General features: G+C 44.0%; 45 protein-coding genes and 1 other annotated feature (2 of these 46 running past the window's edge). Of the genes, 30 read left to right on the plus strand and 15 right to left on the minus strand.

Features of this window, described 5'->3' with window-relative positions; genetic code table 11:
• Nucleotides 1-813, minus strand: the 5' portion of a protein-coding gene (locus PGH26_RS03125) for a PepSY-associated TM helix domain-containing protein (protein WP_323692575.1). The gene continues 558 nt to the left of window position 1, outside the view; 813 of the gene's 1371 nt are visible here — the first part of the coding sequence; it begins with the start codon at nucleotides 811-813; its stop codon lies off the left edge, out of view.
• 870 nt (nucleotides 814-1683) lie between these two features.
• Between PGH26_RS03125 and PGH26_RS03130 the strand changes: the two genes are divergently transcribed.
• Together PGH26_RS03130 and PGH26_RS03135 are read left to right on the plus strand one after the other, a co-directional pair.
• Nucleotides 1684-2235 carry a DUF488 domain-containing protein gene (locus PGH26_RS03130; RefSeq protein WP_323692576.1) on the plus strand — a complete coding sequence of 184 codons (552 nt, stop codon included), beginning with the start codon at nucleotides 1684-1686 and terminating at the stop codon, nucleotides 2233-2235.
• A gap of 234 nt (nucleotides 2236-2469) precedes the next feature.
• Nucleotides 2470-6060, plus strand: coding sequence for a DUF8508 domain-containing protein (locus tag PGH26_RS03135; RefSeq protein ID WP_323692577.1), 3591 nt, complete (start codon nucleotides 2470-2472; stop codon nucleotides 6058-6060).
• A 639-nt stretch (nucleotides 6061-6699) separates the two neighbouring features.
• Here PGH26_RS03135 and PGH26_RS03140 read toward each other — a convergent pair.
• Nucleotides 6700-7749, minus strand: coding sequence for an acyl-CoA dehydrogenase family protein (locus PGH26_RS03140; RefSeq protein WP_323692578.1), 1050 nt, complete (start codon nucleotides 7747-7749; stop codon nucleotides 6700-6702).
• 204 nt (nucleotides 7750-7953) lie between these two features.
• Here PGH26_RS03140 and PGH26_RS03145 point away from each other — a divergent pair, with 204 nt between their 5' ends.
• Both PGH26_RS03145 and PGH26_RS03150 read left to right on the plus strand, forming a co-directional pair.
• Entirely contained in the window at nucleotides 7954-10329 is a 2376-nt protein-coding gene (locus PGH26_RS03145; protein WP_323692579.1) for a bifunctional 2',3'-cyclic-nucleotide 2'-phosphodiesterase/3'-nucleotidase, read from the plus strand.
• A gap of 181 nt (nucleotides 10330-10510) precedes the next feature.
• Nucleotides 10511-12196: a methyl-accepting chemotaxis protein gene (locus PGH26_RS03150; RefSeq protein WP_323692580.1), complete on the plus strand. Its 1686-nt coding sequence runs from the start codon at nucleotides 10511-10513 to the stop codon at nucleotides 12194-12196.
• A 196-nt stretch (nucleotides 12197-12392) separates the two neighbouring features.
• On the opposite strand, the gene sda is transcribed toward PGH26_RS03150, so the two are convergent.
• A complete protein-coding gene (gene sda, locus PGH26_RS03155; RefSeq protein WP_323692581.1) occupies nucleotides 12393-12527 on the minus strand; it encodes a sporulation histidine kinase inhibitor Sda in 135 nt (44 codons plus the stop codon).
• Between the two features lie 487 nt (nucleotides 12528-13014).
• Between sda and ilvD the strand changes: the two genes are divergently transcribed.
• The 15 genes from ilvD to PGH26_RS03230 all read left to right on the plus strand — a co-directional run bounded on the left by ilvD (nucleotide 13015) and on the right by PGH26_RS03230 (nucleotide 33484).
• Nucleotides 13015-14682 carry a dihydroxy-acid dehydratase gene (gene ilvD, locus PGH26_RS03160; protein WP_323692582.1) on the plus strand — a complete coding sequence of 556 codons (1668 nt, stop codon included), beginning with the start codon at nucleotides 13015-13017 and terminating at the stop codon, nucleotides 14680-14682.
• Nucleotides 14683-14685: 3 nt separating this feature from the next.
• Nucleotides 14686-14920: a binding site (T-box leader), on the plus strand.
• Nucleotides 14921-15022: 102 nt separating this feature from the next.
• Nucleotides 15023-16771, plus strand: a complete 1749-nt coding sequence (gene ilvB / locus PGH26_RS03165; RefSeq protein ID WP_323692583.1) for an acetolactate synthase large subunit — start codon at nucleotides 15023-15025, stop codon at nucleotides 16769-16771.
• Nucleotides 16768-17283 (plus strand): acetolactate synthase small subunit, encoded by a 516-nt coding sequence (gene ilvN, locus PGH26_RS03170; protein ID WP_323692584.1) that lies wholly within the window; start codon nucleotides 16768-16770, stop codon nucleotides 17281-17283. Before ilvB ends, ilvN begins: the two co-directional genes overlap by 4 nt.
• Before the next feature lie 225 nt (nucleotides 17284-17508).
• The gene (ilvC, locus tag PGH26_RS03175) at nucleotides 17509-18540 is read left to right on the plus strand and encodes a ketol-acid reductoisomerase (protein WP_323692585.1); all 1032 of its coding nucleotides are present in this window, start codon (nucleotides 17509-17511) and stop codon (nucleotides 18538-18540) included.
• Nucleotides 18527-20083, plus strand: coding sequence for a 2-isopropylmalate synthase (locus PGH26_RS03180; RefSeq protein ID WP_323692586.1), 1557 nt, complete (start codon nucleotides 18527-18529; stop codon nucleotides 20081-20083). The genes ilvC and PGH26_RS03180 overlap by 14 nt, the downstream gene beginning before the upstream one ends.
• A 21-nt stretch (nucleotides 20084-20104) precedes the next feature.
• Nucleotides 20105-21205, plus strand: coding sequence for a 3-isopropylmalate dehydrogenase (gene leuB / locus PGH26_RS03185; protein ID WP_323692587.1), 1101 nt, complete (start codon nucleotides 20105-20107; stop codon nucleotides 21203-21205).
• A 53-nt stretch (nucleotides 21206-21258) separates the two neighbouring features.
• Complete coding sequence (leuC, locus tag PGH26_RS03190; RefSeq protein ID WP_323692588.1) at nucleotides 21259-22668, plus strand: 3-isopropylmalate dehydratase large subunit; 1410 nt, start codon at nucleotides 21259-21261, stop codon at nucleotides 22666-22668.
• A 16-nt stretch (nucleotides 22669-22684) separates the two neighbouring features.
• Nucleotides 22685-23275, plus strand: coding sequence for a 3-isopropylmalate dehydratase small subunit (gene leuD, locus PGH26_RS03195; RefSeq protein WP_323692589.1), 591 nt, complete (start codon nucleotides 22685-22687; stop codon nucleotides 23273-23275).
• A 90-nt stretch (nucleotides 23276-23365) separates the two neighbouring features.
• Entirely contained in the window at nucleotides 23366-24538 is a 1173-nt protein-coding gene (locus PGH26_RS03200) for a pyridoxal-phosphate-dependent aminotransferase family protein (RefSeq protein ID WP_323692590.1), read from the plus strand.
• Nucleotides 24539-24834: 296 nt separating this feature from the next.
• Nucleotides 24835-26010 carry an ROK family transcriptional regulator gene (locus PGH26_RS03205; RefSeq protein ID WP_323692591.1) on the plus strand — a complete coding sequence of 392 codons (1176 nt, stop codon included), beginning with the start codon at nucleotides 24835-24837 and terminating at the stop codon, nucleotides 26008-26010.
• 5 nt (nucleotides 26011-26015) lie between these two features.
• Nucleotides 26016-27140 (plus strand): extracellular solute-binding protein, encoded by a 1125-nt coding sequence (locus PGH26_RS03210; RefSeq protein ID WP_323692592.1) that lies wholly within the window; start codon nucleotides 26016-26018, stop codon nucleotides 27138-27140.
• A gap of 111 nt (nucleotides 27141-27251) precedes the next feature.
• Nucleotides 27252-28349, plus strand: a complete 1098-nt coding sequence (locus PGH26_RS03215) for an ABC transporter ATP-binding protein (protein WP_323692593.1) — start codon at nucleotides 27252-27254, stop codon at nucleotides 28347-28349.
• A 58-nt stretch (nucleotides 28350-28407) separates the two neighbouring features.
• A complete protein-coding gene (locus PGH26_RS03220; RefSeq protein WP_323692594.1) occupies nucleotides 28408-30096 on the plus strand; it encodes an ABC transporter permease in 1689 nt (562 codons plus the stop codon).
• A gap of 41 nt (nucleotides 30097-30137) precedes the next feature.
• Entirely contained in the window at nucleotides 30138-31547 is a 1410-nt protein-coding gene (gene argH, locus PGH26_RS03225; RefSeq protein ID WP_323692595.1) for an argininosuccinate lyase, read from the plus strand.
• Between the two features lie 248 nt (nucleotides 31548-31795).
• Nucleotides 31796-33484 (plus strand): methyl-accepting chemotaxis protein, encoded by a 1689-nt coding sequence (locus PGH26_RS03230; RefSeq protein ID WP_323692596.1) that lies wholly within the window; start codon nucleotides 31796-31798, stop codon nucleotides 33482-33484.
• A gap of 153 nt (nucleotides 33485-33637) precedes the next feature.
• On the opposite strand, the gene PGH26_RS03235 is transcribed toward PGH26_RS03230, so the two are convergent.
• Entirely contained in the window at nucleotides 33638-34537 is a 900-nt protein-coding gene (locus PGH26_RS03235; protein ID WP_323692597.1) for a C40 family peptidase, read from the minus strand.
• Nucleotides 34538-34838: 301 nt separating this feature from the next.
• Between PGH26_RS03235 and PGH26_RS03240 the strand changes: the two genes are divergently transcribed.
• From PGH26_RS03240 to PGH26_RS03250, 3 genes are all read left to right on the plus strand, one after another.
• A complete protein-coding gene (locus PGH26_RS03240) occupies nucleotides 34839-35933 on the plus strand; it encodes a glycosyltransferase (RefSeq protein ID WP_323692598.1) in 1095 nt (364 codons plus the stop codon).
• A gap of 15 nt (nucleotides 35934-35948) precedes the next feature.
• Complete coding sequence (locus tag PGH26_RS03245; protein ID WP_323692599.1) at nucleotides 35949-37052, plus strand: amidohydrolase; 1104 nt, start codon at nucleotides 35949-35951, stop codon at nucleotides 37050-37052.
• A gap of 168 nt (nucleotides 37053-37220) precedes the next feature.
• The gene (locus tag PGH26_RS03250) at nucleotides 37221-37958 is read left to right on the plus strand and encodes an SDR family NAD(P)-dependent oxidoreductase (RefSeq protein WP_323692600.1); all 738 of its coding nucleotides are present in this window, start codon (nucleotides 37221-37223) and stop codon (nucleotides 37956-37958) included.
• A 329-nt stretch (nucleotides 37959-38287) separates the two neighbouring features.
• On the opposite strand, the gene PGH26_RS03255 is transcribed toward PGH26_RS03250, so the two are convergent.
• On the minus strand, nucleotides 38288-38635 hold the full coding sequence (locus PGH26_RS03255; protein WP_323693456.1) for an SCP2 sterol-binding domain-containing protein: 348 nt from the start codon (nucleotides 38633-38635) through the stop codon (nucleotides 38288-38290).
• 213 nt (nucleotides 38636-38848) lie between these two features.
• Here PGH26_RS03255 and PGH26_RS03260 point away from each other — a divergent pair, with 213 nt between their 5' ends.
• Nucleotides 38849-40741, plus strand: a complete 1893-nt coding sequence (locus PGH26_RS03260; protein WP_323692601.1) for a sensor domain-containing phosphodiesterase — start codon at nucleotides 38849-38851, stop codon at nucleotides 40739-40741.
• Nucleotides 40742-40792: 51 nt separating this feature from the next.
• Here PGH26_RS03260 and PGH26_RS03265 read toward each other — a convergent pair whose 3' ends face one another.
• From PGH26_RS03265 to PGH26_RS03275, 3 genes are read right to left on the minus strand one after another with little or no spacing between them, the layout of a single operon-like run.
• Nucleotides 40793-42460 (minus strand): b(o/a)3-type cytochrome-c oxidase subunit 1, encoded by a 1668-nt coding sequence (locus PGH26_RS03265; RefSeq protein WP_323692602.1) that lies wholly within the window; start codon nucleotides 42458-42460, stop codon nucleotides 40793-40795.
• A 1-nt stretch (nucleotide 42461) separates the two neighbouring features.
• The gene (locus PGH26_RS03270; RefSeq protein WP_116017866.1) at nucleotides 42462-42962 is read right to left on the minus strand and encodes a cytochrome c oxidase subunit II; all 501 of its coding nucleotides are present in this window, start codon (nucleotides 42960-42962) and stop codon (nucleotides 42462-42464) included.
• A gap of 24 nt (nucleotides 42963-42986) precedes the next feature.
• Nucleotides 42987-43130 carry a cytochrome c oxidase subunit 2A gene (locus PGH26_RS03275; protein ID WP_323692603.1) on the minus strand — a complete coding sequence of 48 codons (144 nt, stop codon included), beginning with the start codon at nucleotides 43128-43130 and terminating at the stop codon, nucleotides 42987-42989.
• 300 nt (nucleotides 43131-43430) lie between these two features.
• Here PGH26_RS03275 and PGH26_RS03280 point away from each other — a divergent pair, with 300 nt between their 5' ends.
• Nucleotides 43431-44123: a glucosamine-6-phosphate deaminase gene (locus tag PGH26_RS03280; protein ID WP_323693457.1), complete on the plus strand. Its 693-nt coding sequence runs from the start codon at nucleotides 43431-43433 to the stop codon at nucleotides 44121-44123.
• 290 nt (nucleotides 44124-44413) lie between these two features.
• Here PGH26_RS03280 and PGH26_RS03285 read toward each other — a convergent pair whose 3' ends face one another.
• Both PGH26_RS03285 and secA2 read right to left on the minus strand, forming a co-directional pair.
• Nucleotides 44414-45316 carry an accessory Sec system S-layer assembly protein gene (locus PGH26_RS03285; RefSeq protein WP_323692604.1) on the minus strand — a complete coding sequence of 301 codons (903 nt, stop codon included), beginning with the start codon at nucleotides 45314-45316 and terminating at the stop codon, nucleotides 44414-44416.
• On the minus strand, nucleotides 45313-47691 hold the full coding sequence (secA2, locus tag PGH26_RS03290; RefSeq protein WP_323692605.1) for an accessory Sec system translocase SecA2: 2379 nt from the start codon (nucleotides 47689-47691) through the stop codon (nucleotides 45313-45315). Before secA2 ends, PGH26_RS03285 begins: the two co-directional genes overlap by 4 nt.
• A 250-nt stretch (nucleotides 47692-47941) precedes the next feature.
• On the opposite strand from secA2, the gene PGH26_RS03295 reads away from it, so the two are divergent.
• A complete protein-coding gene (locus PGH26_RS03295; RefSeq protein ID WP_323692606.1) occupies nucleotides 47942-48985 on the plus strand; it encodes a glycosyltransferase family 4 protein in 1044 nt (347 codons plus the stop codon).
• 102 nt (nucleotides 48986-49087) lie between these two features.
• On the opposite strand, the gene PGH26_RS03300 is transcribed toward PGH26_RS03295, so the two are convergent.
• Together PGH26_RS03300 and PGH26_RS03305 are read right to left on the minus strand one after the other, a co-directional pair.
• Nucleotides 49088-50167 carry an LCP family protein gene (locus tag PGH26_RS03300; protein WP_323692607.1) on the minus strand — a complete coding sequence of 360 codons (1080 nt, stop codon included), beginning with the start codon at nucleotides 50165-50167 and terminating at the stop codon, nucleotides 49088-49090.
• Between the two features lie 165 nt (nucleotides 50168-50332).
• Nucleotides 50333-50965 (minus strand): YigZ family protein, encoded by a 633-nt coding sequence (locus tag PGH26_RS03305; RefSeq protein WP_323692608.1) that lies wholly within the window; start codon nucleotides 50963-50965, stop codon nucleotides 50333-50335.
• A gap of 146 nt (nucleotides 50966-51111) precedes the next feature.
• Here PGH26_RS03305 and PGH26_RS03310 point away from each other — a divergent pair, with 146 nt between their 5' ends.
• The 4 genes from PGH26_RS03310 to PGH26_RS03325 all read left to right on the plus strand — a co-directional run bounded on the left by PGH26_RS03310 (nucleotide 51112) and on the right by PGH26_RS03325 (nucleotide 54136).
• Nucleotides 51112-52269, plus strand: a complete 1158-nt coding sequence (locus PGH26_RS03310) for a sensor histidine kinase (RefSeq protein ID WP_323692609.1) — start codon at nucleotides 51112-51114, stop codon at nucleotides 52267-52269.
• Nucleotides 52270-52289: 20 nt separating this feature from the next.
• Nucleotides 52290-52964 (plus strand): response regulator transcription factor, encoded by a 675-nt coding sequence (locus PGH26_RS03315; protein WP_323692610.1) that lies wholly within the window; start codon nucleotides 52290-52292, stop codon nucleotides 52962-52964.
• A gap of 61 nt (nucleotides 52965-53025) precedes the next feature.
• Nucleotides 53026-53646, plus strand: coding sequence for a DUF3225 domain-containing protein (locus PGH26_RS03320; protein ID WP_323692611.1), 621 nt, complete (start codon nucleotides 53026-53028; stop codon nucleotides 53644-53646).
• A 130-nt stretch (nucleotides 53647-53776) separates the two neighbouring features.
• Nucleotides 53777-54136, plus strand: a complete 360-nt coding sequence (locus tag PGH26_RS03325) for a YhjD family protein (protein ID WP_323692612.1) — start codon at nucleotides 53777-53779, stop codon at nucleotides 54134-54136.
• Here PGH26_RS03325 and PGH26_RS03330 read toward each other — a convergent pair.
• From PGH26_RS03330 to PGH26_RS03340, 3 genes are all read right to left on the minus strand, one after another.
• Entirely contained in the window at nucleotides 54105-54653 is a 549-nt protein-coding gene (locus PGH26_RS03330; RefSeq protein ID WP_323692613.1) for a competence protein ComK, read from the minus strand. The two genes, PGH26_RS03325 and PGH26_RS03330, sit on opposite strands and share 32 nt — an antisense overlap.
• Nucleotides 54654-54831: 178 nt before the next feature.
• On the minus strand, nucleotides 54832-55998 hold the full coding sequence (locus PGH26_RS03335) for a M20 metallopeptidase family protein (protein WP_323692614.1): 1167 nt from the start codon (nucleotides 55996-55998) through the stop codon (nucleotides 54832-54834).
• 110 nt (nucleotides 55999-56108) lie between these two features.
• A complete protein-coding gene (locus tag PGH26_RS03340) occupies nucleotides 56109-56636 on the minus strand; it encodes an antibiotic biosynthesis monooxygenase family protein (RefSeq protein WP_323692615.1) in 528 nt (175 codons plus the stop codon).
• Nucleotides 56637-56868: 232 nt separating this feature from the next.
• Between PGH26_RS03340 and hemE the strand changes: the two genes are divergently transcribed.
• Nucleotides 56869-57671 carry the 5' portion of a uroporphyrinogen decarboxylase gene (gene hemE / locus PGH26_RS03345; protein ID WP_323692616.1) on the plus strand. The gene runs 247 nt beyond the window's last position, so the window shows 803 of its 1050 coding nt (coding positions 1-803); its start codon is at nucleotides 56869-56871; its stop codon lies beyond the right edge, outside the window.

Below are 57671 nucleotides of genomic sequence, written 5' to 3' on the forward strand. Positions count from 1 at the left end.
CATGTCCATTCCAGGCATATTCCCGTGCCCGCCATGATTGGCGTGAGGGTCTGGCTTCTCGGATTCAGGAGCTTCTTCTTTGCGCGTTGCCCAAGGAATTTCGCTCATATCGGAAGTAGGCGGCTGCTGCTGCAGCAACGGAGTTCCTATTGAAGGGTGCTCTTGTGATGCAGTGTATATGAAGTTCCCCATGAACGCAGACCAGGGAAGTCCGGTGAAAATGAGGATAATCATTGGAATCGTGATGATTGTTCCAATAAGCGCATGGATTCTCTTGAATTTTAGTCGTCGTGTCGATTTCTTAGGTTTCTTAAGTGCACGACTTTTGAATGTCATATAAAGACCGGAAAACAGTAAGAAGATCGCCCAGCATGCTGCTAATTCAACTAAGTAATTTACGACCGTTCCACCCGCAAAGAGTGAACTGTGAATATTCCTCATAATATTTGCGTACGTAAACTTTGGATTTTGAGAGCCCACAATTTCGTTGTGTTTATCTAAGAATACGTATTTCTCTTCACCCGAATCAGACGTCAGAGTCAGCCGCGTATTATAAGGCTCGTCCATGATCATAATCTTCGAGACTTCAAATCCATCATTCTCCTGTTTGACAAGAGAAATCCCTTCGTCAATCGTCAGCTGGTATGTCTCGTCGCTGTTACCGAAGAAAAGATCTTTATACGCAGCGTTTTCTACATTATTGTAAAACAAGTACCCGATTCCGCTCAGCGTCAATGTGATCAGAAGCGGAGCCATAAACAATGCACCAAAAAAGTGCCATCGCCAAAATCGATTATATGTACCTTTTTTCATCGTTTTCCCTCCTCGTGGTTAGTTATCATTTTATAGCTAACGCAATCAATCTCGTTTTGGATCAATAGGTTTTCATAGTTACAGACTTTCCAAAGAAGAACGAAGAAACCCAAAGTACTATCAATTGCATGAAAGCTTTTGTAATTAAACCATGTAATTGTGAACTGTGAATGAATTGATCCTAATCTTTAAAATAAGAATCTGTCTTGGTGTGTTTTTGAAAGAATCTAGTACTACTTGGAATTTATTTGCCACCCGTATAAGTAATAAATAAGTTGGATTATTAGGGTACTTGTAAACGTGTCAAAATGTCGGTACACAGTTAAACTAGGAGCGTAAACTATCAGTAATAACTTTTACATTCAAGTAATCTGTAACGTTTATCGGGATTTATAGTCTACTCCTTAAAAAGAAGGGAGAGATAATGAAATTTGTGAGATACGGAATCATCTTCTGTATGATGATTTTACAAGCTTTTCGCAGGCTGGCGGTCCCACTACTTCAAGAACTAGTAAACCACGGGATGCGAAAGAAACGATAGCCCTAGAACCCGATGCAGATATCTTTCAACTGGAGGGTGCGATTTATCAAGCAAATGTGGAATGCGTAGAAGAGTGGGAGTTGACCAAGAAAGAACGGATTGGGGAGATTCTGCATCAAACACAAAATGCAGATGAATTCCAAAATGAGACTGCAAACGTTTTGCCAGTGGGATCGGTAATATATACGACAAATGAATGAGGTATTTATGTACTAGTTGATGTGGCCGGTAAACTGATCAAATACTTACTATTGACAGAAGGGTAATTAGGTTTTAATGGATCCTGATAAGGGCATGTGAGTAGTAAACGACTATAAAGGATGAAATCTATGAACATCTGCACAATCGGTCACTATTCCCATACAAAAGATGAGTTCCTCGAGCTGTTGAAAGAAGCTGAAATTGAAGTGCTTGTTGATGTGCGAGCTTTTCCAGGAAGCCGGAAGTTCCCTTGGTTTGCGAAAGACAAAATGGCGGAATGGCTGCCTGAAGCTGGAATTGACTACATGCATATCGAGGAACTTGGCGGAAGACGTCCGCCTTCTCAACTTGTCTCGCCATTAATAAACGAAGGCTGGCAGAACCAATCGTTCCATAACTACGCAGATTATACATTGTCGCATTGCTATCAAGATGGCGTGAAAAAGTTAACTGAAATTGCTTCTGAAAACCGTACTGCGTATTGCTGCTCTGAACGGCATCCCGCACGGTGTCATCGATTGATTATTAGCAACTGGCTTGCAGTCCGTGGGTGGGATGTCATCCACATTGTTCCGAAGAGTGATGGCTCTGGGGAATGGGTATCTCATGAACTTGGGAAGTGGGGAGCCATGCCAATCGTAGAGGAAGATGAAACCGTTGTGTATCCAAAATTAGATTAAAACTGAATTCAAAACCGGCAGTCTTGTAATGAGACTGTTTTTTTATGTCTTAATAACTACACTGAAATTTCTAAAAATGGTTCAGATTAAGTGCTTGAAAACTATGAATACTCCTATAAAGTCGCATAGTAGCCTGACCATTGGAATGGTACGATGAAATCGATACTAGGATTCTTCTAAAAGACAGCTAGATGAGTCTATGGAGGAATTCATTCCAACGAGGAGTGTGAGGCAATGCACGGTCGAACGGGGAAGAAATGGTTGAACTCATTAATGGCAACAACGCTTGTGGCGGGACTAGCTGCACCGGCTATTCCGGTTTATGCAGCAGAAGCGACTGCAGTAAAAGCATCGGATTTGCTGATTTCTGAGTATGTAGAAGGCACTGGGTTTAATAAGGCGATTGAACTGTACAACGGGACAGGCGCTGCACTGGACTTGAGCAATTATTCAATTGAACTCTTTGCAAATGGAGCGCCTGCACCTACGAACAAACTTGAATTGTCAGGTACCCTTGAAGATGGGAAAACCTATGTTATCGTGCATAACCAAGCGTCAGCCGATCTCAAGGCCAAAGCGGATATGGAAATCGGCAGCGTCACAAACTTCAACGGCGATGATGCCATCGTGTTGAAAAAAGGGAACGCTTTGATTGATTCATTCGGACAAGTTGGGGCTCGGGAAAATTGGGGCACTGACGTAACACTTGTACGAAATGCAGGCGTGGCAAAAGGTGACGCGGTCGTGGATGATGCCTTTGATCGAACGAAAGAGTGGACGGTTTATCCGAAAGATACGTTTTCGAATTTAGGCGCTCATGAATTAAATGGGGATGGTTCAACAGATCCAGAGGAGCCTGAAGTACCTGCATATGCTGTATCCATTAAGGACGCACGTGCATTGCCAGCTGGAGAGAAAGCGACAGTGAAAGGGATTGTCGCTGCAAAACTTAAAAATACAATTTCAATTCAAGACGAAACCGGAGGAATCGCAGTTCGTCCAACGAGTTTAGCTGTATCTGTCGGGGATGAAGTGACGCTGACTGGGAAACTTACAGACTATCGCGGTTTGCTGCAGCTGGACGAAGCGACGGTTGTTGAGAAGGTTGCAGGAACTGAGCCGTCATCGAAAACAGTAACTGGAGCAGCAATCGGTGAAGAGGTTGAATCACAGCTTATCACGGTGAATAATGTGACTCTATCCAATAAAGAGGCAGGTCCAGGATGGGCAAACTTCATCGCAACAGATGGAACTGAGTTTATAGTTAGAGATGAAAACGACAGCCTTGGATTGCAGGCAGGTATGACCTATGACTCGATCACAGGAATTGTTCAGCAATTTGATGATGTCTACCAAGTGATTCCACGGGGATCTGCAGACGTAATCGCCGATTCAACAGTCGTTCAGCCTGTTGCTGCGAATCCAGGAAGCGGAACATTCGTTGAAAGTGTAAACGTGACATTGACATCTGGAACCGTGGATGCAGAAATTTTATACACATTGGATGGCACAAATCCAATTGAGAATGGTGCCACGTATGCCACACCGTTGAAAATTACCGATAACGTTCAGTTAAAAGCTGTTGCAAAAACAGATGACGGGCGTGTAAGTGCTGTCCAAACATTCGATTATACCATTACGGATGCCTTGCAAATCCACGATATTCAAGGGCCGGGACATGAGTCGCCATTTGCAGGACAAGTCGTAGATGGAGTTCAAGGGGTTGTTACGTATAAATACGAACTGCAGGGATCGACCTATTATCACATTCAGACGCCTGACAACAAACGTGATGGTGATTTGAATACGTCAGAAGCGGTTGTGTTGTACAGCGGCCGTGATGCATGGAACTTGAAAAAAGGTGACTTGGTTTCAGTAACGGGACAAGTAAGTGAGTATGCTATTGATGGATTCTCTGACCGTCAAGAAACGGATTTGAAAACGACGCAAATCAACGTTCGTGAAGACCGCGGCGGCGTTGTAACGGTTATGGATAGCAATGTTGAACTTCCTGCACCGTTCGTTATTGATGAGTCCAACCTTCCGAAAGATAAAGTCCTAAGCGTAGGATTAAAAGAATTCGATCCAGCAAAATATGCGGGCGATTTCTGGGAAAGCCGTGAAGCGATGCTCGTAGAAGTGGGCACCGTGAAAGCTGTCGCACCCCAGCAAAACGGAGATTTAGCAACGGTGTTGGAGACCCGTAAGACAGAAACGAAAAACGGCGGCATCTTGTTGAAAAAAGACACTCCGAATGCTGATCTCGTCCAATTCCGTATGGAACCAAACGGACCGGCTCGTGATTTTGAAGTGGCGACTGGGGATCTTTTCAAAGGACCGACAGTTGGTGTAGTCGGGTATTCCTACCAAAACTACAAGATTTACGTGGGTCTGGATGATATGAAATCGAAGTTTGTAAAAGGGAAAGCGGTTCCTGAAACGACAACGATTGTGAAAGATAACGAAAAGCTTACAATAGCTTCGTACAACTTGGAGAACTTCTCGAATAATACAAAAACAACTTCTGTGGATAAAGCGAAGAAGCTGGCTCGTGCATTTGCTGTAGACATGCAAAGCCCGGATATTGTAGGCGTTACTGAAGTTCAGGATAATAATGGTCCAGATGCAGGCGGGCCTGAAGCCAATCAAAGTTACGAACGGCTGATTCAAGCAATTGTAGAAGCAGGCGGAGTGAAGTACGAGTATGTCAACATCGACCCTGTGAATAACCAGGACGGCGGGCAGCCAAACGCCAATATACGTGTTGGATTCCTGTACAATCCGGAGCGGGTTTCATTGAAAACAGGTGTACCTCATGGAGATGCAGTAACAGCTGTTGGTTATGAAAACGGTGGTTTGACAGTGAATCCTGGACGAATCGAACCTGCAAATGAAGCGTTCACTAGCAGCCGAAAGCCGCTGGCAGCAGAGTTCACGTTCCAAGGGGAAGATGTCATCGTCATAGCAAACCACTGGAATTCTAAAGGCGGCGACACACCATTATTCGGTTCAATCCAGCCACCTGTGTATAAGAGTGAAATCCAGCGTAAAAAGATTGCACAGCTTGTGTATAACTTCATTGATGATGTCAAAACGAAAAATCCCGATGCGAATGTCGTGTCGCTTGGCGATTTCAATGACTTCCAATTTACGGATGCATTGAAGATTCACGAAGGTGAACTGATGACGAATCTTGTCAATAAAGTCGAAGAATCGGATCGCTATTCGTATGTATATCAAGGGAATTCGCAAGTGCTTGACCATGTCCTCGTATCGAATAATTTAGCAGATACTGCAGAAATTGATATGCTGCATGTGAATGCGGACTATACCGATATGGCGGGACGCGCAAGTGACCACGATCCAGTTCTCGTCCAACTTGCATTGAAGACGAAAAACGAGCCAGATCCATTTGAGTGGGAAAAAGTTCCGGTTAGCAAGTACTACTTGTTATTGAATTACAAAAAGCCGAGTTTGACAGTCGATGCGAAAGGATCCTCGATTACGATGGATTACCGTTCACGCGTAACGAATGGAATTACATTGACGGGTCAGTATGCAATCTTGAGCGGACTGGGTTTTGCCAATAACAAACTGATCTTGAAGCCGACTGAAAAAGGCTTAACGGTCGATACTAAGTGGACAGTTCAAGGAAATGTAGTTGTGGATGGAACGAATCCGCTCCGTATCTACGGAGCCGAAAACGTCTTGAAGATTAGTTATGTCAACGGTGCAAGTGCTGCAAATGTTGAGTTCTATGACCGGTTCGGCCGCAAGTTATCTAAACCAGGTATTCAATGGCCATGGTCTGGATTAGCAAGCTGAATAATTTTGGAGGAAAGGACGATACCTGCGGGTGTCGTCCTTTTTGCATTGTCGATCAGATAGGCGGAAGTGTCGGACATATGGGGGGAATTATCAATCACATCGTGGGATTTGTGCGACACTTAGCGCGATTTCTCTGACACATAGCGGAGTTTCTCGATAACTGGACACAATTTAAGAGCGTGAAGGGATTAATTGGTAGCGCTTCGCTTGTTCAGTGCCGGGCTATCCCGCTATGAACCTGCCTCACCAGTTGTCCGACAGATCTGGTTGATTGTCGGGCACATGGGGGGAATTGTCGATCACATCTTTGTGTTTGTCCGACACCTGGCGCAATTTCTCCGACACATAGCGGAGTTTCTCGATAACAAGACACAATTTAAGAGCGTGAAGGGATTAATTGGTAGCGCTTCGCTTGTTCAGTGCCGGGCTATCCCGCTATGAACCTGCCTCACCAGTTGTCCGACAGATCTGGTTGATTGACGGACACCTAGGGGGATTGCTGATCACATCGTGAAGTTTGTCCGACACCTGGCGCGATTTCTCCGACACATAGCATAGTTTCTCGCTAACAGGACACCATTCAACGCACAAAAAAACAGCCTCTCAAAACAATCAGAGAGGCTGCTTGTACCATAATTAAGAAGGAGTTAAAAAACCATGCTGTCCGGCTGTCCACAAATCACGGAAGGCCCGATTGACAGAGGACGTTTCCAGCACAGCTTGCATGCCGAGTCGACGGAACAATTGAACCGCGCAATCTGTTGCGATATCTGAGCTTTCCATGCATACAGCAGATAACTGGTCTAGTTCGTGATCGTCCAACTTGCCGTTCAAATGCATGTCCCAGCGGCGTGATACAGCAGTATGGAAGAGCTGCTCGGCTTCGTTGAAACGCTTCTGCTGTTCCTCGAGCAAACGCACAGTACTTGAGATTTTTTCCGCATTCCAGCGGGATTTTGCATGTTCTGCCAGCGTATGAGCCTCTTCTAAAAACCGTGCACCGAGTCCAAGGCAAACTGCCGCAAAAGAGACTTGGGAAAACTGAACGAATGGGAAAGAATGAACAGGCAGACCGAGTGAGTTCTGTGTTTCGACTACTGAAAAGGTCCGGTCGTGCGGCACAAAGGCGTCTTTCACTCGAATTGTATGACTTCCTGTTCCTTTCAAGCCGATTGCATTCCAGTCTTCAACGATTTCGACTTGATCGGGCATGAATATACACGCCCGCATTTCATCAGTTTCCTGTCCGTCACGCCAAATAATCGTATTCGCTGTAAACATAGAGGCGTAAGGTGCCCCGCTGCAATAACGCCATTCACCAGAAACGAGATAGCCGTCCCGTTCAGCGTGTGCTTCACCAGTTGCATATCCGCTGCCTGCAATGACGGCATTCTGTGGAGTATACAGTTCTATTGCTTGGGTCCCTGTCATATTTTCGAGAAATAAATTCCCGCCCGATCCGATAGTTGTCAGCCATCCGAAAGATCCATCTTCATAAGAAGTGTCTTGGAATACCTGGGCAGCTTCAGGTAATGAAAGCGCACGGCCTCCTAATTCTTTTGGCAAGAACAGCTTAAACAATTTTTCTTCATAAGCAACTTGCAATAAGTCATCGGGCAAAGTACCCGTCTGCTCGATTTCTGTCGTAGTACTGCGAATAATTTTTGAAAGATCTTCAGATAACATGGTAATCATCCTTTCTCATATTAGTAGAAATTAAAGAACAAATGAGGGAAGCAGTCTAAAACTCCCTTTCCCTTCTATTCCCTTTATGACAACAATGTAAAGGCTTGCAAAGAATCAACTTTATTGCCAATAGACGTTGGAACTGCCAGACCACTGTGTTATGTTTGAGTAGTAAGATAACTAAACGCTGAAAGGGAGATGTTAATGTCATTGTTTAAAAGAATCGGCTTCAGTTTACTTGTCGTTTTGCTCACCCTTGGTAGTTTGATTATACCTCAAGGAGCAAGCGCAGCTAAGTCAGATGAGGCAACTAGAGGAGAATTCGTCCAACAAGTTGTACAAGCCCTTAATTTACCTACGAACGATGGTTCGACGCTTACATTTACGGATGTGGACAAACAGTTAGCTCCCTATGTGGAAGCTGCAGTGAAAGCCGGTTTGGTTCATGGCCGCTCAGCTACAAAGTTTGACACAAACGGTTCACTTACTCGTGAACAGGCATTTGTTATTTCAGCACGTGCTGCAAAGACTGATAAAACCTACCCAATGTCCCTCCTTGACCGTTTTAAAGACAAGCGTGACTTCGGTGCTTCGCTGCGTCCAGAAATGGCGAAAAGCATTGGACTTGGTCTTTTAAAAGGGTATTCAGACCACACAGCAAAACCGAAACAAGCAGTAATGAAAAATGAGATGCGTGCAATTGTTAATCGTTTAGTAAAAGTTAGTCAGGAACACCCAGGTCAAACACCAGACACTGACGAAGCGACAGTTTCACTGCGTGTAATGGGAACGACTGACCTGCATATGAACCTTGTAAACTATGACTACTATCAGGATACGAAAGTTGAAGACTACGGACTGACTAAAGTAGGTGTGTTAGTTGATGAAGCGCGTGCTGAATCAGAAAACACGCTCATGTTTGACAATGGAGATTTAATCCAAGGAACTCCGCTCGGTACATATAAAGTGAGTGTAGATCCGTTGAAAAAGGGTGAAGTCCACCCCGCATTTGCAGCAATGCAAGCACTTGACTATGATGTGATGTCTTTAGGTAACCACGAGTTTAACTATGGTCTTGAGTATCTGGACCAAGTCATCGATGAGTCTGGTTTCCCTGTTATTAACGCAAACGTATATGATGCGAAAACAGGTAAAAACCGCTACAATCCTTACATTGTAATGGATAAAGAAGTAACAGACTCTAAAGGGGCAAAACATACATTGAAAGTCGGTGTTATTGGAGTTGTAGCCCCAGGAATTCTTCGCTGGGATGGCGCAATTCTTGAAGGGAAAGTGACTGTAGAAGATGGCTCAGATACAGTTAAGAAATTCTTGCCGCAAGTTCAAAAAGAAGGTGCTGATGTTGTATTCGTAATTGCTCACTCTGGAATCGGTGATGAAATCCATGAGCAGGGCGAAGATGATATTACATGGCAGATTTCTGAAATTGATGGCGTTGACGGAGTTCTGACAGGCCACAACCACGCGTTGTTCCCTGGAGACTTTGCAGATACGAAAAACGCAGATCAAGAGGCGGGTACGCTGAACGGAACTCCTGTCGTGATGCCAGGTAAGTTTGGCAGTCACCTCGGATTGCTCGATTATGAATTAAAAATGGAAGATGGCGAGTGGAAAGTCATCTCTGGAAAAGGTTCACTTCGTGCAGTTCATAAAGATTCAGAAGAAATTAATCAAGACGTAATGAAGGCTGTAGAAAAGGCGCACAAAGGTACGCTGGACTATATCCGCACACCAGTTTCAAAAACGAATGCGCCGATCACAAGTTACTTCGCACTCGTTAAAGACGACCCATCGATTCAAATTGTTACAGAAGCACAGAAACGTTATGTTGCAAGTCAGACTCCGGGTACAGAGTATGCAGACCTGCCAATACTGTCTGTAGGCGCACCGTTTAAAGCAGGCGGCCGTTATGGTTCTGATTACTATACAGATATCCCTGCTGGCGACATTGCTATTAAAAATATGGCAGACCTTTATGTATTCGACAATACAATTACAGGACTTGTCATGACAGGAGCCGACGTAAAAGAATGGCTTGAAATGTCAGGCGGTCAATTCAATCAAATCGATCCATCGAAGTCCGGGGAACAAAATGTATTGAACGAAAACTACAGATCGTATTTGTTCGACGTCATTGACGGCGTGGAATACGAATACGATGTAACGCAGCCAAACAAGTATGATGGCGAAGGAAAAGTAGTGAATGCCAATGCAAACCGAGTGAAAAACTTGATGTTTGACGGCAAGCCAATCGATCCGAAACAGAAGTTCATCGTTGTGACAAATAACTACCGTGCAAGCGGTGAGTTCCCAGGAGTTCGCGATGCGCTGGATACGATTTCGTATCAATACGAGAACCGTGAAGCGATTGTCGATTACATGAAAGCAGTCGATCCAATCGATCCAACTGCGGACGGCAACTGGTCCATACAGCCTGTACAAAACGCGAAGATGATCTTTGAGACTTCTGAAAAAGGGAAGAATTATCTTGGCGATGATACTCGCATTAAATACGTTGCACCAACTAAAGACGGCTATGCGAAGTATGAGTTGAAATAAGAAATAGTAAAGGGAGGCGCACTCGCTGCGTCTCTTTTTGGTTTCTCTGAAATGGAAAGATTACGGTTGATATATCCGGTAAAGTATTTTATATTTTTGAACTACTTTTATATCTAAATAACTAGGAAATTATGCCGACATAGACCCTGTAATATAAATTTCAAGAAATGAGAGATGAATAATGTCAATCGGCAAAAAAATGTATGCAGGGTTTGGAGTTGTTCTATTCATCGTCCTGCTCTCTGCACTGTGGAATTATTTGGAGTTATCGAAAGTTAAAACGGAATACGCAGATTTACTCGAGAGCCGGGTAGCCCAGACGGTTCTCGCGAAAGATATTCAAGTCGAAAGTGCATTGCAAGGATTTTATATCCGGTCGTATATCATGCAGGGCAGAGACGAAGACCTCGCCAATTTTGAAAAGCATACGCTAAATCAGGAGAAAGCGCTGAATGAACTTGACCCGCTTGTCCATTCCGATGAAATGCAAGATTTCCTCGAACAGGTAAAAGAGTCCTCCGAAGTATATAAAGATGCATCTGTTGAAGTGATCGCAGTAAGGAAGTCGGGAAAAAGCGATGAGGCGGCTGAACTTTTGAAAACTACGATGCGCCCTTCTAACATAGAAATCCGGGAAGCTGTCGATGGAATGGTAGAGTACCAATTGAAACACATGAAATCAGGACAGCAACGGGCGGAACAGCTTATGGATAAAGCGATTCTAGCTTTCATCCTCGCGGCAGCCTTGAGTCTGATCATCGGAGTAGCGATTGCTGCCTATATGAGCCGGATCATTTCCAGACCTATTAAACTTCTATCAGCCTCTGCCGCCGTCATCGCCAGCGGTGATTTGACAGAACCTGATGCAGAAGTACGAACAAAAGATGAAATCCGTGACCTGGCGCTGTCATTCAATAATATGAAACATAAGTTACGCCAGCTGATCACGGGTGTGAATGATAATGCACTTCATCTGACAGCTTCTGCAGAGGAACTGTCCGCCAGCACCCACGAAGTGGCTGATTCATCCGAAGAAATCACGAGAGCGATCGAAAACTTAGCACAAGGCTCATCTGCCTCGGCTATTTCTGCCAAGGACAGCGCGGTCGCAATGGATGAAACCGCATCCGGTGTCCAGCGAATCGCTGAATCGACAACCGTTCTTCAAGGAAGCGCGGAGCAGACGATGAATGTTGCAAATGAGAGCGAAAAAACGATCCAGACGGCAAAAGAACAGATGAATGTAATTTATGAGTCGTCTCAGGAAACATCGGAATTGATCAAAAAGCTCAGTCGCCAATCCATTGAGATCGAAAACATTACGAATGTCATCACAAGCATAACCGAACAAACGAATTTGCTGGCACTTAATGCCGCCATTGAAGCGGCGCGCGCCGGAGAGCACGGGAAAGGCTTCGCTGTAGTGGCGGATGAAGTCCGGAAACTTGCAGAAGAGTCCAAGTCCTCCGCGAGCCAGATTGCCCAGCTGACAGTGGCTATCCAGGCGGACACCCGGAACGTTGAGCATTCCGTGTCTGAAAGCATGACGAACGTGGAACAAGGCGTGCAAGTCATTGAGGATGCCGGCCAGTCATTCCACGACATTGTCCAGTCTGTTCAGCAAATGACCAGCCAAATCGAGGAAATTTCCGCAGCAACAGAGGAAATTTCAGCCAGCGCAGAAGAAGTGTCCGCGTCGGTCAATGAAATTGCAGGCCATGCGATGAGCGCTTCAGAACAGACTGAACAAAACTCAGCTGCAATGGAAGAGCAGATGGCAACCATCGAAGAGATCAACGCAGTCGCTCAGGATCTAAGCAAAAAAGCAGTCGAACTGCAGGAAATGGTTCAACAATTTACAGTTTAAGAATATAGGAGGCTCCATCGGCAGTTACTTGCCGGCTGGGGCTTTTTTTATTCGCTAAGACAAACGGGAAAGAGACTGTTCCTTTCCTATCCGTATACTTGGCAACAATAAACCCATCACTCTATAGGAATGATGGGTTCAATCGGGATAGCGCCGCTTTCCAATAATGGTGAAAGGAGTCATTGGGAAAAGCCAATTAGAGGAAACAAAGTAAACTGCGTTTATCCACTTCATACTTCAGCAAGTTGATAAATTCCGAACATAGTTCTAGTTCAATGGCTTTTACATAAGATAGGATCAGTAGATCATCGGGGAGTCTGTTCACGAACACGACACCTTCTTTCTGCAGAGTTATTCTTTTCCCCAGCAACGAGGAAAGCGGCTTGACTCTAACTTAGCAGATAACAAAAAAAAGAACAATCGTTCGGTTATCCACATTCCTTAGTGGATAATATGTGGACAAGCTGTTCACAGAGCCCATCATAGCTATCGCAGTCTAGGGGATAACGTGGAAAAGGTTATACACACTTGTGGACTGCGCGAATTTTGTCGAAAAGTTTTCTGACTTCTTTTGAAGATCTTAATCAAAACTTTATTAAAAAATTGCGATGTGCAATATATTGCGTTGTGACAACATTGTAAGCGTATACATTAAAACTATATATTCCAAATTGAAAAATAATTTAAAAAACACGGTTGACTCTTTATTTCTTTCGCTATATGATTACAACAATCTACTTCAGCGAAAGGTTGTTTCAACTGCCTGGCTGCTGAAATTATCGTTCACCCGTTGGTGCCATTGTGAGGAGTGAGTTTCATTGAGAAGTGACATGATAAAGAAAGGTGTCGATCGTGCACCGCATCGAAGTCTGCTATATGCGACTGGCGTTCGATCGAGAGATATGGAGAAACCATTCATTGGAGTATGCAACTCATACATTGATATCATTCCCGGTCATATGCACTTAAACAAATTTGCGGAAGTCGTGAAAGAAGCGATTCGCGAAGCAGGAGGTATCCCATTCGAGTTCAATACGATTGGTGTAGATGACGGAATTGCGATGGGGCATATCGGCATGCGTTATTCATTGCCAAGTCGTGAACTTATTGCCGATTCAGCAGAAACAGTCATTAACGCACATTGGTTTGACGGTGTGTTCTACATTCCGAACTGTGACAAAATCACACCCGGGATGCTGATGGCGGCAGTTCGTACGAATGTGCCTTCCGTATTCGTCTCAGGCGGTCCAATGGAAGGCGGGACTTCAGCTGATGGAAAACCGTTATCTCTCGTATCCGTGTTCGAAGGAGTCGGCTCGTACAAACAAGGGACCATGACAGCTGAAGAACTGCTCGATATCGAGCAAAGCGCGTGTCCGACATGCGGCAGCTGTTCAGGGATGTTTACCGCGAATTCCATGAACTCACTAATGGAAATGCTAGGTGTCACAGTGCCGGATAATGGCACAATCATCGCAACTTCTGACGAGCGTCATCGGCTCATTAAAGAGGCAGCCCAGCATCTTGTGAGAATGGTAAAAGAAGACATTAAGCCGAGAGACATCATTACGAAAGAGACAATTGACGATGCGTTTGCACTTGATATGGCAATGGGCGGATCCACAAATACAGTTCTTCATACACTGGCAATTGCACACGAAGCTGAAATCGAGTACGATGTCCGTGATATTAATGAAGTCGCAAAACGGATTCCGTATTTATCAAAAATCAGTCCAGCGTCGGATTATACAATGCACGACGTCCATCTGGCAGGCGGCGTCAGCGCCATTATAAAAGAACTTTGTGAAATTGAAGGTGCAGTTCATCCAGATCGGATGACAATCACCGGAAAGTCACTCTATGAAAATGTGAAAGACCGGCCAATCAAGAACGATCAAGTAATACGTCATAAAGAAAATGCGTATAGTCCAGTCGGAGGTCTTTCCGTTTTATTTGGAAATATTGCCCCTGACGGCGGGGTCATCAAAGTCGGTGCTGTCGATCCTTCTATTAAAGAGTTTAAAGGTGAAGCTATTGTCTTTGAATCCCAGGAAGCAGCCCAAGAAGGCATTGACGATGGTACTGTGCAAGCAGGTCACGTCGTAGTCATTCGCTACGAAGGCCCTAAAGGCGGACCGGGAATGCCGGAAATGCTGGCACCGACTGCAGCGATTGCAGGCCGGGGACTTGGAACAAAAGTAGCTTTAATTACGGATGGCCGATTCTCAGGAGCGTCCCGAGGCATTTCCATCGGACACATTTCACCAGAAGCAGCTGAAGGCGGTCCAATCGCCCTTGTGGAAAATGGAGATGTGATTGCCATTGACTTAACCAATCGGACAATTGAATTGGAAGTCGATGAAACAGAACTCACAAAACGTAAAAGCCAATTGAAACCATTTGAACCGAAAATCAAAAAAGGGTATCTTGCCCGTTATTCCAAATTAGTGACATCCGCCAGTACGGGCGGCGTTATGAAAATTTAATAGACGAACTCGATGATGAGGTAAAAGTGTTTGGATCCTGTATTCCCAGAGAGCCGGTGGTGCTGAAAACCGGTAATACAGCCAACGCGATATCGCCTCGGAGTGAACAGCTGAACTAAGTAAGCTGTTTCGGGCAGTTGTGCCCGTTATGATAAAGGATGCGATTCAATCGCGTCCATGAGGCGGTGAACGTTGCCGTGAACAAGGGTGGTACCATGAAAGCTTTTTCATCCCTTGCGCAATATTTTTTTGCGCGGGGAGAAAAGGCTTTTTATTTTTGAGTGAATCCGGATTCTGAGTAGGGCCATATAAAGAGCGATGATGACAAGGAGAGATGCAAATGAGTACGGAATTGAAGTTGAAAACGGCACCTGCAGTGAAGGAGGATGATGCTGTTCCGAAGCATCCAGCTAATGGATCAGATGTTTTGATCCGTTCCTTGAAAGAACAGCAAGTCGAAATCATTTTTGGCTATCCAGGCGGTGCAGTACTTCCAATTTACGATGCACTGTATCAAAATCCAATTCAACATATTTTAGCCCGACATGAACAAGGGGCGATCCATGCTGCTGAAGGGTATGCCAGAGTTTCAGGAAATCCCGGTGTCGTGATTGCCACATCTGGACCAGGCGCAACCAACCTTGTCACAGGTATTACAGATGCCATGATGGATTCTATTCCCCTCGTTGTATTCACAGGCCAAGTCGCAAGCAGCGTCATTGGAACAGATGCTTTTCAGGAAGCGGATATTATTGGGATTACGCAACCGATCACAAAGCATAACTACCAAGTAAGCAGAGTAGAAGATCTGCCGCGGATTATTAAAGAAGCGTTTCATATTGCATCGACCGGAAGACCAGGACCTGTTGTCGTAGATATTCCTAAAGACATCGCTACAGCTTCTGCAGAAAACGTCCCGGAAGCTCCTATTGAACTTAATTTACCCGGATATCAGCCTACTGTTCATCCGAATTATCTGCAAATTCAAAAAACCATCACGCTCATTAAGCAAGCAAAACAGCCAGTGATTTTAGCAGGTGCGGGTGTGCTGCACGCAAAAGCGACTGAACAATTAAAAGAATTTGCTGAAGTGAATCGGATTCCAGTTGCCAATACACTGCTTGGGTTAGGCAGTATCGCAGGGGATCACGAACTGTTCCTCGGAATGGCAGGCATGCACGGAACGTATACGTCGAACATGGCAATCAGCGAATGCGATGTACTCATCAATATCGGTGCAAGGTTTGACGATCGGCTAACCGGGAACCTAAAACGATTTGCAAGAAATGCTGCGGTTGTTCATATCGATATCGACCCTGCTGAAATCGGAAAAAACGTACCGACTGCAATTCCGATTGTAGCGGATGCGAAAGAGGCATTGACTGCATTATTGAAGCATCCAGCGTGTAAGCCAGATACCGAAGTGTGGTTAACGAAATTAGAAAGTCTGACAAAGAACTTCCCGCTTTGGTATGTGGAAGATCCAGAGCATCTTCTTCCTCAACAAGCGCTTGAGCTGATCCACAAGATTACAGAGGGAGATGCAATTGTGACGACGGATGTCGGACAGCACCAGATGTGGACTGCTCAGTATTATGGATTGAATCATGCGGATCGCTGGGTCACTTCTGGCGGTCTTGGGACGATGGGCTTCGGGTTCCCGGCAGCTATTGGGGCACAACTCGCAAAACCGGACGCTCGCGTGATTGCAGTAGTCGGTGACGGTGGTTTCCAAATGACCGCACAAGAATTGTCACTGCTTCAAGAACTCCGGATTCCAGTGAAGGTCGTAATCTTGAACAACGAAGCACTCGGAATGGTGCGGCAGTGGCAGCAGACGTTTTTCGAAGAACGTTATTCACAATCTCTAATTCCAATCCAGCCCGATTTCGTGAAGCTCGCAGAAGCCTACGATTTGAAAGGTTACCGCATTAGAAATGCATCGGAAGCGGAAGTCGTTTTTACAGAAGCGTTGTTGTCAGATGAACCTGTTTTGATCGACTGTCGTGTGAAACGTATGGAAAACGTCTATCCGATGGTTGCGCCGGGGAAAGGAATTTCAGAAATGATTGGAGTGAGTGCGCCATGAAACGAGTCATCACAGTAACAGTTATTAATCAAAGCGGCGTGCTGAACCGAGTCACTGGATTGCTCATGAAGCGGCAATTCAACATTGAAAGTATTACGGTTGGTCACACGGAGCAGTCGGGAATGTCGAAAATGACGTTTATCGTCCATGTGGAGGATGAGCAGAAGATCGAGCAGCTGGTGAAACAGCTGCAAAAGCAAATCGATGTGATAAAGGTGAATGATATTACCGACAAGTCGATTGTGCTGCGTGAGCTGGCGCTGGTAAAGGTGACGTCTCCGCCATCCGCAAGGGGAGAGATGAACAGCCTGGTGGAGCCGTTTCGGGCGACTGTCGTGGATTCCGGAAAGAACATCGTGACGTATCAAGTGACAGGTGATCCGGAAAAAATCGACGCGTTCATTGCCTTGCTGAAGCCATATGGCATCAAGGAGCTCACACGAACAGGCACGGCAGCATTCGTCCGAGAAGTCCAAAAAGCCCCATCTCCATTGTTATCGATTTTGAAATAACTCATGGTATCCAGACGGTGTTGATTTACGCTGCAGGTGGACGCTTTCCGAGGGGCTCGATTTCAGCCTCCTCGCTCGCTTCGCTCCCTGCGGGGTCTTCAACCTTCGCTGATCCCTCCGGAGTCGCCACCTTTCGCTCCAATCAACGGGGCTAGTTGTAGATAACTTAATTTCTTGGAAAATGAAATAAAAAATAAAACCCACAAACCCTAGGAGGAATTTATTATGACAAACATGTATTATAACCAGGACATCAACGAGAACGTATTGGACGGCAAGAAAATCGCGGTAATCGGATATGGTTCACAAGGTCACGCACACGCACAAAACTTGAAAGACTCTGGATTCGATGTGGTCGTAGGAATTCGTCCAGGGAAGTCATTCGACAAGGCAAAAGAAGATGGTCTTGAAGTAGCGACTGTTGCTGAAGCTGCAGAGCAAGCAGACGTAATCATGGTATTGCTTCCTGATGAGCGCCAAAAGCAAGTATATGAAGAAGAAATCGCGCCAGCATTGAAAGCGGGCAAGGCACTCGCATTTGCACACGGATTCAATATCCACTTCGGTCAGATCAAACCGCCAGCTGATGTTGATGTATTCTTAGTCGCACCAAAAGGACCAGGACATCTCGTACGACGGACATTTGAAGCTGGCGCAGGCGTACCGGCACTATTCGGAGTGTATCAAGATGCATCAGGTACGGCCCGCGAAACAGCTCTTGCCTATTCAAAAGGGATTGGATCTGCACGAGGCGGGGTTCTTGAAACATCCTTTGAAGAAGAGACAGTGACCGATCTATTCGGGGAGCAAGCGGTCCTTTGCGGAGGGTTAACTTCACTTATCAAAGCAGGATTTGAAACACTTGTAGAAGCTGGATACCAGCCGGAACTTGCTTATTTTGAAACACTCCATGAAACGAAACTCATCGTTGACTTAATGTATGAAGGCGGCATGGCAGGCATGCGTTACTCAGTTTCAGATACAGCAGAATGGGGCGATTTCGTTTCAGGACCTCGCGTCATCGATGCAGATACGAAAGCTCGTATGAAGTCGATCTTGGAGGATATCCAGTCCGGGAAGTTTGCAAAAGAATGGATCCAGGAAAACGAAGATGGCCGTCCGAACTTCAACCGCATTGAAAAAGAAGAAGCCGGACATCAGCTTGAAGAAGTCGGTGAAAAACTGCGCGCAATGATGCCGTTTGTTGCAAAAGGATTGAAAAAAGAGGAAGAGGTGACTGCAGGTGCGACGAATTGACTTTTTCGATACGACACTGAGGGATGGCGAACAGTCAGCAGGCATTAACTTAAATACAGCGGAAAAGCTTGAAATCGCACGCCAGCTGGAACGTCTTGGCGCATCGGTGATTGAAGCGGGCTTTCCCGCTTCATCCCCCGGCGACTTCGAAGCAGTTCAACGCATCGCAACAACCGTAAGAAACTCTACAGTGACGGGCTTAGCCCGTGCTGTTAAGAGTGATATCGATACTTCGTGGGATGCGTTAAAAGGCGCAGAACAGCCTCACTTACACGTGTTCCTCGCAACTTCACCCATTCATATGGAATATAAATTGAAAAAGACACCGGATCAGGTCGTCGATATAGCGGTGGAAGCGGTCAAATATGCCCGCTCTAAATTCCCACTTGTGCAATGGTCCGCTGAAGATGCATTCCGTTCAGACCCAGCATTTCTCGTCCGGATTTTAAATGAAGTCATCGCAGCCGGTGCAACAACGGTAAACATTCCTGATACCGTCGGATACGCGTCACCGCAAGAATACGGAGCGCTCTTCCGTTTCTTGAAAGAGAATGTTCGCGGGATTGATCGTGTGAAACTTTCTGCGCATTGTCATGATGACTTAGGAATGGCTGTCGCAAATTCGATCGCTGCAATCGAGAATGGAGCCGATCAAGTAGAAGGCACGATCAACGGGATTGGTGAGCGTGCGGGCAACGCAGCGCTTGAAGAAATCGCCGTGGCACTTCATATTCGAAAAGACTTCTACAACTTGGAAACGGGCATTCATTTAAATGAAATTAAACGTACGAGCGAATTGGTCAGCCGATTGACGGGTGTGATGATCCAGCCGAATAAAGCGGTTGTCGGCAAAAATGCATTCGCACACGAATCGGGGATTCATCAAGATGGCATGTTGAAAAATCCAGAGACCTACGAGATTATTACTCCTGCACTTATTGGTGCAGCCAAGGAGCCGCTAGCTCTCGGGAAACACTCAGGACGCGCAGCATTTAAAGATCGTGCGATAACGATGGGCTTTACGGTAAGTGACGATCAGCTAAATGAAGTGTTTGCGGAATTCAAGGAGTTGGCAGATAAAAAGAAAGAGATTACGGAAGATGATCTATTCGTCCTCTTCACAAGACAGCAGCTTGAGCATACGGATACTCCGATTTATGACTTGGAAAGTATTCAAGTGCAGTATGGAACGAACAATGTGCCGACTGCAACGGTTACGAGCTCCACTCCTGAAGGCGAAACGGTCAGCGTTGCAACGACGGGTGCCGGATCAGTTGAAGCGATTTTCAATACTTTGGAACTGCTTGTCAAAGGCGATGTGCACATTCTGGATTACCAAGTTTCTTCTATTGGTAAAGGACGGGATGCACTCGGTCAGGCGGTTGTGAATTTGAACTTCAATGGAAAGCAGCTAACAGGCAGAGGAATTGCGCAAGACGTCTTGGAAGCATCGGCGAAAGCCTACTTGAATGCGATTAATCGCCAACTGGTGCGACAGTCATTGGAAACTCAAAAAGAACTTGCAGTTGAAACTGTAAATTAATCCTATAAGGAGGAGACGACGATGGAAAAACGTATCGCAGTATTACCCGGAGACGGGATTGGTCCTGAAGTAATCAGTTCTGCAGTGAAGGTGCTTGAAGTAATTGCTAGAAGATTTCATCATTCGTTCGAATTTGTCTATGGATCTATCGGCGGGGCTGCAGTAGATGCCTATGGCACACCGCTTCCAGATGAAACGATTGCACTTTGTGAAAAGAGTGATGCTGTGTTACTTGGCGCGGTCGGAGGTCCAAAGTGGGATCAAAACCCTGCTGACACCCGTCCGGAAAAAGGTTTGCTTGCCATCCGTAAACACTTTGGACTGTTTGCAAACATTCGTCCCGTGAAGGCTGTACCTGCCATTCTCCATCGTTCTCCTTTGAAAGAAGATCTTGTGAAAGATGTCGATCTAGTCATCGTTCGCGAACTGACAGGCGGTCTGTATTTCGGTGAACCGAGCCGGAAAACGCATGATGCTGCTGTTGATACTCTCGTTTATACGCGAGTGGAAATTGAACGGATTGTCCGGTCTGCCTTTGACCTCGCACGGATGCGGCGCGGAAAAGTGACGTCAGTTGATAAAGCGAACGTACTTCAATCTAGCCGTCTATGGCGCGAAGTGGTAGAAGAAGTGCGTGCTGGATATCCTGACATTGAAGTCGAACATCAACTCGTCGATTCCGCTGCAATGAAACTGATTACAAACCCAGCAGCATTCGATGTCATTGTGACAGAGAACATGTTCGGCGATATTTTGAGTGATGAAGCATCCGTCATTACAGGATCTCTTGGGCTATTGCCTTCAGCGAGTGTCCGGACGGACGGTTTCGGTTTATACGAACCGGTCCACGGTTCTGCGCCGGACGTAGCGGGAAAGGGACTTGCAAATCCAGCTGCGACCATGTTGTCCGCTGCGATGATGCTGCGTCAATCATTTGGAATGGAAGAAGAAGCAACAGCAATCGAGCAAGCCGTTCAGACGATTTATGAAGAAGGTCATTGTACCGCAGATCTTGCGGGATCAGGAGTCCGTCCGTTATCGACAGAGCAATGGGCGGCACGCGTTGCTGAAGAAGTGGATATCCAGTCCGTTTCAAACAGTATCATGTGTTCATACGTATAACTAAACAACCGCGGCGTCCTGCATGCTGCCACTCATGGAAAGGGGAATTGGAAATGGTAAAAACAATTATTGAAAAGGTTTGGGATCGACATGTCGTGACAGAAGAAGAAGGGAAACCTGATTTGCTCTACATCGACCTCCATCTCCTCCATGAAGTGACTTCTCCCCAAGCGTTTGAAGGATTACGGCTTGCAGGCCGCCAAGTGCGGCGTCCGGAACGATGTTATGCGACGATGGACCATAACGTACCGACACGTAATATTGAAACAGTCAGCGATCCGACTGCTCAGAAACAAATGACGACACTTGAAAAGAACTGTGAAGAATTCGGGATTGAACTTGCGCATATGACACACCCGGACCAAGGGAGTGTCCACATTATCGGACCTGAGCTTGGGCTAACACAGCCTGGCCGCACTATTGTTTGCGGAGACAGCCATACATCCACACATGGTGCGTTCGGTGCGATCGCGTTCGGAATCGGAACGAGTGAAGTGGAGCACGTACTTTCAACTCAAACCCTTTGGCAACGCCGTCCTAAGACAATGGAAGTGAAAATTTCAGGAGAATTAGGTACGGGTGTGACTGCAAAAGATGTGATCCTCGCTGTCATTGCAAAGTTTGGAATTGACGTTGGAACCGGTCATATCATTGAATTCACCGGTGAAGCAATCCGAAACTTGTCGATGGAAGAACGGATGACAATTTGCAACATGTCGATCGAAGCAGGCGCAAAAGCAGGATTGATCAGCCCGGATGAAACGACGGTTGAGTATTTAAGAGGCCGTCGCCACGTTCCTGAAGGTGAAGCATTTGAAGCGGCTGCGGCAGAATGGCTGGCACTTGCGACAGATGAAGGTGCGGTCTATGACACAACGCTGACTCTAGATGCGGCCGACATTGAACCCTATGTAACGTGGGGAACGAACCCTGCGATGGGAACAGGAATTAGTGGCCGCGTACCGTATGCGTCTGATTATGCATCACCGTCTGACAAAGAAGCGTTGAAAAAAGCAATCGCTTATATGGGACTGGAAGAAGGGATGCCGCTATCCGATATTTCCATCCAGCATGTCTTTATCGGATCGTGTACGAATGCACGTTTAAGTGACTTGCGTGCAGCCGCGGCAATTGTGCAAGGACAGCAAGTTCATCCGGCCGTCACCGCGATTGTCGTTCCTGGATCACGTTCTGTGAAGCGACTTGCAGAACAAGAAGGGCTGGACGAAGTATTTAAAGCGGCCGGATTTGAATGGCGTGAATCCGGATGCAGTATGTGTCTGGCAATGAATGATGACATCGTTCCTGCAGGTGAACGGTGTGCATCTACGTCAAACCGGAACTTTGAAGGACGCCAAGGTGCTGGCGCGCGGACGCATCTGGTCAGTCCGGCGATGGCGGCAGCGGCTGCAATTGCAGGACGGTTTACGGATATTCGGAAAGTACCTGCGCTGCAGGGCTGAAGGGAGGAGCATACTTATGGAACCGATTAATGTTGTCACAAGTGTTATGACTCCGTTAGACCGGAAAAATGTCGATACGGACCAGATCATTTCTAAAGAGTTTTTAAAGCGAATTGAACGTACAGGATTCGGAAAGTATTTGTTTTATCATTGGCGGTTTGACAGTGAAGGCAATGCGAATACCGAATTTGTTCTGAATGATCCTAGATTTGAAGGTTCAAAAATTTTAGTAGCGGATGAAAACTTCGGATGCGGCTCTTCCCGTGAACATGCTCCGTGGGCAATTCTTGACTATGGATTCCGAGTAGTGATCGCACCGGGATTTGCGGATATCTTCTATAGTAACTGTTTCAAAAATGGCATCCTGCCGATTCGACTCGCTCAAAGCGAAATCGATTCATTACTTGCAGATGGCCAAAAAAGTCCGATTGAACTAACTGTGAACTTAGAGCATCAGACGGTCACTCGTACAGATACGGAAGAAATTCTGACTTTTGATATCGATCCGTATTCACGTCAGATGCTGCTGAATGGCTGGGATGAAATCTCTCTAACTTTTCAATATGAAGACCAAATCGCTGCCTATGAAGAACGCATTGCCCGTTGAGATAACGGGTTTTTTTTCGTAATAAAGGAAAATACATGAACGATGTCGAAATTTTGTGTGTACAACAATCTGATTATTGGGGGAATTTGATTGAGAAATGAAGACTTGCTGCTCATACCTGGGCCGACGCCTGTCGTCGATTCGATTTACGATGCACTGGGGGAGGAGACGCGCGCACATACAGACCCGCGATTTGTGAGTCGTTTTAAGAAGGCGATTGAACGCACTAAGCGAATTTTGAATACCGATGGGGAAGTATTCATCGTCGCAGGCTCCGGGACACTTGCTATGGAAATGGCGCTCGTTAACACGATAGCCCCGGGGGAAAAGCTCTTAATCATCAGTCATGGGTATTTTGGAGATCGTTTCATTAAACTCGGACAAGCATTCGGAATCCATATTGACTTGTTGCAGGCAGAGTGGGGCAAACAAGTCGATTTGAAACACGTCAAAGAACACTTAGAGAAAAACCAATATAAAGCGGTCACTGTGACCCATGCCGACACGTCAACGGGCGTTCAAGCAAGTTTAGGGGAATTGATCCCGCTTATTAAACAGCACGGCGCGCTGGCTATAGTTGATGGAGTATGTGCAACAACTGCGATGCCGGAAGATATGCAGCACAATTATGCAGGTCCAGACACTGCAATCGACATTGTCTTAACCGGTTCGCAAAAAGCGATCGGTGTTCCGCCAGGCGTTGGCATCGTGGCATTTAGTCAAGCTGCGTTGAAAGCGCGAAACGAAATGAAATCGGTATCTGCTTATTATTGTGATATCCACAACTGGATTCCCGTCATGCATGATCCATCCAAATATTTCGCAACACCGCCTGTCAATATGATCTGCGCGCTTGAAGAAGGATTACGTATTGTTGAAGAAGAAGGTCTCAAAGAACGTTACGAGCGGCATAAAGCTTACGGACGTGCTGTTCGCTCTGCGCTGCGAGTCTATGGCATGGTGCCGCTGGCTGAAGAAAAAGACGCAGCACCGACATTGAGTTGTATCTATTATCCGGAAGGTGTAGACGATGCCGCATTCCGGGCGGAGTTAGCCAAAGAAGGCGTGATTTTATCAGGCGCTCTTGCACATCTAGCTGGAAAAGCTTTCAGAATCGGCCATATGGGCAACACAACGCCAGATATGCTCGAAACCGCTATCCGAAAAATCGGCGAAGCCTTGCAAAAATGCGGGCATGAAGCGGCAGTTGAAGAGGCGGTATCTGCATTGCAGGAAACGTTGGGTTCGTTGTCAATTAACTAATAACCTATTTTCGCTATAGAATATTAAGACTACAAAATTCCTTTGTGAATCTTTGTAGTTTTTTTTACATGATAACAGTTCATACACTTTTTACTAAATGCTTACTATTGACCAAGAGTTAAAGTCGTTTAATTGAAAATGCTAAGCTTAACATTGAATTAGAATATTTAGAAAATACTATTGCAATTGGTAATTAGATGGTTTAGAATATACTTAATGTTCAGTTAGTAAGTTTTGTTAACTAACTAACTGGATTTATGTTGACTACTACCTACCGACAGTAAGGGGCAGTTGCAATGCAAAATGGGAGTTTAGGATTTTTAAGAAACGAAAACAAACGCAAAGTCCTTCAACGAATAATTGATGAGGAACCGACTACTAGAGTCCAGATTTCAAAAGACTTATCTATGAGTAAACCGACAGTATCCAGCCTGGTTGGAGAATTAATTGAAGAAGGCTGGATTATTGAAACTGGAAGTGGTGAAGCATCTTCAAGTGGAGGCAGAAAACCAGTAAAACTTAGATTCAATGCTAAAAATGCGTATTGTATTGGAATTGATATTGGAGGTACCGGAGTTGTACTCGGAATTACAGATTTGCAGGGAGAACTAGTTAACTTGAAAGAATTTGAAACGCAGAAAAACTTGGGCGAAAAGTTACTGGTGGAGATTAAAACCCAAGTAGATGTCATGTTGAGTGAAAGTGGTATTGATAAGCAAAATATTTTAGGGGTTGGCGTTGGTGTCCCTGGGATTACAAATTTAGAAACAGGGATTGTAGTTGAAGCACCTGCTTTAAAATGGAGCAATTACCCCGCTAGGAAAAAAATTGAAGAGATCCTGTCAATGCCTGTTTTTATTGATAATGATGTAAATGTAAGTTTACTTGGTGAAAAGTGGTTAGGAAAAGGCAGACATGCATCAAACATGATTTATATCTCTGTAGGAACCGGAATTGGAAGCGGTATCATGCTGCAAGGAAATATATATCGCGGTAGTAATTACAGTGCCGGAGAAATAGGTTATATGGTAACTGATCGTCAGTTTGCGAGTTTATATAAACCAACGGTCAAAGGATATGGATTTTTAGAGAGTGTATCGGGCGGGAATTCAATTGGCGAACACTTGTCAAATCGTTTGGAAAGAGAAGTTACTTCTTTAGAGGCGTTTGAGTTATACAGGAAAGGCAACGCGGATGCGATTGAAGTGGTTACAGTAGCAATCGAAAATTTATCCATTGGAATCGCTAACTATGTTTCATTATTCGATCCTGAGATTGTCATTCTAGGAGGTGGTGTCACCCAGTCGTTCGATGTTATACAGCCGATGATAAACGACATCCTGAATCGCTATACACCTAGATCTTGTGAAATTGTACAATCAGCTTTTGGTAAGAAGGCTGGAGTAATTGGTGCCGTGGCATTGGTGCTGAATGAGCATGGAGGGTTATTCACTACAAAAAGAGAGGGGTAAGGTCGATGAAAATGCAATTTAAATTTGGTTTGTTTTTCGTGTTGCTGGCAGCATTATTGTTAGGAGGTTGTATGGCTGGAAGTTCAGAGAAAACTGAAAAACCGGCTGCTGGTGATACTGAAGAGAATAAAGATGGAGATGCAGAAAATAAAGAACTTGAAGATAAAGTCGTCATATATTCTCCGCATGGTAAGGATATTTTAAGTGACTTCCAAAAACAATTTGAAGAGGAATACGGTATTAAGATGGAATTCTTAGATATGGGTTCTCAAGAGATTTTAGACCGTATTCGTTCGGAAAAGAATAATACCCAGGCTGACGTTTGGTGGGGGGCACCGCAAGTCAACTTTGATCAAGCTAAAGATAACGATTTACTAGCTGAATACAAACCATCCTACGCGGACTCACTTGATGAAATTTATCATGATCCAGATTGGATGTGGTCAGGTACATCGATGACACCAGAAGTAATTTTGTATAACTCAAAGGAAATTTCTAAAGAAGATGCTCCAAAAGACTGGGATGACCTTCTTGATCCTAAATGGAAGGATGAAGTCATTATTAGATACCCGCTGGCATCCGGAACAATGAGAACTATCTATTCTTCTATGATTTACAGAACATATAAAGACTCTGAAGATCCTGCAGAGGGTTATGAATGGCTGAAGAAGTTTGATATGAACACGAAGGAATATGCAGCCAACCCAGAAATCATGTACAACCAAGTGGCGAAAGGAGTTGGAAGCTTAACAGTTTGGAATATGCCAGATACTGTTATGCTGGCTAAGGAAAAAGGATATCCTTTCGATTATGTACTTCCGGAAAGCGGAACTCCTGTACTAACGGAAGGCATCGCCATCATAAAGGATGCTCCACATCCTAATGCGGCTGAAGCTTTCTATGAGTTTGTAAACACTCCTGAGGCTGCTAAATTGTTGGCTGAAAGCTATTACCGTATTCCAACACGTGATGACGTCACTGATCTGCCAGAGTGGATTAAAGAAGCAGAAGACAAGATTAAGCCAATGGATATTGATTGGAAATTATTCCAAGAGAAGTCTGATGAGTGGATGGATTATTGGGATAACAACATTAAAAACACAAAGAAAGATAAAAGTGACGAAGAATAATTGAATTTTTACTTCCGTAAAATTTAAAGGAACACTAATTAATAGCATTCGACTATCATATCTAAAATTTATGATAGTCGAATACTTTTTCAAAGAAGGAGGTTGGTTGGGATGTCAATCGTCCATTTAGAAGCCATTACCAAGCGGTTTGGAGATGTTACTGCTGTCAAAGAGCTGGACTTACTGATAAAAGAAGGAGAATTTTTCACGTTTTTAGGGCCGAGTGGATGTGGGAAAACAACAACACTTCGAATGATCGCCGGTTTTTACTATCCAACTGAAGGGATAGTGAGATTCAATGAGAGAAACATGACAACTGTTTCACCTGAAAATAGAAATACGGGTATGGTATTTCAAAACTATGCACTTTTTCCTCATATGACTGTCTTTGAAAATGTCGCTTTTGGACTGAAAGTTAGAAAGCTTTCCAAAGATATAATTAAGGAAAAAGTTGTAGAGGTTCTAAAGAAAGTGCGATTAGATCAATATATTGATCGACAGGTCAGTCAATTATCAGGCGGCCAGCAACAGCGTGTAGCTCTCGCAAGAGCAATCGTCATAGAACCGGATATTTTACTCTTAGACGAACCACTCAGTAACTTAGATGCACGTTTGCGAGATGAAATGCGTACAGAGATATTAAGGCTGCAGCAAGAGTATAAGATTACTACTATATATGTCACCCATGATCAGGTTGAAGCCTTAACAATGAGCGATAGAATAGCTGTTTTCAGTCACGGAGTCTGCCAGCAGGTAGGGACACCTACTGAGATTTATAATGAACCTATTAACGACTTTGTAGCAGAATTCATAGGAGAAACAAACCTTTTAAATATTGACTATCTAAGTCAAACGACAGACTTCCATTCTTACCAGTTACATGAACTTGACAGTAAGATAGAAGTGAAAAATGATAGTGCGAATATAGCGGCATACGATAAAACTGATAAGTTACGCATGTCGATAAGACCTGAAGCCGTGATAGTGTCTGAGCAGCCGTTAGAAGGAGTGAATGTATTTAAAGGCATAGTGAAAACGGTTCAGTTTACTGGGGCGGCAGTACACACCTATGTTGAATTAACTGAAACAGTCGTAATTGAAAGTACGAACTTAAACAAAGGACCTGCAACATATTTAAATGAAGGAAATGAGGTCTATGTACAGTTTCCGGCGGAACATATTAGGGTTATTCCTGAAATGAATATATAAAGTTAACCTGATTTATTTGTTAAAGTAGCTGATCGTGATGCAAAGGGAGGCATTTTACATGTTAAATGCAGAACGAAGAAAAACCATTTTGCTATTAATTCCAGTTGTTTTAGTCCTAGGAGGTTATGTTCTTTACCCTGCGTTACGAACAGCGCTAGAGAGCATACATAAGAATGGTGTATTTTCGTTACAAAACTATAGTGACTTTTTTGGTGCCAAAGCCAAAGCAAATTTCGAGGCGCTATGGAATTCAGTATGGATATCATTAGCCTCTGTATTCTTTAGTGCATGCATTGGTCTGCCACTAGCTTATATTTTTAACCGCTATGATTTCCCGGGTAGAAAATTTTTCGCTGGCATTGCGATTATGCCTATTGTATTGCCCTCCCTAGTTGGGGTAATGGCTTTCATGTTTTTATATGGAGAAGCCGGTTTGATTCCGAATGCTATCAAAGATATTTTTAATTTGAAAAATGTACCTTTTAGTATAGGCGGTATTTCAGGAATTTTACTTGTCCATGCATACACGATGTATCCATACTTTTACATGACCAGCTCATCAGCTTTAGGGAATATCGATCCGTCACTTGAAGAAGCGGCTTCAAATCTTGGGGCCAGTAAATTTAAAGTGTTTTGGAAAGTGACATTTCCTTTATTGACCCCAGGACTTGTTGCTGCAGCACTTCTGGTATTTATGGTCTCTATGGCCAGTTTTAGTGCTCCGTTTTTATTGGCAGGCGGTTTTCGGGTATTAAGTCTTCAAATCTATTTCTCCAAAATTAATGGAGATTTAGAGATGGCTGCGACACAGTCTGTGATTCTATCAATGGTCTCCATTTCATTTTTATTATTTATGCGGTGGTTTCAAAGTCGCAAAGATTACAGAATGGCTTTAAAGGGGATTGGGGCACACCGAAGTGAGGTTAATAATCCATTTTTAAAATGGGTAATGGTGTCAATTGGAATACTGGCCATGATTGTACTGCTGTTACCTCATGTAACACTACTTATTTTATCGCTAGTACCAGACGGCGCATGGACATGGCAAACCTATCCGCAAAGTTTTAACTTTGAAAACTTCATTTTGCTTTTTGAAGATCCATACATTTGGGAGCCTGTTAAAAACAGTTTGATAATGGCGTTTCTTGCATGTATAGGGGTATTTATTTTTGGCATCTTCACTTCTTACGCGTTAGTTAAACGCAAATTTTTCGGGAAAAACCTTTTGGATATTTTAGTGATGATTCCATGGGCGCTTCCAGCTACAGTAGTAGGAATGAATATGATTTTAGCTTTCAACACGCCTTCTCCTTTCTCTTTTGGAAAGGTTTTAGTAGGAACTTTTTGGATTTTACCATTAGCGTACTTTGTAAGGTTCCTCCCATTGGTTGTTCGATCTACTAATGCAGTATTGGAACAGCTTGATGATTCAATTGAGGAGGCTGCACAAAACTTAGGAGCGAAATGGTTTTATACTTTCAGAAAAGTCGTTTTACCTATAATCATGCCCGGGGTGCTAAGCGGTACATTACTGGCATTCGTGCAGGCTGTTGGTGAGTTTCCGACATCAGTTTTACTTTATACAATTGGAAACAGACCAATTTCTATTGAAATCATGAACCAACTGCGAATGTTCAATATTGGTCAAGCAGCTGCATATGGAATGATTCAAGTAGGTTTAATTGCGATTGTAATGTTCATTTCAAGCAAATTCTTTGGGGTCAAAGCTGAGAAGTCACTAGGCTAGAGATTTAGATTCAAAAATAGCAATTACTTGAGGTGCATAAAATGATGACAAGAGTTGAAGAGTTTAAAACTAAAGATGGAGGTTCATTTCCGGGGAAAGTCTATTCTGAAGTTTTACTGAAACCTGTGTTTGAAGACCAAAAAGCTTATTTATTTGAAGCGATGATGGCGGTGCACAAAGCTCACACAACTATGCTGTCAGAACAACAGATTATCGAAGTTGAAGAAGCAGAGAAGATTTTAAAAGCTGTTGAAGAAATTCAAGCGCTTGGAAATGACGAATTTAGCTATTCGGCAGCATATGAAGATCTCTTCTTCCTGGTAGAGTCTAAAATCGGTGAGTTGATCGGTGATGATTTAGCAGGAAAGATGCATATTGCTAAAAGCCGTAATGATATGGGAGAAGCGATGTATCGTATTGTGCTGCGGGAACACTTGCAAGATACGATTGGCTTGGCAAAAACATTGGCAGCGACACTCTTGACTCAAGCTGAACATCATGTTGAAACCATTATGCCAGCCCATACGCATACACAGCCCGCACAACCTACTACATTTGGCCATTATCTCGCAGCCATCTATGACGGGCTTAACCGTGACATCGACCGGTTAGAACGAGCTAGACTGACCGTCAATCAGTCCCCGATGGGAGCGGCGGCAATTACGACAACAGGCTTCCCGATTAGTCGCGAACGAATGGTCAGTCTGCTGGACTTTGAGGGGCTGATCGAAAACTCGTACGACGCAATTGGTGCAGGTGACTATTTGCTGGAGGCTGCACAAAGTTTAATCAGCCTGATGACCAACATTGGGCGATGGGTGCAAGAGCTCTTAAGAATGGCGTCGAAAGAAGTGGGGCTGTTGCGTGTTTCGGATGCTTATGTGCAAATCAGCAGCATTATGCCGCAGAAACGCAATCCTGTGTCGCTTGAACATTCCCGATCACTTGCTTCAAGTGCACTAGCAGAGGGCCTTGCCGTACTCCATATGATTCACAACACCCCTTATGGAGATATCAACGATACGGAAGACGATTTACAACCTCATTTATATAAAGGGTTCGAGAAAGCGGATCGAGTTTTAAAATTATTGAATGCTGTCATAATCACGATGGAGTTCGATAAGAAACGAGCGCACCAGCAAGCGAGGGAGAATATGATTACAATTACTGAACTTGCAGATGTGCTGGCTAGAGACTATGATGTGTCATTCCGTCAAGCACATGGTAAAGCTGCTTTAGTAGCGAACAATGCAACAGCGCTGAAGAAAGAACTCTATGAGCTTCCTGTGGATACTGTAAATGAGTGGCTGAAGGATGTGACGCTGTCAGAAGCAGATTGGCAGGGGATTGTCGATCCAGCTGTTTTCATTCAGCGCCGTGGCATCACTGGAGGCCCAAATCCTGATACAGTTCGCGAAATGATTGCGGACCGTCAAAGAAAATCCGGGTAGCTTGTAAGATTCGGTGTTTCGTGTGATGAAGAATGCTATAACCGTAAACCGCGCTAACTCTTATGCAGCGCGGTTTTTTCATGTCTTTTATCAAACTTAGGCATAACGGGAAGATTATTTTGAGGGGAATGGTCGAAAAGTAGTGATTTATTCATAATAAACAGATATAATTGGACTAGTTATAACTATTCAGACGATTGGTAAAGTTCGTCGTTTCTGAAAAAAGAGATAAAATCGGGGTGGAATGGGTGAAACGAACAATTGCGGGGAAGTTGAGGAACGGATTCGGACTATTACTTGTATTGCTAGTTGTAATTGGGGCTGCTAGTATTCTGCTGCTTGTAAAATTGAACAATGATTATAAGAATATGCTCGATGATGAAGTGCATAAAGTAGATATCGTGGATGAGTTCGTATTAAAGCAAGAACAGATGCAAAGTGATATCCGGGGCTATATGCTTTATCAAGATGAAACGATGTTGGAAAGACGCCAGCAAAACTATGAGCGTTCTGAACAGCTTATCCAAGAGTTAGGCAAGATGATGAACGGCGCTAAAATGAAAAAAGAATATGAAGCACTCGTCGATTCGAACGAAAAGTCGATGACCCTTCAAAATAATATCGTTGATAATTTAGAACAGGGGAAAGATGATATCGCAAAATGGATGTCTGAAGCATCTAAAGACGTAGGAAATGTTGTCATGACCCGTGCGGATATGATTAAAGACAACCAGTATAAAGCACTTGAAACGAAACGGAAAGAAGTTAATCAGATGATGGTTCAGCTGACGATCATCATTGCAGCAATTATAATGATTGCAGTCGTGGCGGGAGTATTAATTTCTCGACGGATTAGCCGCTCGATTACAAAACCCGTTGCGATTGTAACAGAAGGACTGCATCAAATCGCGGATGGGAATTTCTCTATCGATCCGCTGGTTGTTCGAAGTAAAGACGAAGTCGGGGAAATGGCAAATGCATTCAACAAAATGGGTGCAGATGTAGCAAGTATGATTCGCAAAATTAATGTGTCTGCCGAACAGCTGGCGATGCAATCTGAAGAGTTATCCGCAAGTTCTGAAGAAAGTTTGGCCTCGTCCGAGCTAATTGCCAGTACTGCAGAGCAGCAGCTCGAGGGCAGTGAGCGTCAACAGCGGATTACGGACCAATCTACTCAATCTATGAGCGAGCTGTCTATAGGCGTTGGAGAGATATCAGAAAGCAATGAAGACATGCTGCGATCTGCAGAAGCAGTCACTCAGTTAGTTGGAAAAGGATCTGCTTCAATGGATGAGGTCGTCAATGAAATGAAGACGATCCGGGAAACGATTCGCGAAACAGCGAAAATCATGAAAGAGATGGCGGATCATTCTTCTGAAATTGAAAAAGTGACAGCAATTATTACAGGAATTGCTGAACAAACCAACTTGCTGGCACTCAACGCAGCGATTGAAGCGGCTCGTGCGGGTGACGCTGGAAAAGGATTTGCAGTGGTTGCAGATGAAGTTCGGAAACTTGCGGAGCAGTCTAAATCATCCGCCTCAGAGATTGGCACTATGGTGAGTGACATTCAAGTATATTCAAAGAAAGCTACGAAATCGATTGAAACCGGCAATGAAAAGGTTGAAAACGGAATGAAAGCTACGGCCGAATCCAACGCAGTATTTAAAGACATCCAGCAAGCAGTAGGAGATGTAGCTGCCAAAGTGGAAACCGTGTCAGCAGCAATTGAAGAAATACAAGCAATGGCTGATGAAGTTACAGAAGGTGCTCGCGAAGTACAGCGCTTAAGCGGACAAGCATCCATCTCAGCAACAGAGACAAGCTCTGCTACAGAGGAACAGCTTGCAGTAAGTGAAGAGATCAGCGCAAGTGCACAAAGCCTGACACGCCTCGCAGATGAGCTTCAGCAAGAGGTTAGCAGGTTCCAAGTATAACGGAACAGTAAAAAGCGCATTCCCTGTAATAAAAAGGGGATGCGTTTTTAGGTTATAAAAAATAGAACCAAAAATAAAGAATCTAGAAAAATAGGTTTAATATAATAAAAACGTGGAAAACTCTATAGTAAGAGATTTCCACGTTTGTTTATCTTATTTAAGGTTGTCCAAGAAGCGCTGCATGTCTTGAATCTTAACTTTATCGTCAACACCGAAGTTACCGTTTGTGTAACCAGCAGTTACATCATTTGCATAAAGTGCACCTACATATTTCAATGCCCAGTAGTCAGAAGGTACATCTTTAAACGGTACATCAGTTGAAGTAGTCAGGTTGAAGGCATCCGTCAGGACTTTCGCCATTTGTGAACGAGTCAACGGATCGTTAGGGTTAAAGTTACCGCTGTTGTTTCCGCTGAAGATACCTGCTTCAGCAGCAGCAATAATTTCGTTATAATAAGGTGTTTTAGAGTTAACGTCAGGGAAGCTCATGTCGCTTCCAGTTCTGTGAAGACCTAGAGTCTTAACAACGATGCCCGCGACTTGTCCGCGTGTTGCATAAGTTACAGTTGGTGCTGGCTTTGAAGCTACAGAAGTTTCACCAAATGTTGCAGGGCGTTTTGCGCCTACATAACGACTCTTCCAATAAGCTTTATCGTTGATAGATGAAATTGTTACACCCTGGCTTGTAGAAGCGTGAATGAACTTGCTAGAACCGATGTAAATTCCAACGTGTGAGATACCGCGACCGCTTGTGTTGAAGAAAACTAGATCGCCAGTAGTCAAGTTGCTTTTAGAAACTGCTTTACCTTGCTGATATTGCTGTCCTGTTGTACGAGGAAGTGATTTTCCGTTCTTTTTGAACACAACTTGCGTATATGCAGAACAGTCGATGCCTGATGTCAGGCTTGTCCCGCCATATCGGTAAGGTGTTCCTATGTAATTCTTAGCTGTATTTACCAAGTCAGTTGCAGAGCTTGCAGAGGCCATAGACGGTACGGACGTTGAAATTAATAAACTGGCGATTCCAAATGCCAAGAGACGTTTCAGTTTCATAAGTTTTTCAGTTTCCCCTTTCGCACCGTATCAAGGACAGTGTCTTTATCTGTGAACATCTTAGCATAGGCTAAACATGTTTTCGGTTACAGTTATATTACAATGATGTTACAAATACACGATTGATGTATAAAACCCTGATTTGACGCGGTTTATCGGATAACGAATCCGTTGATTGCGTTTTTATTTTTGTGCAAAATTGCTATGGAACGTGAAAAAAAGACGGATTTGCTGTATCTTTGTAACCAAACTTATCGAATTGCCGGAACGTGACTGTTGAATCCGGCAGAACGGGGCTGACATGAAAAAAATTGTAGTATTCAGCAATATGTATCCATCTAATGAACATCCTACGTACGGTATTTTTGTGAAAAATCAAGTGGAATTACTGAAAGACTCTGGAGTAATTGCAGATGTAAAAGCAATTGACAATCCTAAAGGAGGAAAAGTGCAATCGCTATTGAAGTATGGAAAATGGTTTGCCGGTTCCTTGCTTTATCTTATTGGCAATCAGCGTAACCTTGCGTTGACGCACGCTCATTACGCGTTTCCTACGGGTCTTCTTTCATTAATAGGAAAACGGCTGTTTAAAATTCCTTACGTTGTGACAGTACATGGCGGAGATATTGACAAGATGGCGAAAAAAAATGCCAGAATTGCTGGCCTTACACAAACCATTTTGCAGGAAGCTTCGCATGTGATTACAGTGGGAGAACGGCTGAAACAAGAGGTTGTCACAAACTTCGGTGTGCTTGAAACAAATGTAACAGTGATGAGTATGGGAGTGGACCGGACGGTATTTCACCCGCTTGTAAAAGAACAGGTACGGAGCGAACTTAACTTGCCGCAACGTGAACAAGTGATCCTCTTTATCGGAAACTTGATACGTGAAAAAGGAGTTCTGGAGTTAGTTCAGGCATTTGAGGAACTGCAGAATAAGTTACCAGGCGTTTCACTTCATTTAGTAGGTTCAGCAAAGTCAGCTGCTTTTGTGGAAGAAGTTAAACAGTACATCGCGGCACGCCAAATAGGTCGAATTCACTTCGAAGGTACAAAACCGCAGAAAGAACTTGCGAAATGGTTAGCAGCTGCAGATGTTCTTGCACTGCCGTCATACCATGAAGGGTTTGGTCTGGTTGCGCTTGAAGCGATGGCTGCGGGAACGCCCGTTGTTGCCTCTGATGTGGGGGGATTGCCTTATTTGTTAGCAGACGGTGCAGGTATTTTAGTACCAGCCCGAGAAGTGGAAGGCCTTGCAGCAGGAATTCAGCAAGCACTTACTGCTGATGAAACGAGTAACCGCGAGCGGCGGGAAGAACTCGTTCATGAACATTCGTATGAGATGATTTTAGAAAAACTATTGAAGATATATGGGGAAACAGAACGTACACGTTAAAAGGGGGATAACGAGATGACTGCCGCACAACAAATTAGAAACTGGTTTGAGCACTTTCATGCGAATCCGGAAGTAAGTTGGAAAGAAACTGAAACTACACAGGAAATCGCACGCATTCTTACTGAATTGGAAGTCCCTTTTAAAACGTTTGAAGATGTGACGGGCGCAATTGCAGAAATTGGGGAAGGGGATTCAGTCGTTGCGGTACGCGCAGATATCGATGCTTTGTGGCAAGAAATCGAAGGGGTCTTCCAGGCGAATCATTCCTGCGGGCACGACGGTCACATGGCGATGGTGCTCGGGGCACTTGCTCATTTGAAAGAAGAGAACCTCGGGAGCAGAATCCGATTCATCTTCCAGCCGGCAGAAGAAAAGGGGAATGGGTCAAATGCGATGATTGACCGCGGAGCAGTCGATGATGTGAACTGCATGTTTGGCATCCATTTGCGGCCGCAAGAGGAACTTCCGTTGGGGAAAGCATCCGCTGCGATTCGTCATGGGGCTGCTTACTTTGTAGAGGGGAAAATTACTGGTGTTGATGCACATGGAGCCCGTCCGCATCAAGGTGTTAACGCGATTGACCCGCTGCTTGCGATCGGACAGTTTTTGAAGACGTTGCAATTTTCTCCGTACGAAGCGTATTCTGTGAAATTGACGAACATCCAAGCGGGAGGGGAAAGCTTGAACATCATTCCAGGCTCTGCGAAGTTCGGTTTGGACATCCGAGCCCAGTCCAATGACGTGCTGCAGCAATTGAAAAAACGTGTCGATACAGGAATTCAGCAAATTGCTGAGCTCTATCGTACTAAAATCGATTTGGAATGGGCAGACTATACGCCGGCAGCGGAAGTATCAGATGAAGCAGCGGCGATTGCACGAGAGGGTATTTTAGAAATACTGGGAGAAGACGGTCTTGCTGAAGACGTGATCACTTCAGGCAGTGATGATTTCCATTTCTATACGATTCGCAATCCAGAGTTGAAAGCGACTATGATTGGCCTTGGTGCGGATTTAGGACCAGGCTTGCATCATCCTGCAATGACGTTCAATCGGGATGCACTCGTAACTGGCGCTGAAATTCTTGCTGAAACACTGAAACGGGCTAGTTTTAAAGCATAATAAGTTGACAAAATGACGTCGATTTATAGCTGAATAGTTAGTGATAGTTGTCATTTATATGAAGAATTGAAATATGTGTAATGAAGTGTCGTTGTTTGCAAAGTAAGAAATATAGGAGTACTATTTAGATGTTAAAACTTATCAAACACATACAAAGGAGCGGTTTAAATGGGCAGAATGCAAGATAAAGTAGCGTTTATTACAGGCGGAGCTTCAGGCATGGGCGAAATGATGGTGAACTTGTTCACAGCAGAAGGTGCAAAAGTCATCGCTGCAGACATCAACACGGATGCACTTAAAGCTAAATGGGATACAAAAGAAAACGTTGAATATCTTAAATTAAACGTAACTGACGCTGACAACTGGGAAGAAGCAATGAAGACAGCAGAAGATAAATTCGGTCAAATTGATATCCTAATCAACTGTGCGGGAATCTCTACTGAAAAAGCACCAGCAGACATTACACTTGCTGACTGGCAGCGCCTGCACGACATTAACTCGTTCGGTACTTACGCGGGTATGCGTGCAGTAGTACCTTACATGAAGAAAGCTGGCAAAGGTTCAATCGTCAACATTTCTTCTTACACAGCACTAGTTGGTATGGGCTTCAATCCATACTCCGCTTCTAAAGGTTCTGTTCGTGCGATTTCACGTGCAGCAGCAGCTGAATTCGGTAAAGACCAAGTTCGCGTAAACACAGTATTCCCTGGTGTTATCCAGACTCCAATGGTAGCAAACCTTGAGTCTTCTAAAGCAGCTCTTGAGGGTCTTATCAAAATGACTCCACTTGCTCGCCTTGGACAGCCTGAAGACGTAGGCAACGCAGTAATGTTCTTAGCTTCTGATGAAGCTTCTTACATCACTGGTGCTGAACTCGTAATCGACGGCGGTTTCTCAGCACGCTAATTGGTGAATGAATAAGAAAGGCGCCTTCTCATTATTGAGGAGGCGTCTTTTGCTTTGTATATGGGTGGTAAACGGTGTTGATTATTGCAAAGATATGCTCCCAACGCTTTGCTTTTGCTCGCAAAAGCCGTCCTGCGCTACGTCCTGCGCTACAGACGGACGCGGGCCTGCAGGATACAGGTCATGCAACCGTTGCCGCACGACGCGGCGAACTTAGGTTGTTTCCATTTGAATTCCGCAGGAGTCGCCGTCTTTCGCTTCAATCAACGGTGTGTCTGTAAATAGAATGTCATTGTTTGAACTGGGAATAAAAAGATAGTGAGAAGTAGTTAAAAACGATACTGTGTCAAAATGTTTTCCAGTTTGAGTGCAAGTCCGAGGCTTCCTTTTACTTTTAGTTTGCCCATCATGAAGGCGGTGGTGGTGTTTAACTTGCCTGCGAGTAATTTATAGAAGTCCTCGACTTTCATGGTTAACGTACAATCCGCGATGTCGGTTTCTTTTGCTGTGACGCTGGCTTGGTTGTCTGCGAACGTTAACACGTAATTCCCCGCTTCATTCCCCGATAAATTAAAACCATAACTCACATTCAATCCTTGAATCGGTGCGGAATTGTCGTTCAGCTGCCGCTCGATTTCTTCCCATGTCTGTTGAAGATCCTTTTCATGTTCAATCACCAATTTTCCAACCTCCAAAAAGTGAATAGTCATTCACTATTAGTATAGCAAACTAGTAGGGTTAAAAGAACAGATTTTACAGAAAACTTTGAAGGGAAAGTACTTCTTTTGTCGAATTATAGTTATAGATGAACAGATAGTGAAAACCATCATAAAAGCACGTTTGATACCGATAAAGACAGTAGATAGAGCCTTTTGAGGAGGTGCTTGTGCATGAACAGATCAAAGAAAGAGTTAACGGAGTTTATAGCAAGAATGCAAGAACAGCAACATCAGCTGTTTAAACAAGCGAAGCAGCTGGAGCTCACCCCGGAATCCATGAGAGATGTCCTTTATGAACTTTGTGAAAATATAGCAGGGATTATGCAGGCGGATCGTGTGAGTATCTGGTTATTCAATGATGACAAAACCACGCTTACTGAGCATCTGACATTTACAGCGAATTCCGTATCGATTCCTGTCATTCGGCAACTCGATGCAGTCCATGCGAAGCCTTATTTTGAAGCTATTGTGAATCAACGAGTGAATTCGTTTTCAGATATCGCGAAAAGTGAGGCGCTTCAATCACTTCCGGTCAATTATTTCAAGGGAAGCCCGATTACATCTTTACTGGATGCTTCTATTATTATGAGCCGGGGAATTGGCGGGATTCTTTGCTGTGAAACGGTAGAAAGACGCAACTGGTCCAAACTGGATGAAGTATTCATGGCTGCGATTGCGGATATGCTGTCATTCGTGTTCGATCGAATGAATCGATTGGAGATGGAAGACCGAGTTCATGATTTAGCCTATACGGATTTATTGACAGGCATCGACAACGAAAATGCTTTCATTGAAAAAGTGAATGATAAAATACATAAAGCTGGTAATGAACTCTATGGAGCATTTTTATATATGAAGGTGGACCAATTTACGTCGATACAAAGTGTTCTCGGTCCTGAAGGCACGAAAATCTCGTTGAAAAAAGTGGCAGATCGACTTGGTGCGTTATTTCCTAAAGGCTCAATTTTTGCCAGGATTGCATTTGATCATTTCATCATATTTACAGAACATCATAATAACAAAGAGAAAAATGGAAATGACATGGAGCATATTCTTTCAGAGATGCGAAAGCCGATTATAATTAAGAGACAAGAACTTTTTTTGACATTCAGTTATGGCGTCTCTTTTTATCCGGATCACGTAAACGATGCATACGAGGGGATTCAGGCAGCGAAAATTGCACTGGATTCTTCTCAAAAACTGGGCAATCGAAAAACTCGTGCAATCTATGACCCTCATATGTATGAGCAGTGGGAAGAGGAAATGCATTCTGAGATGAATTTCGGAAAAGGGTTAGACATGAATGAGTTTCGTCTATTTTATCAGCCGCAAGTTGAAAGCTTGACGCATAAAGTGACGGGTGTCGAGGCACTCATACGATGGCAGCATCCAGAGAAAGGACTTCTGATGCCTGGAGCGTTTATCGATATCGCAGAGACTACGGGGTTTATCACACAAATCGGTGAGTGGGCAGTGAGTCAAGCCTGCCGGCAATTGAAAAGCTGGGAACAGCAAGGACTGGGATCCTTGACGATTTCCGTCAACATCTCCCCCAGACACTTTTTGCATTATTACTTCCCCGCATTTTTAAATAGCTGCATCGAGGAATATAATATTAACCCTGCAAATCTGATCATTGAAATTACCGAAAATGTTGCTATCGAAGATTCAAAGGTCGTAGAACTGCAAATTCAAAAAGTCCAAGAAATGGGCTTTCCGATATCCATTGATGACTTTGGAACAGGGTATTCCGCGTTCATTTACTTGCAGCGTTTTTCAATTCAGGAAGTGAAAATTGATCGGCAGTTTGTTTCAAAGATTGAAACCGATGTTAAGAGCCGTGCGATTGTCCGCGCGATTTTAACGCTTGCGAAGAGCCTGCATATGCATACAGTAGCTGAAGGGGTAGAAACCATCGGGCAGTTGAAACGACTGGAAGAGCTGGGATGTTTTGAAATTCAAGGGTACTATTTCAGTAAGCCGGTTCCGATAGAAGAGTTGAACAGCTGGCTTCTCGCGTCCCCTCGATTTCCATTTTTATATCTGCCTATTGAGACTGCGTAAAATGAAAACATCCGGACTTAGAGCGAAGTCGCTTTAAGTCCGGATGTTTTTTTACATTCTGCCAATCGGCCATTTGAACGGCACAGATCCTGGTGGAGAGTGTTTAATAATGTCAATCATCGGGATGGTATAAGCGAAAGCAATTAGTGCAATCGTAATACCAATCCATACATACCAGTTTTCAAGTATTTTCGGTGTTTTTTGTGCATCTTCATCTTCAGCAGCAATCGGGAATTCTTCGACGCCTCTTGGTGCAAAAAATGCAAGCTTAATGAAGATATATGTCATCAAGAGAATACCGATGAACAGGATGGTACCGCCGATTGCTTGTGCAAGCTGGTAACCGATCCAAGTATCGACCTGTGCACCGCCAGCGTATTCAGAGTACGCAGAACGACGCGGACCGCCGAGGAGGCCTTGAATGTGCATCGCCGTTGACATGATTGTCATACCAACTGTCCAAATAATCGTTTGGATGATTCCGAGTTTGTTCAATTGCTTAGTTAAACGACGGCCCGTCAAGTGGGGCACAAGCCAGTAGGCAATCCCGAAGTATGTCAAAATAACGGTTGTTGCAATCGTTAAATGGAAGTGACCTGTAATCCAAATCGTATTGTGAACAAGTGCATTCATTTGGTGGGACGCGTTAATAATACCGCCGATACCACCCGGGATGAAGGCCGCCATACCGACAAATGGCGCGAAGAACCGTACATCGCCCCATGGCAGTTTCTTGAACCAGCCGAAGAGACTGCTGAAACCTTTTTTACGTCCTGTGATCTCGAAAGTCGCAAAAATCGAGAATGCGGTCATCAAGGAAGGGATAACAACCATCATGGTCAATACGACTTGAATGAATTTCCAAGTAGGGTCAATTCCCGGCTCTGTCAGCTGGTGGTGGAACCCGACTGGAATCGAGAACATCAAGAGCAGGATGAATGCAAGACGTGCGAGTGAATCACTGAATAGTTTTCCACCGATGATTTTCGGGATAATTGCATACCAGGCCATATAAGCAGGAAGCAGCCAGAAGTACACAAGCGGGTGACCGAAGTACCAGAACAATGTACGGCTGACGAGCACGTTGATCGTTTCCGTGTATCCGAGTGACCAAGGGATGAATTGGACAACTACTGCAATCGCAACACCAAGGGATGCGATGACCCACATGAGCATGTTAATGACAACCATAAACGCAAGAAGCGGGGATTTTTCACCTTTGTGCGCTTTTTTCCAGACATACAGCTGGCGGAAGTTTGTAAACGCGCCAACCCAGCTGCCGATAATGACAAGTGCCAGACCGATATAAAAGGCAGGGTGAGCTGCAAGCGGTGCATAGAATGTATACAAAACGTTCGCTTCACCGACTAAGATTGTAACGGCAGCCATAATCGTACCGACCAGCATCATCCAGAAGGAGACCCAGCCGGCGTTCCGCTGTTTATCCGAAATTCCGACTGTTTTCCCCATAAGGGCAAACTGGAATCCTAAAATGAAGAAAGTTGTCAATACAAGTCCAAGAATCACTCCGTGAACCGTTAAAATCGTGTAGTAGTTAATGTTGAAAGGCAACGTGAATCTGCCAGAACGGACAAACGTCTGCAGAAGCCCCATAAGGCCGCCGACGAGTAATGAAACGAACGTGACATACATGAATGACATGTAGAGCCGTGCATCTTTTTTAGGGAATAAACGAAGATTATTTTCAGTTCCATCCATATTAATACACCTCTACCTTTCCAAACATCTGGTGGTGACCGATGCCGCAATATTCGTTACAGACGATTGTGAACTCGCCTTTATTTTTCATAACCGCTTCGTACCGGCTAATGTGACCAGGTTCAACCATCATGTTGACATTCGTTCCGGCAACTTGAAATCCGTGAACAACGTCTTTGGATGTAATTGTAAAGAGAACTGTGGATCCCTGTGGCACACGAATGGTCTTTACAGCCTTTTCGTCTTTATCCACGCCGAAATCGTAGTTGAATGCAGAAGCGACGATATTGACTTTATACTTACCGTCAGCAACTTCTGTCAGACCCAGGTTTTCAGGCTTGAAAGAATCATGTGCTTCCACGTTGTTCTGGTCAATCGTTTCCAAATGACTTTGAGGGTGAGTCCCTTTCCAAAATGCTGCAAATCCTATAATTAAAAGAAAAATAACTAATGATGCCATACCAAACGTAAGCCAAACTTTCTCATACTTGTGCAGATGCATAACCTCTGCCTCCTTCTTCTCTCGTTATCTTGAAATGAAAAGCCAATAAGCGCCGAACCATGCTCCTACCATCAGTACCCCGAGGATCATTACCATAATGAAGGTTCCTTTTAAGTTCGAAGATTCTTCTGATGAAGCGACTGCGTTACTTTTTTGCTTTTTTGCCATTTCAATCACCGCCTTTAAAAGCTGTTTTGTATGCTCTGTAAGAACTACTTTCATCATATAAAATCTGAGAGATTTAAATACTAGGGAAATCCCTAATACTTTAGTACGTGAGACGTATTTCACAAATTGTTCATAGTACCACCACATTTTAGACAAAAGCAAAAGTTGGAAAAATAGAAGCTTATGAAAGAGGAGATCGGGGAATAGAGTGAGGAAAGGGCTCCTGTTGACCGTAACAGTGGCACGCTTTACAATTAATGAAGAACCCACATAGAAAGTTGGTATAAGTTTATGAAAAACATTCAAACGATTGTTGTTGAAAGTAAAGAACAAGGTGCGGAAAAGATCGTTGAACTCGTACGTGAAGAACTAGAAGCAGGCAGCTTAAACGTTCTAGGACTTGCAACAGGAAGTACAATGGAGCCTGTCTATGAAAAAATGGTGGCATCTGATCTTGATTTTACAAGTGTAACTGCGTTCAATCTTGACGAATATGTTGGGATCCCCGCAACACACAAAAACAGCTATGCGTATTACATGAACCATCTTTTATTCAACGAAAAGCCATTTAAAGAGACGCATATCGAAAACGGCATGGCAGAAAATTTAGAAGAAGAATGTGTTCGTTATGAGACGCTGTTGAAAGAAAATCCGTTGGATATCCAGTTGCTTGGAATCGGTGAGAATGGACATATCGCGTTTAACGAACCGGGTACATCACCAGAATCTGTTACGCACGTTGTCGAACTGACAGAGTCAACAATTGCGGTGAACAGCCAATACTTCACAGAAGATGAAACGATGCCTGTCACTGCGTTAACAATGGGAATTTCATCAATCATGCAAGCGAAAAAACTTATCGTTGCAGCATTCGGCGAGAAAAAACGTGCAGCACTTGAAAAACTGTTCGCGGGCGAAGTGTCAACGGAATGGCCAGTGACCTATTTGCTGGATCACCCGAATGTAGTCGTCATTACTGATTTGAAGTTGTAATAGAAGAAGATTTAGGGAAGGCTGTCCAAAAGGGCAGTCTTTTTTGTTGGGGAGTAATTTTGCAATTGGAGGATGGAAGTTGTCCATCACTGGGAATGGTTTCTCCGACATATAGGGGTATTTCTTCATCACATAATGCTATTTCTCTGTCTCGGAACAAAAATTCTCCGACACGCCGACGAATTTCTCGAACACAGGACACAATTCCAATTCGTTAACGATACGCAAGGGACTCTATGAATACAAAAATCCCCCGTACAACCTCAATTGTACGGGGGAGAATCGATAAATTATGCATTTTGCTGAGGAACACGGATGGTCCAGCGAGAGAAATCCGGTTCTTCTTTAGAAACCATTTCAATTGGATAAACAAAAGTCCATGGCTTCGTTGTATTTGCACTGACAGGAAGTGAACCGATATCGAACGAACCGCTCGCAACCACTTCACCTGTTGCGTCGATCAATTCAAGCGGCAGCTTCTCGATATTAATTTGCTTGGAGTGACCGTTGCGGATGAAGACGGATGCAGCAATGCTTCCATCTTCTTGCTTTCCAACTTGGAATCCAGCGATGTTAACTTCACGCGGTTTCAACTTTGGCAGGTTCCCGACAACTTCTTCAAGTGCTGCTTTTTGCTCAGCTGGAAGGCTTGTCTCCCAAGACTCTTCTAGTTCTAGCTTGTGAGGCACCATAGACTGAACGTTGAACGCAAGTTTCCAGTTTTCTTTAGGCGGCTCTTCGACGAAGAGATTGTCTTTAGTGAAAACGAATACCCAAGGACGTGCGCTGCGCGGAGCGATTTCCCCGAGCTCACTCAAATCGAATTGTTGAGATCCAAGAGTCTTTCCGTCTTCGTCCATTAGCATTAATTCCACTTCACCAACAGTAATCGTTTGGTCTAATGATGAACGGAAAAATGCTTTGACCAAAAATTCACCTGTTGCCGGTTCAACGTCAATATCGATTCCCGACAATGAAATTTGGTTTGGTTTCAGTGTTTCTAGTTCGTTTGCAAGAAAACGGAATACGTATTCCTGTTCTTGAGGCAATTCCCATGAAGGGTGAAGGGATAGCGCTGTTTCGATATCCTCGTCTCCAGCGGGGCCGCCTGTACCGGCCATTAGTTCTTCAGAACCGATTGTGCTGTCGCTGCCTGTTTTCTCGGTCTTTTTAAATAATGAAAGAAATTTCATGAGTTAACCTCCTCTGATTGTTGTTCTTGCTGTTCTGTTAGGATTTTCATGAACTGAATGACTTCAGATGCAATATCCCTGCGCAGTTTTTGATAATGTTTGCCGAAGAGTTCCAATCCTTCGCGCTGATAAATTCGCATTGGATCTTCTTGCCCGTAAGAGCGGAGTCCAATTCCTTCTTTCAACCGTGTCATCACTTCTAGATGCTTCACCCACATTGTATCGATATGGCTCAGCATAACTTGTGGAATAAGCTGGTTCACTTGCTCATTATCCTCAAATGATTGGATGTATGCAACCAATTCGTCAAGTGGCTCCGTATAGAACTTCACGATTTGCATTGGCTTTTCAAATGTTCGCGGCAGTTCTAGCGGATTACGAAGCAGCGAATTCATCGTTCGTTCGATGCGCTCGAAATCCCACTGATCCGGAGTTTCTCCATCTGGACAGCTGTCGAAAACAACGAACTCTGTTGTTTCTTTTAACATCGTTTGCAAAAGTCCGTTTACATCATTGCGATCTAACACGTTGTCACGCAATCCGTACAAGACGTTTCGCTGATCATTAATGACATCATCCAGCTTTAAATTGTATTCACGCATTGAGTAATGAGCACCTTCAACAATACGCTGAGTCTGTTCTGTCAGCTCATTGACATCTTTGTTAAGGACTAAGCCCGTGTCATCAGTTTCGACTTTCTTTATAAATTTCTCAATATCATCTTTCGCAAAACGTTTGAACATATCGTCTTCCAGAGATAAGAAGAACCTGGATTCACCTTTGTCTCCTTGACGACCTGAACGTCCTCGAAGCTGGTTATCGACCCGTCGGCTTTCGTGCTTTTCAGTTCCAAGCACAAACAATCCGCCAAGATCTTCAACCCCGTCACCAAGGACAATATCAGTACCGCGGCCGGCCATGTTTGTAGCGACCGTAATATGTCCTTTTTGACCTGCGTTAGAGATTAAATCGACTTCCTGCTCAACACTTTTCGCATTTAACAAGTTGTAATCAAGTTTATGTTCATCCAAATACTCGACAACTTTCTCGGATTGCAAGATTGAAGTAGTTCCGACCAGTACCGGCTGCCCGACTTTGTGGCGTTCAGCTACTTCTTTTGCCATTGCTTTGTACTTTTGGTCAATTGTTTTAAAGACAAAGTCTTCCTGGTCAATCCGCTGACGGGGACGGTTTGTAGGAATTTGAATGACTTGCATGTTGTAAACTTCCCGGAACTCTTTTTCCTGCGTTTTCGCAGTCCCTGTCATCCCGCAAAGCCGCGGATACATGCGGAAATAGTTTTGGATAGTAATCTGTGCCTGAGCTTTGTTTTCATCAGTGATTGGAAGCCCTTCTTTTGCTTCAATCGCTTGATGCAAGCCATCTGACAACGTTCGTCCATCCATGATCCGGCCTGTAAACATATCGACCAATTCAATCTTTTGGTCGCGGACGATATAGTCAACGTCCCGTTTGAAAATGACATAGGCACGAACTGCTTGAATCATATAATGGTAGAGAGTTTGGTGTTCAAGGTCATATAGGTTATCAACCCCAAATGCTTTCTCCACTTTCTCAATACCTGTTTCAGTTAACGATGTCGATTTGGTTTCGTCATCAAAGTCGAAATCCACACCTTGTTTGAAACGTTTTGCCAGCCGTGCTGCAATCATATGAAGGTCCGCATCTGCCTGCATTTTACCTGCGACAATCAACGGCGTCTTCGCTTCGTCAATCAAAACACTGTCCACTTCGTCAATAATTGCGTAATGGTACGGTCGTTGAACCTTCTGGCTAATGTGCTGCGCCATATTGTCACGCAAGTAGTCAAAGCCGAACTCGGTACCGACTCCGTATGTGATATCAGCATCGTATGCTTCTTTCTTTTCAAGACCTTGCATCATCGGCACGTTCAATCCAACGCTCAAGCCGAGGAAACGATGAATTTGTCCCATCTGATCGAAGTCACGGCGAGCCAGATAGTCATTCACTGTAATGATATGAACGCCTTTACCTTCAAGGGCGCGTACATAAGAGGGAAGGGAAGCAACAAGCGTTTTACCTTCTCCTGTCGGCATTTCTGCAATGTTACCTTCTGTCAGCACCATGCCGCCGATTAACTGTACGTCAAAATGACGCATGTGAAGGACGCGTTTTGAAGCCTCGCGCACAACCGCAAATGCTTCAGGTGTAATGGCTTGAACCGTTTCACCATTCGTGAGACGTTCTTTGAATTCAACTGTTTTTTCAGCAAGCTGTTCGTCTGTTAAGTCGACATAATTGGCTTCTAATTTATTTATACGATCAACGATTTTTCGATATTTCTTAAGCTGTCGATCACTGGTTTGGTTTGATCGTTTAAAAATGGATAGCATATAGTTAACGCTCCTTTATATTGTCCATTCAACGGACACGACTCTATTTTATCAAACAAGAGCGGAAAAGACTAGAACCGCGTGAAAGAACGTGATGGATAATAGGAGTAAGCCATGCAAATAAAGGGTATGGATAACTAATTCGTATGTGATTTCATAGAAAAATTGATTCACAGAGTGCTTTCTTTCAATGGGCATGTTATAATACGGTAGGCTTTAACTAAAATTGAGTACTACAGGGAGGAAGGACATGTTATTCCTTGCAATGGCAGCTGCGTTTGTCGGTGCCATCATACTAACTCCACTTGTCATAAAATTTGCGTTCCGTATCGGGGCGGTTGATAAACCAAATTACCGCAAAGTTCATGCTGCGGTCATGCCGCGTATTGGAGGCCTTGCGATATTTGGAGCGTTTTTAATTGGATATGCCATATTGTTGCCTAAAGATGAACACGCTGCCGGTATTTTAATCGGTGCGGTGATCATTATCGCAATTGGATTCTTCGATGATATGCTGGAAATTACAGCGAAAGCAAAAGCATTAGGACAGTTAGTTGCCGCTATCGTGGTGATGACTGTCGGACATTTGCAAATTGATTTCATTAACTTGCCATTTCTTGGCCAAATCGATTTTGGATACTTAAGTATTCCTATTACGATCCTCTGGATTGTAGGTGTAACGAATGCCATTAACTTAATTGACGGTCTTGACGGACTTGCTGCAGGTGTTTCGACAATTGCACTTATCTCCATTTCGGTCATGGCACTTATCATGGGGAATACATTCGTACTTGTTACTGCTGCAATCTTAGCGGCAAGTTCACTTGGATTCTTATTGTTCAACTTCCACCCCGCTAAAATCTTTATGGGGGATACAGGGTCCCTGTTCCTAGGGTTCATGATCTCTGTGCTGGCGCTTCTCGGATTTAAGAACGTCGCAGTTGTGTCACTCGTCATTCCGATTATTATGCTGGGTGTGCCGATTTCTGATACATTCTTCGCGATTGTTCGACGGATTCGCATGAAGCAGTCGATTACAGCACCGGATAAGTCACACTTGCACCATTGCTTGCTGCGCGCCGGATTTTCACATCGGCAAACTGTACTTGTCATTTATGGGATTGCCATTCTTTTTGGAATCGCAGCCGTATTATTCTCACAAGCGACTGTATGGGGAGCGATCCTGTTACTCTTCGTCATCTTGCTCGCGATTGAATTGTTTGTGGAAATTATCGGTCTCGCCGGTACAAATTACCGCCCAATCTTGAACTTAGTCCGCATGATCGGAAAATAATTGTAAAAGGCTGTCCCAGGGATGATACCTGGGACAGCCTTTTTTGACGAAAACAAAAAACACGAAAGGAATCAATTCCTTTCGCGTTTCCTTTATCGTATGTTAATTGGCGTCTGAACCTTCAGTTGGCGAAATAACGACACGCTTCGTACTTCCTGCATAGTTGGATAAAGCTTCATCATCCAAGTCAGGTGCTAATGAAGAAATCAAACCTAAGTGAGACTGCAGAATCAGCTTCTTCTGCTGAAGGTCCTCATCATTCAGCTTCCAATAGTAGACCCCGGTTGACCAATCGTCATCCCCCTCAAGAGTCAACGTATCGACGGATGGGATTCCGCCTTTTGCATACTCTAGGAACGACAGCATCTCTTTGTATTGCATATCGGTTTTAATGTTATCTCCAAGTGCGTCAATCACATCACCGAATTTTGTAATGGCAGCTGGTGATTTCGCCTGGTCCATCATCGCTTGAATAATCATTTGCTGGCGTTTGCCGCGCTCAATATCGTTATCGAGCTTTCGGGTTCTGGCAAGAGCAAGTGCATGACGTCCATCTAATACTTGAAGACCTGGCATTAAGTGGATTGTGCCTGCATCTGTCTCATCTTTTTCGATTCGTTCATAAGGAACTTCAACTTCGACTCCGCCCAGTGCATCTACTACATCGATGAATGCGTTGAAATTCGTTTTCAAATAGTAGTCAATTGGAATGTCCAGCATCTCTTCCACTGTTTCAATCGTTGCTTTTGTTCCGCCATATGCATTGGCGTGCGTAATTTTATCTTTATAATCGACTTCCGGAATGTACACGTAAGAATCACGAGGGATACTGAGCAGTTTGACCGTTTTCTGTTTCGGATTCAACGTAGCCACGAGCAATGCATCTGCGCGGCTGTTGCTGTCCCCCTGTTGTCGGTCATCACTGTCATCTACACCGATTAATAACACCGAAACATTGTCCTTCGCAGGTTGGATTTTGTCTTCTTTTACATCAGATCGGGGAGTTCGGTCTTTAATGGGTTCGTATGCTCTATCGGCAGCGAGCTCCGCTTTTTTATGAAGTGTGACTCCGTAGGCTGCTACTGTTAAAAAAGCCGCAATCGTCAAAACGAGTCCTATCTTCAAAACCAGTCTCGCTTTTGAAGACTTTTTCTTGGCTTTTTTATATTCTTTTCGTTTCATATTCTATCTAGCCTCCGTTAATCCGTCTCTAATGTCGAACTCCATCGTCGTGGAGTGAATGCTGTCAAATGATAGCAACGGCTATATCTGTCGAATGACCTGGTGACTTGCACAATTTTGCAATTATCAACAGTATACTATCTTTACAGAAGCGCGTACACCTTTTCAGACAGAAAACTCCAAGAACTTCTGTTCACCCTCAGTGACAGTCCCCTGGCCATTTGTTAAATCAGCAACCCATGTATGGAACGATTCGACTTCCGAAATCGGGACCAATATAAATAACGATACGTGTTCACCGTACTCGATATGCTCAAGAGGCCATGCGGATTGCCGTACTTCATTTTCCACTTTTCCAAGCGCTGTATAGTCGACTGTCACGCACATTGTGCTGTGAAGTCTTCGTTCTACGGTTCCGGCTGCTGCAACTCCTTCTGAAGTTGAACGTCCATATGCACGTATGAGGCCGCCGCCTCCGAGCTTAATCCCGCCGAAATAACGAGTGACTACAACAGTAGTATCTTTCAAACCTTGCTTTTTCAGTACTTCCAGCATTGGAAAACCAGCTGTACCTGAAGGCTCCCCATCATCATTCGCTTTTTGGATTGAATCGTGTTCTCCTATTAAATATGCAGAGCAATTATGGTTGGCTGCTGGATGCGCTGATTTTATTTCCCGGATGAAGTCTAAGGCTTCTTGTTCAGTTTCTGTTCGTTTTACGGATGTGATAAACCGGGATTTATTAATGACGATTTCTGATTCACTTTGTAATTTTACGGTCTTATAGTCCATTCTCATTGCAAGCTCTCCTTAATCTGTAATACAATTTTAATATGTTATGGGCATTAAGATGCTATACTAAATAAAGTGTATAGGGAATCCAATGTAATCGCAACAGCCTATGGATTCCGTAATGAGATTTTAGCTTGGTGGGAGTGTGAACAATGGATAAGGCGGCAATTGATATTCAAAAGCTTGAAGGGATCTTCGATAGCATGGTGAATGTAATGGATCAGTCTAAGAATGACATCTTCATGATCAGTGAGCAAAGCCGTCGAAGTTTTGAATCCATGCAACGTGAGCTCATTCTTGTGAAAGAAGATATTTCCCGGGTAATAACCGAAGGAGATCATCTTGAAGAAATGACACGTCATTCACGCAGAAGACTTGCTGATGTCTCGAAGAATTTTGTGAATTATTCGGAGCAAGAAGTGCGGAAAGCGTATGAAGTTGCAAATGACCTTCTTGTTAGACTGTCTGTGAACAGGATGGAAGAAAAGCAACTGCGTATTCAACGCGATGACTTGGACCGGCGTCTGGCGGAACTGCTGGAGACGATTGAACGAGCGGATCAGCTTGTAAATCAAGTATCCACTGTGGTCACTTACTTAACTTCAGATTTGAAGGATGTAGGCGAAGCGCTTGAAACGGCCAGACATAAGCAGGACTTTGCGATTCGGATCATTCAAGCACAAGAAGAAGAACGCAAACGAGTCTCAAGAGAAATTCACGACGGACCTGCTCAAATGATGGCCAGCGTCCTCATTCGGTCCGGACTCATTGAAAAAGTGTATGAACAAAAAGGTCCGAAGCAAGCACTTGCTGAGTTTCAGGACTTAAAAGAAATGGTACGCAGTTCATTATATGAAGTACGCCGAATTATTTATGATCTTCGCCCAATGGCGATTGACGATCTCGGTGTGGTGCCGACTTTGAAAAAATACTTATCCACTCTTATGGAGTATGAACCCGATGTCCGTATACACTTTCAGAGCATCGGAGAAGACCGCCGATTCGAGTCTAGTTTTGAAATTGCGGTGTTTCGCTTAGTTCAAGAATCTGTTAATAATGCCATTAAGCATGGAAGCAGTCGTGACGTATGGGTGAAAGTTGAATGGCTGCGTGAAACAATGAATGCAATTGTAAAAGATAACGGATCAGGATTCGATCAAAATGAAGTAAAAGAAAAATCATTTGGGATTATTGGGATGAAAGAGCGCATCGACTTGTTGAAAGGCGATTTTAAAATCACTTCAGAAGTTGGTAAAGGGACAAGCGTGTTCTTTAAAATCCCATTTAATCCCGATAGTATGGGCAAATAGATGCTTTGGAGGGAACGAACATGACAACAATCATGATAGTAGATGATCATCAATTATTCCGCGAAGGAGTCAAGCGTATTCTTGCGTTTGAAGATACGTTTGAAATTGTAGCAGAAGGCGATGACGGCAGCGAAGTATTTACTTTATATGAAGAGAATAATCCTGACGTAGTTCTCATGGATATCAATATGCCCCGCATGAATGGGATTGAAGCGACTGAGCAGCTGATGACCAAATATCCAGATGCGAAAGTCATTGTATTGTCCATTCATGACGATGAGTCATACGTTTCCCAGGCACTGAAAACAGGTGCACTTGGATACATGCTGAAAGAAATGGATGCGGATGCGATTGTCCAGGCAATTAAAGTCGTAGCTGCTGGCGGATCTTACTTACATCCTAAAGTTACTCATAATCTGGTGACAGAATATCGCCGATTAAGCGAACGGGAATATAAAGGATCATTCCATCAGCACGAAATTCGCCGTCCGCTGCATTTGTTGACGAAGCGCGAGTGTGAAGTATTGCAATTGCTGACGGATGGCCAAAGTAACCGGGCAATTGGAGAAACATTATTCATCTCAGAAAAGACTGTAAAGAATCACGTTTCAAGCATCCTTCAAAAGATGAGCGTGAACGACCGGACACAAGCGGTTGTGACAGCGATTAAAAATGGCTGGGTTGAAGTGAAGTAATGCAGCATTTATAAAAGGGCCTCCAATTGGATGGTCCTTTTGCTATGAAAGGAGAACAATTATGAAAAAAGTAACAGGATTTGCAGGAGCAGTTACTCTTGCCCTTATGCTAAGTGCCTGCAGCAGTGAGGATGATGCTGCTCAAGGCAATCCAGGGTCGATTGACGATGGTGAACAGACGAATGAATATGGTTCGATTGATCATGGAGTGACAGATAAAGGTGAAACTAAAGGGAAGGAAGACAAAGCAGACGACGCTAGTGACGACATCGGCTTCAGCTTAGATGGCGGAAGTATCGAAGAAGCAGCAAATGTACCTGCTGAGCAGAAGAAAGCTATTACAGAAGCCTTCAATCGTTATATTGATACGCTAAATGCAGGACAAGTAGATGCGTATCTAGAAACGCTTTCTACTGACAGTTATGATCTGGATGAAGAACGTGCAGCGACTGAAGAATTACTCGCAACCCGCGAACTGACCCGCACCCCTGAAAAACTTACAATCGTTAAGTATTCAGATGAAGAGGTGCAAGTATTTACTACTATGGAAACTGCAGTGAAAGATAAAGAAAGCGGCGAACAAAGTGTCAGTGAAGGCCGCCAAGTGACCGTTATGGTAAACGATAAGGACACTTGGAAAGTGAAAGCAGTCCACTACATTGGCGATCCCGAAACAAAATAAGTCAATCAATTGCAAACAGTGGATTCGAACGCGGACAGCCGCCTTCGAATCCACTGTTTTTTGTTGCATTTTTTCTTGAAGTGGCATAGAATACGAATAAGAACAGATGTTCGTTTTGGAGGCGAAGGAAATGTCAGTCTTGAAAAAGGAAGTGATTCCTTATTTAGAAAATATGATTTACCTGCCGATGGTTTTGACGATTTTAGAGCGGGATCGTTTACTCATTCAGCATGGGGATTTTAAATTAAAAAAGCCGTATTTGGGACTCGTGGATGAGGTCGCTAAATGTGTACACAAAGAGCTGGGAAATACGGCCGCATATTTGCGAATGAATCAATTATCGGTTATAAGAGGGAAGATGGACGATATTTTTACTGAGTACATTTTTGTCCATAATCATCAGGAGGACTGCAGAAGATACTTAAATGTGCGTTTACGTAATCGAACAGAGGAATTACTCACTCAGTATCTTCGGCAACCGGGTATCTGAATGAGCCTTCCTGTGCAAGGAATGTCCGTGGCCGCTGCAGTAAAAATTGTTTTTTTGCAAAATCCCGTTCCAATAATGCAGCAAAAGCGAATTGGCGCCACATAGTTGGTGTCGACACGTTGACTTTCATTTTATAGCCATTTTCCAGCATAACCGTGCATCCGACATTCTCCTCTTGAAAATCCGCAATCGCATGATAAGAAATCCAAACATTCTCTTCGGAATTCGGAGACATCGTCGGTAAAAAGATATAAGGTGTGTCGAATGCATGAGCGACAACGATTGGTGTCTTATGGCGGTTTCCGAGTGCATGACGCGCGGTCAACGTCCGTGTTTTTAAGGAAGCACCGTAAAGTTCGCATGTTTTTTTGACGATTTGAATCGGCTTTTTAGGAAGTTCGAATTCAGAATGACGTTCAATTACCCGAGTCGTCAGTTTATAGCCCTCCCGAATCGGTTGTAAAACAAATGTATCGGAATTAATCAGGTAATTCTCGGTATTCTTTCGTGAATGCATCCAAGTCACTCCTACTCACTAAGTAATAATTCCTATTATATAGGATAAATATTGGAAAGCAATCAGTAAAAACAAAATAATCAGAAATAAAACGCGAAAAAACTCTGCACTTGGCGTTTCTTAGCGTCCCTTGTTGAAAAGAGAGATAAGAAATGCACACAAGCAGCAGAGCAAATGGTTACTGGTTTTGATAGGCAAGGGCAGCTGCGCCTAAAGTTTTAGCAGCGGAACTCATTGCGGATTCGTCAAAGTCGAATCGCGGGTGGTGATGAGGAAACGGATGTTCAGGCTGTGCACCAGTGAAGAAGAACGTGCCTGGGACGTGTTCCAAATAGTAAGCGAAATCTTCTCCGCCCATTTGAGGAATCGTTTCGATTACTTCTTTTACACCTGGAACATCTTGTGCAACGTCACGTAAAAATGCTGTCTCTTTTTCGTGATTTACGACAGCTGGATATCCCCGCGTGTAGGTTACGTCGATTTCACAGTTGTTCATCAGTGCTGTCCCTTCAGCAATTCGATGGATTTCAGATTCCATGAGATCACGGATTTCAGGAGAGAATGTGCGCACAGTTCCTTTGAGTTCGGCCTTATCCGCAATAATGTTGAATGCGTTGTCGGCCACAAATGAGCCGATGGATAATACAGCAGATTCAATCGGGTCCACACGACGTGAGACGAGTTGCTGGAAATTGGTCACGAGTTGAGATGCAATTACAATAGCATCTTTTGTTTGGTGAGGAGAAGCACCGTGGCCCCCGGCACCTTGAACTGTAATTTCGATACGATCTGCAGCGGCCATAATCGGACCGCTCACGTATTGAATAGTGTTTGGTTCCATCATCGACCATAAATGAGTACCGAAAATAACATCCACACCGTCCAAGCAGCCATCTTCAATCATTGAAATAGCACCGCCTGGAGCGTATTCTTCAGCGTGCTGGTGAATGAATACGTACGTTCCAGAAAGTTCATCTTTCAGCTCATTCATTGCTTTAGCAAGGTGCAGCAGGGTGGACGTATGTCCGTCGTGACCGCATGCGTGCATGACACCAGGAACGGTGGATTTATAAGGGACATCTTTTTGGTCTTGGATCGGCAATGCATCAAAGTCAGCGCGGAGCGCAACTGTTTTACCAGGTTTTCCGCCTTCGATACGTGCGACAACTCCATTTCCGCCAACATTGCTTCGGAACTCTACCCCTAACTTCGTGTAGAAATCTTGGATATATTGTGCAGTATTCTTTTCGTGGAATGACACTTCTGGATGCTGGTGCAAATAGCGTCGAACGCTAACCATGTCATCAAAAGAGTTGTCGAGCAGCGCGTAAAGTTTTTCGTTCATAAAGACAGCTCCTTTTTTGAATATGGTATCCAGTATATCAGTGTGTTTTTAAACTCGCAATTGTTTGATAACAAAAAAAGAGGCGCATGGCCTCTTTTAAGGAATCGATTTTAATCTTGATCAGGATCAGGAGTATGAAGGGAACTGAATAATGTAAGATAAGGTGCACTTGCGAAAATATGAAATGCCGGTCCCTCAACGATATCATTCTGCGTAGAATCGTAAGCTGCTTTAAAGGCCGGATCATGCTTATACGTATCGAATGCTTTGCTGTCCTCCCACTCTGTCAAAAGGATATAGGTATCCGAACCGATAGGGCGCAGCAAGCGAAAAGCAATAAATCCTGGAGTGCTTTCCATCGCCGGATGCTCTCTTTTGAAACGTTCTTCAAAAATAGGCTTGCCTTCATCCGAAATGGCAATGTTGTTCAAAGCGAAATATCCATGTTCTTGAAGCTGCCCCACTTCTGAAACAACCTCGTATCGATGAGGGGTCTGAAAGACTGTTTTGCCTTCAGTTTCATGCAGCAATTGAGAGCCCCCGCTGCCGTGCATTAAAATCATCTTCTCGCTAGCATATTTCTCTTTAATTTTCTCCATGAATTCTGGAGTCCCACGTGTAATGAATACATTTTTCATAATTAGTATCCTCCTTGGCTGATCTATTCAATGTCATCTCTTACATAGTTATTTCCCCCGAATCCACCTCCTAAAACAACCCGTGTCAAAACAATGACCAAATGTGGCACAAATTTATGACAATAGGTGTATATTGCTATACATCCCAACAGTTTACGTCTATATTGAAAACGATAAGCTACACGAAATATGTAGAATTAAGTTCGGTAAAAAAGAATGGGGGATTTTGTTCATGGCTATAGTAAATGATACACTTCTTCGAGCGGCTCGTGGAGAACACATTGATCACACACCGGTTTGGTACATGCGTCAGGCAGGAAGGTCGCAGCCTGAGTACCGCAAAATTAAAGAAAAGTATTCACTTGAAGAAATTACACATCAGCCGGAATTGTGTGCCTATGTGACAAAGCTGCCTGTTGACCAATACGGAGTAGACGCTGCAATTTTATATAAGGACATTGTCACACCTCTTCCAGGAATGGGCGTAGACGTTCAAATCAAAGCTGGCATAGGTCCAGTCATTTCGAATCCAATCAAAACGGTTGCAGATATCGAAAAATTGACAGCGATGCATCCGGAAGATGATATTCCATTCGTGCTTGAAACAATTCGAATTTTGACACAAGAACAGCTGGATGTACCTTTGATCGGTTTTGCAGGGGCACCATTCACACTTGCAAGCTATATGATCGAGGGCGGTCCTTCGAAAAACTATGCACGGACAAAAGCACTTATGGTTTCTGAACCGCAAGCTTGGTTTATGCTAATGGACAAACTTGCAGACACGATGATTGCTTATGTTACTGCACAAGTGAAAGCGGGCGCATCTGCGATTCAACTGTTCGACTCGTGGGTAGGTGCATTGAACGTATCGGATTACCGTATTTTCATCAAACCTGTCATGGAACGTATTTTCACAGAACTCCGCAAATTGAATGTGCCTTTGATTACGTTTGGGGTAGGTGCGAGTCACCTGGCAAACGAATGGCATGATCTTCCTGTAGATGTAGTCGGTCTGGATTGGAGACTTTCTAT

The sequence above is a fragment of the Sporosarcina jeotgali genome, assembly GCF_033304595.1.
GTDB lineage: Bacteria > Bacillota > Bacilli > Bacillales_A > Planococcaceae > Sporosarcina > Sporosarcina jeotgali.

Coding starts and splice junctions, on each gene's coding strand:
- PGH26_RS03130 (WP_323692576.1), top strand. CDS start 1,684: ATGAACATCTGCACAATCGGTCACTATTCCCATACAAAAGATGAGTTC.
- PGH26_RS03135 (WP_323692577.1), top strand. CDS start 2,470: ATGCACGGTCGAACGGGGAAGAAATGGTTGAACTCATTAATGGCAACA.
- PGH26_RS03140 (WP_323692578.1), bottom strand. CDS start 7,749: ATGTTATCTGAAGATCTTTCAAAAATTATTCGCAGTACTACGACAGAA.
- PGH26_RS03145 (WP_323692579.1), top strand. CDS start 7,954: ATGTCATTGTTTAAAAGAATCGGCTTCAGTTTACTTGTCGTTTTGCTC.
- PGH26_RS03150 (WP_323692580.1), top strand. CDS start 10,511: ATGTCAATCGGCAAAAAAATGTATGCAGGGTTTGGAGTTGTTCTATTC.
- ilvB (WP_323692583.1), top strand. CDS start 15,023: ATGAGTACGGAATTGAAGTTGAAAACGGCACCTGCAGTGAAGGAGGAT.
- ilvN (WP_323692584.1), top strand. CDS start 16,768: ATGAAACGAGTCATCACAGTAACAGTTATTAATCAAAGCGGCGTGCTG.
- ilvC (WP_323692585.1), top strand. CDS start 17,509: ATGACAAACATGTATTATAACCAGGACATCAACGAGAACGTATTGGAC.
- leuB (WP_323692587.1), top strand. CDS start 20,105: ATGGAAAAACGTATCGCAGTATTACCCGGAGACGGGATTGGTCCTGAA.
- leuC (WP_323692588.1), top strand. CDS start 21,259: ATGGTAAAAACAATTATTGAAAAGGTTTGGGATCGACATGTCGTGACA.
- leuD (WP_323692589.1), top strand. CDS start 22,685: ATGGAACCGATTAATGTTGTCACAAGTGTTATGACTCCGTTAGACCGG.
- PGH26_RS03205 (WP_323692591.1), top strand. CDS start 24,835: ATGCAAAATGGGAGTTTAGGATTTTTAAGAAACGAAAACAAACGCAAA.
- PGH26_RS03210 (WP_323692592.1), top strand. CDS start 26,016: ATGAAAATGCAATTTAAATTTGGTTTGTTTTTCGTGTTGCTGGCAGCA.
- PGH26_RS03215 (WP_323692593.1), top strand. CDS start 27,252: ATGTCAATCGTCCATTTAGAAGCCATTACCAAGCGGTTTGGAGATGTT.
- PGH26_RS03220 (WP_323692594.1), top strand. CDS start 28,408: ATGTTAAATGCAGAACGAAGAAAAACCATTTTGCTATTAATTCCAGTT.
- argH (WP_323692595.1), top strand. CDS start 30,138: ATGATGACAAGAGTTGAAGAGTTTAAAACTAAAGATGGAGGTTCATTT.
- PGH26_RS03235 (WP_323692597.1), bottom strand. CDS start 34,537: ATGAAACTGAAACGTCTCTTGGCATTTGGAATCGCCAGTTTATTAATT.
- PGH26_RS03240 (WP_323692598.1), top strand. CDS start 34,839: ATGAAAAAAATTGTAGTATTCAGCAATATGTATCCATCTAATGAACAT.
- PGH26_RS03245 (WP_323692599.1), top strand. CDS start 35,949: ATGACTGCCGCACAACAAATTAGAAACTGGTTTGAGCACTTTCATGCG.
- PGH26_RS03250 (WP_323692600.1), top strand. CDS start 37,221: ATGGGCAGAATGCAAGATAAAGTAGCGTTTATTACAGGCGGAGCTTCA.
- PGH26_RS03260 (WP_323692601.1), top strand. CDS start 38,849: ATGAACAGATCAAAGAAAGAGTTAACGGAGTTTATAGCAAGAATGCAA.
- PGH26_RS03265 (WP_323692602.1), bottom strand. CDS start 42,460: ATGGATGGAACTGAAAATAATCTTCGTTTATTCCCTAAAAAAGATGCA.
- PGH26_RS03270 (WP_116017866.1), bottom strand. CDS start 42,962: ATGCATCTGCACAAGTATGAGAAAGTTTGGCTTACGTTTGGTATGGCA.
- PGH26_RS03275 (WP_323692603.1), bottom strand. CDS start 43,130: ATGGCAAAAAAGCAAAAAAGTAACGCAGTCGCTTCATCAGAAGAATCT.
- PGH26_RS03285 (WP_323692604.1), bottom strand. CDS start 45,316: ATGAAATTTCTTTCATTATTTAAAAAGACCGAGAAAACAGGCAGCGAC.
- secA2 (WP_323692605.1), bottom strand. CDS start 47,691: ATGCTATCCATTTTTAAACGATCAAACCAAACCAGTGATCGACAGCTT.
- PGH26_RS03295 (WP_323692606.1), top strand. CDS start 47,942: ATGTTATTCCTTGCAATGGCAGCTGCGTTTGTCGGTGCCATCATACTA.
- PGH26_RS03300 (WP_323692607.1), bottom strand. CDS start 50,167: ATGAAACGAAAAGAATATAAAAAAGCCAAGAAAAAGTCTTCAAAAGCG.
- PGH26_RS03305 (WP_323692608.1), bottom strand. CDS start 50,965: ATGAGAATGGACTATAAGACCGTAAAATTACAAAGTGAATCAGAAATC.
- PGH26_RS03310 (WP_323692609.1), top strand. CDS start 51,112: ATGGATAAGGCGGCAATTGATATTCAAAAGCTTGAAGGGATCTTCGAT.
- PGH26_RS03315 (WP_323692610.1), top strand. CDS start 52,290: ATGACAACAATCATGATAGTAGATGATCATCAATTATTCCGCGAAGGA.
- PGH26_RS03320 (WP_323692611.1), top strand. CDS start 53,026: ATGAAAAAAGTAACAGGATTTGCAGGAGCAGTTACTCTTGCCCTTATG.
- PGH26_RS03325 (WP_323692612.1), top strand. CDS start 53,777: ATGTCAGTCTTGAAAAAGGAAGTGATTCCTTATTTAGAAAATATGATT.
- PGH26_RS03330 (WP_323692613.1), bottom strand. CDS start 54,653: ATGCATTCACGAAAGAATACCGAGAATTACCTGATTAATTCCGATACA.
- PGH26_RS03335 (WP_323692614.1), bottom strand. CDS start 55,998: ATGAACGAAAAACTTTACGCGCTGCTCGACAACTCTTTTGATGACATG.
- PGH26_RS03340 (WP_323692615.1), bottom strand. CDS start 56,636: ATGAAAAATGTATTCATTACACGTGGGACTCCAGAATTCATGGAGAAA.